The sequence below is a fragment of the Halomonas bluephagenesis genome (assembly GCF_054790765.1).
The window spans coordinates 4,028,546-4,086,216 of sequence record NZ_CP133631.1; the positions used below are offsets into that span (position 1 = coordinate 4,028,546).

54 protein-coding genes and 4 tRNA genes (2 of these 58 running past the window's edge) are annotated in these 57,671 nt (G+C 49.9%); 16 read left to right on the top strand and 42 right to left on the bottom strand.

Annotated features, from left to right (window positions below; translation table 11 throughout):
- The 5 genes from REH51_RS18385 to REH51_RS18405 all read left to right on the top strand — a co-directional run.
- Nucleotides 1-1,252, top strand: the 3' portion of a protein-coding gene (locus REH51_RS18385) for a PgaA family protein (protein ID WP_039869627.1). Its footprint begins 809 nt before the window's first position; 1,252 of the gene's 2,061 nt are visible here — the last part of the coding sequence; its start codon lies off the left edge, out of view; it ends in the stop codon at nt 1,250-1,252.
- Nucleotides 1,253-1,332: 80 nt separating this feature from the next.
- Nucleotides 1,333-3,147 (top strand): poly-beta-1,6-N-acetyl-D-glucosamine N-deacetylase PgaB, encoded by a 1,815-nt coding sequence (gene pgaB / locus REH51_RS18390; protein WP_498936526.1) that lies wholly within the window; start codon nt 1,333-1,335, stop codon nt 3,145-3,147.
- 4 nt (nt 3,148-3,151) lie between these two features.
- The gene (pgaC, locus tag REH51_RS18395; protein ID WP_009724420.1) at nt 3,152-4,405 is read left to right on the top strand and encodes a poly-beta-1,6-N-acetyl-D-glucosamine synthase; all 1,254 of its coding nucleotides are present in this window, start codon (nt 3,152-3,154) and stop codon (nt 4,403-4,405) included.
- Between the two features lie 682 nt (nt 4,406-5,087).
- The gene (locus tag REH51_RS18400; protein ID WP_143759777.1) at nt 5,088-6,062 is read left to right on the top strand and encodes an alpha/beta hydrolase; all 975 of its coding nucleotides are present in this window, start codon (nt 5,088-5,090) and stop codon (nt 6,060-6,062) included.
- Nucleotides 6,063-6,223: 161 nt separating this feature from the next.
- Entirely contained in the window at nt 6,224-6,760 is a 537-nt protein-coding gene (locus REH51_RS18405) for a DUF3833 domain-containing protein (protein WP_009724423.1), read from the top strand.
- An 89-nt stretch (nt 6,761-6,849) separates the two neighbouring features.
- On the opposite strand, the gene REH51_RS18410 is transcribed toward REH51_RS18405, so the two are convergent.
- From REH51_RS18410 to gorA, 4 genes are all read right to left on the bottom strand, one after another.
- Nucleotides 6,850-7,248: an ectoine synthase gene (locus tag REH51_RS18410; protein ID WP_498936528.1), complete on the bottom strand. Its 399-nt coding sequence runs from the start codon at nt 7,246-7,248 to the stop codon at nt 6,850-6,852.
- Between the two features lie 85 nt (nt 7,249-7,333).
- Nucleotides 7,334-8,602 carry a diaminobutyrate--2-oxoglutarate transaminase gene (gene ectB, locus REH51_RS18415; RefSeq protein ID WP_009724425.1) on the bottom strand — a complete coding sequence of 423 codons (1,269 nt, stop codon included), beginning with the start codon at nt 8,600-8,602 and terminating at the stop codon, nt 7,334-7,336.
- A 126-nt stretch (nt 8,603-8,728) separates the two neighbouring features.
- Nucleotides 8,729-9,307, bottom strand: coding sequence for a diaminobutyrate acetyltransferase (ectA, locus tag REH51_RS18420; protein WP_009724426.1), 579 nt, complete (start codon nt 9,305-9,307; stop codon nt 8,729-8,731).
- 233 nt (nt 9,308-9,540) lie between these two features.
- Nucleotides 9,541-10,923: a glutathione-disulfide reductase gene (gorA, locus tag REH51_RS18425; protein WP_498936530.1), complete on the bottom strand. Its 1,383-nt coding sequence runs from the start codon at nt 10,921-10,923 to the stop codon at nt 9,541-9,543.
- 172 nt (nt 10,924-11,095) lie between these two features.
- Between gorA and can the strand changes: the two genes are divergently transcribed.
- Nucleotides 11,096-11,743: a carbonate dehydratase gene (gene can, locus REH51_RS18430; RefSeq protein WP_498936532.1), complete on the top strand. Its 648-nt coding sequence runs from the start codon at nt 11,096-11,098 to the stop codon at nt 11,741-11,743.
- A 40-nt stretch (nt 11,744-11,783) separates the two neighbouring features.
- Here the strand turns inward: can and REH51_RS18435 are convergent, their stop codons facing one another.
- The 6 genes from REH51_RS18435 to REH51_RS18460 all read right to left on the bottom strand — a co-directional run bounded on the left by REH51_RS18435 (nt 11,784) and on the right by REH51_RS18460 (nt 21,091).
- Entirely contained in the window at nt 11,784-12,287 is a 504-nt protein-coding gene (locus REH51_RS18435) for a c-type cytochrome (protein WP_143759778.1), read from the bottom strand.
- Between the two features lie 73 nt (nt 12,288-12,360).
- Nucleotides 12,361-12,981: a peptide-methionine (S)-S-oxide reductase MsrA gene (msrA, locus tag REH51_RS18440; RefSeq protein WP_009724430.1), complete on the bottom strand. Its 621-nt coding sequence runs from the start codon at nt 12,979-12,981 to the stop codon at nt 12,361-12,363.
- Between the two features lie 9 nt (nt 12,982-12,990).
- Nucleotides 12,991-16,998, bottom strand: a complete 4,008-nt coding sequence (tamB, locus tag REH51_RS18445; RefSeq protein ID WP_143759779.1) for an autotransporter assembly complex protein TamB — start codon at nt 16,996-16,998, stop codon at nt 12,991-12,993.
- A gap of 9 nt (nt 16,999-17,007) precedes the next feature.
- The gene (tamA, locus tag REH51_RS18450) at nt 17,008-18,858 is read right to left on the bottom strand and encodes an autotransporter assembly complex protein TamA (protein WP_498937771.1); all 1,851 of its coding nucleotides are present in this window, start codon (nt 18,856-18,858) and stop codon (nt 17,008-17,010) included.
- An 82-nt stretch (nt 18,859-18,940) separates the two neighbouring features.
- Nucleotides 18,941-19,789, bottom strand: coding sequence for a hypothetical protein (locus tag REH51_RS18455; RefSeq protein WP_009724433.1), 849 nt, complete (start codon nt 19,787-19,789; stop codon nt 18,941-18,943).
- 9 nt (nt 19,790-19,798) lie between these two features.
- Nucleotides 19,799-21,091 carry a nucleotide sugar dehydrogenase gene (locus REH51_RS18460; protein WP_009724434.1) on the bottom strand — a complete coding sequence of 431 codons (1,293 nt, stop codon included), beginning with the start codon at nt 21,089-21,091 and terminating at the stop codon, nt 19,799-19,801.
- A 165-nt stretch (nt 21,092-21,256) separates the two neighbouring features.
- Here REH51_RS18460 and ubiG point away from each other — a divergent pair, with 165 nt between their 5' ends.
- Nucleotides 21,257-22,000: a bifunctional 2-polyprenyl-6-hydroxyphenol methylase/3-demethylubiquinol 3-O-methyltransferase UbiG gene (ubiG, locus tag REH51_RS18465; protein WP_009724435.1), complete on the top strand. Its 744-nt coding sequence runs from the start codon at nt 21,257-21,259 to the stop codon at nt 21,998-22,000.
- Nucleotides 22,001-22,669, top strand: coding sequence for an HAD-IA family hydrolase (locus REH51_RS18470; RefSeq protein WP_009724436.1), 669 nt, complete (start codon nt 22,001-22,003; stop codon nt 22,667-22,669).
- 147 nt (nt 22,670-22,816) lie between these two features.
- Here REH51_RS18470 and REH51_RS18475 read toward each other — a convergent pair whose 3' ends face one another.
- From REH51_RS18475 to REH51_RS18535, 13 genes are all read right to left on the bottom strand, one after another.
- The gene (locus REH51_RS18475) at nt 22,817-23,578 is read right to left on the bottom strand and encodes a YciK family oxidoreductase (protein ID WP_009724437.1); all 762 of its coding nucleotides are present in this window, start codon (nt 23,576-23,578) and stop codon (nt 22,817-22,819) included.
- Between the two features lie 33 nt (nt 23,579-23,611).
- The gene (ybgF, locus tag REH51_RS18480) at nt 23,612-24,403 is read right to left on the bottom strand and encodes a tol-pal system protein YbgF (RefSeq protein ID WP_039869629.1); all 792 of its coding nucleotides are present in this window, start codon (nt 24,401-24,403) and stop codon (nt 23,612-23,614) included.
- A gap of 103 nt (nt 24,404-24,506) precedes the next feature.
- Nucleotides 24,507-25,052, bottom strand: coding sequence for a peptidoglycan-associated lipoprotein Pal (gene pal / locus REH51_RS18485; RefSeq protein WP_009724439.1), 546 nt, complete (start codon nt 25,050-25,052; stop codon nt 24,507-24,509).
- A gap of 46 nt (nt 25,053-25,098) precedes the next feature.
- Nucleotides 25,099-26,391, bottom strand: coding sequence for a Tol-Pal system beta propeller repeat protein TolB (gene tolB, locus REH51_RS18490; RefSeq protein WP_498936534.1), 1,293 nt, complete (start codon nt 26,389-26,391; stop codon nt 25,099-25,101).
- The gene (gene tolA, locus REH51_RS18495; protein WP_234667784.1) at nt 26,391-27,647 is read right to left on the bottom strand and encodes a cell envelope integrity protein TolA; all 1,257 of its coding nucleotides are present in this window, start codon (nt 27,645-27,647) and stop codon (nt 26,391-26,393) included. Before tolA ends, tolB begins: the two co-directional genes overlap by 1 nt.
- Before the next feature lie 13 nt (nt 27,648-27,660).
- Entirely contained in the window at nt 27,661-28,098 is a 438-nt protein-coding gene (gene tolR, locus REH51_RS18500) for a protein TolR (protein ID WP_009724442.1), read from the bottom strand.
- 11 nt (nt 28,099-28,109) lie between these two features.
- Nucleotides 28,110-28,790: a protein TolQ gene (gene tolQ, locus REH51_RS18505; RefSeq protein WP_234667782.1), complete on the bottom strand. Its 681-nt coding sequence runs from the start codon at nt 28,788-28,790 to the stop codon at nt 28,110-28,112.
- A gap of 164 nt (nt 28,791-28,954) precedes the next feature.
- Nucleotides 28,955-29,347, bottom strand: a complete 393-nt coding sequence (gene ybgC, locus REH51_RS18510; RefSeq protein WP_009724444.1) for a tol-pal system-associated acyl-CoA thioesterase — start codon at nt 29,345-29,347, stop codon at nt 28,955-28,957.
- The gene (gene ruvB / locus REH51_RS18515) at nt 29,344-30,381 is read right to left on the bottom strand and encodes a Holliday junction branch migration DNA helicase RuvB (protein ID WP_009724445.1); all 1,038 of its coding nucleotides are present in this window, start codon (nt 30,379-30,381) and stop codon (nt 29,344-29,346) included. The genes ybgC and ruvB overlap by 4 nt, the downstream gene beginning before the upstream one ends.
- 42 nt (nt 30,382-30,423) lie before the next feature.
- Nucleotides 30,424-31,032 (bottom strand): Holliday junction branch migration protein RuvA, encoded by a 609-nt coding sequence (gene ruvA, locus REH51_RS18520; protein ID WP_009724446.1) that lies wholly within the window; start codon nt 31,030-31,032, stop codon nt 30,424-30,426.
- A 70-nt stretch (nt 31,033-31,102) separates the two neighbouring features.
- On the bottom strand, nt 31,103-31,654 hold the full coding sequence (gene ruvC / locus REH51_RS18525; protein ID WP_009724447.1) for a crossover junction endodeoxyribonuclease RuvC: 552 nt from the start codon (nt 31,652-31,654) through the stop codon (nt 31,103-31,105).
- A gap of 102 nt (nt 31,655-31,756) precedes the next feature.
- Nucleotides 31,757-33,538 carry an aspartate--tRNA ligase gene (gene aspS, locus REH51_RS18530; protein ID WP_009724448.1) on the bottom strand — a complete coding sequence of 594 codons (1,782 nt, stop codon included), beginning with the start codon at nt 33,536-33,538 and terminating at the stop codon, nt 31,757-31,759.
- 66 nt (nt 33,539-33,604) lie between these two features.
- The gene (locus REH51_RS18535; RefSeq protein ID WP_009724449.1) at nt 33,605-33,886 is read right to left on the bottom strand and encodes an FmdB family zinc ribbon protein; all 282 of its coding nucleotides are present in this window, start codon (nt 33,884-33,886) and stop codon (nt 33,605-33,607) included.
- Nucleotides 33,887-34,088: 202 nt separating this feature from the next.
- Between REH51_RS18535 and REH51_RS18540 the strand changes: the two genes are divergently transcribed.
- The gene (locus tag REH51_RS18540) at nt 34,089-35,039 is read left to right on the top strand and encodes a D-2-hydroxyacid dehydrogenase (protein WP_498936535.1); all 951 of its coding nucleotides are present in this window, start codon (nt 34,089-34,091) and stop codon (nt 35,037-35,039) included.
- A gap of 11 nt (nt 35,040-35,050) precedes the next feature.
- Here the strand turns inward: REH51_RS18540 and REH51_RS18545 are convergent, their stop codons facing one another.
- Together REH51_RS18545 and REH51_RS18550 are read right to left on the bottom strand one after the other, a co-directional pair.
- The gene (locus REH51_RS18545) at nt 35,051-35,326 is read right to left on the bottom strand and encodes an acylphosphatase (protein ID WP_039869634.1); all 276 of its coding nucleotides are present in this window, start codon (nt 35,324-35,326) and stop codon (nt 35,051-35,053) included.
- A gap of 115 nt (nt 35,327-35,441) precedes the next feature.
- Complete coding sequence (locus REH51_RS18550; RefSeq protein ID WP_498936536.1) at nt 35,442-36,341, bottom strand: YihY/virulence factor BrkB family protein; 900 nt, start codon at nt 36,339-36,341, stop codon at nt 35,442-35,444.
- A gap of 163 nt (nt 36,342-36,504) precedes the next feature.
- On the opposite strand from REH51_RS18550, the gene REH51_RS18555 reads away from it, so the two are divergent.
- Complete coding sequence (locus REH51_RS18555) at nt 36,505-37,599, top strand: bifunctional nicotinamide-nucleotide adenylyltransferase/Nudix hydroxylase (RefSeq protein ID WP_009724454.1); 1,095 nt, start codon at nt 36,505-36,507, stop codon at nt 37,597-37,599.
- Between the two features lie 31 nt (nt 37,600-37,630).
- Here REH51_RS18555 and REH51_RS18560 read toward each other — a convergent pair whose 3' ends face one another.
- From REH51_RS18560 to REH51_RS18590, 7 genes are all read right to left on the bottom strand, one after another.
- Nucleotides 37,631-38,548 (bottom strand): LysR substrate-binding domain-containing protein, encoded by a 918-nt coding sequence (locus REH51_RS18560; RefSeq protein ID WP_009724455.1) that lies wholly within the window; start codon nt 38,546-38,548, stop codon nt 37,631-37,633.
- Between the two features lie 53 nt (nt 38,549-38,601).
- Nucleotides 38,602-40,020 (bottom strand): cardiolipin synthase, encoded by a 1,419-nt coding sequence (cls, locus tag REH51_RS18565; protein WP_009724456.1) that lies wholly within the window; start codon nt 40,018-40,020, stop codon nt 38,602-38,604.
- Nucleotides 40,021-40,138: 118 nt separating this feature from the next.
- A complete protein-coding gene (locus REH51_RS18570; protein WP_009724457.1) occupies nt 40,139-41,644 on the bottom strand; it encodes a fumarate hydratase in 1,506 nt (501 codons plus the stop codon).
- A gap of 179 nt (nt 41,645-41,823) precedes the next feature.
- Entirely contained in the window at nt 41,824-42,648 is an 825-nt protein-coding gene (gene nei, locus REH51_RS18575; protein ID WP_009724458.1) for an endonuclease VIII, read from the bottom strand.
- Between the two features lie 3 nt (nt 42,649-42,651).
- Complete coding sequence (gene uvrB, locus REH51_RS18580; RefSeq protein ID WP_009724459.1) at nt 42,652-44,676, bottom strand: excinuclease ABC subunit UvrB; 2,025 nt, start codon at nt 44,674-44,676, stop codon at nt 42,652-42,654.
- A gap of 26 nt (nt 44,677-44,702) precedes the next feature.
- Nucleotides 44,703-45,110, bottom strand: a complete 408-nt coding sequence (locus tag REH51_RS18585) for an OsmC family protein (RefSeq protein WP_009724460.1) — start codon at nt 45,108-45,110, stop codon at nt 44,703-44,705.
- Nucleotides 45,110-45,307 carry a hypothetical protein gene (locus REH51_RS18590; protein WP_009724461.1) on the bottom strand — a complete coding sequence of 66 codons (198 nt, stop codon included), beginning with the start codon at nt 45,305-45,307 and terminating at the stop codon, nt 45,110-45,112. The genes REH51_RS18585 and REH51_RS18590 overlap by 1 nt, the downstream gene beginning before the upstream one ends.
- 177 nt (nt 45,308-45,484) lie before the next feature.
- Here REH51_RS18590 and ygfZ point away from each other — a divergent pair, with 177 nt between their 5' ends.
- Nucleotides 45,485-46,456 carry a CAF17-like 4Fe-4S cluster assembly/insertion protein YgfZ gene (gene ygfZ / locus REH51_RS18595; RefSeq protein WP_009724462.1) on the top strand — a complete coding sequence of 324 codons (972 nt, stop codon included), beginning with the start codon at nt 45,485-45,487 and terminating at the stop codon, nt 46,454-46,456.
- Here ygfZ and REH51_RS18600 read toward each other — a convergent pair.
- The 8 genes from REH51_RS18600 to REH51_RS18635 all read right to left on the bottom strand — a co-directional run bounded on the left by REH51_RS18600 (nt 46,442) and on the right by REH51_RS18635 (nt 51,680).
- Nucleotides 46,442-47,233, bottom strand: coding sequence for a TatD family hydrolase (locus REH51_RS18600; protein WP_498936538.1), 792 nt, complete (start codon nt 47,231-47,233; stop codon nt 46,442-46,444). The two genes, ygfZ and REH51_RS18600, sit on opposite strands and share 15 nt — an antisense overlap.
- Before the next feature lie 16 nt (nt 47,234-47,249).
- The gene (locus REH51_RS18605) at nt 47,250-48,839 is read right to left on the bottom strand and encodes a peptide chain release factor 3 (protein ID WP_009724464.1); all 1,590 of its coding nucleotides are present in this window, start codon (nt 48,837-48,839) and stop codon (nt 47,250-47,252) included.
- A 257-nt stretch (nt 48,840-49,096) separates the two neighbouring features.
- Nucleotides 49,097-49,306 carry a putative motility protein gene (locus tag REH51_RS18610; RefSeq protein ID WP_009724465.1) on the bottom strand — a complete coding sequence of 70 codons (210 nt, stop codon included), beginning with the start codon at nt 49,304-49,306 and terminating at the stop codon, nt 49,097-49,099.
- Nucleotides 49,307-49,412: 106 nt separating this feature from the next.
- A complete protein-coding gene (locus tag REH51_RS18615; RefSeq protein WP_009724466.1) occupies nt 49,413-50,654 on the bottom strand; it encodes an NAD(P)/FAD-dependent oxidoreductase in 1,242 nt (413 codons plus the stop codon).
- A gap of 527 nt (nt 50,655-51,181) precedes the next feature.
- A tRNA-His gene (locus REH51_RS18620) sits at nt 51,182-51,256 on the bottom strand.
- A gap of 46 nt (nt 51,257-51,302) precedes the next feature.
- Nucleotides 51,303-51,377: transfer RNA gene (locus REH51_RS18625), tRNA-His, on the bottom strand.
- A gap of 57 nt (nt 51,378-51,434) precedes the next feature.
- Nucleotides 51,435-51,511, bottom strand: a tRNA-Arg gene (locus REH51_RS18630).
- A gap of 92 nt (nt 51,512-51,603) precedes the next feature.
- Nucleotides 51,604-51,680, bottom strand: a tRNA-Pro gene (locus tag REH51_RS18635).
- Between the two features lie 245 nt (nt 51,681-51,925).
- Here REH51_RS18635 and folD point away from each other — a divergent pair.
- Together folD and mtnN are read left to right on the top strand one after the other, a co-directional pair.
- Entirely contained in the window at nt 51,926-52,792 is an 867-nt protein-coding gene (gene folD, locus REH51_RS18640; protein ID WP_009724467.1) for a bifunctional methylenetetrahydrofolate dehydrogenase/methenyltetrahydrofolate cyclohydrolase FolD, read from the top strand.
- Nucleotides 52,793-52,840: 48 nt separating this feature from the next.
- Nucleotides 52,841-53,548 carry a 5'-methylthioadenosine/S-adenosylhomocysteine nucleosidase gene (gene mtnN / locus REH51_RS18645; protein WP_009724468.1) on the top strand — a complete coding sequence of 236 codons (708 nt, stop codon included), beginning with the start codon at nt 52,841-52,843 and terminating at the stop codon, nt 53,546-53,548.
- A gap of 83 nt (nt 53,549-53,631) precedes the next feature.
- Here the strand turns inward: mtnN and pyrC are convergent, their stop codons facing one another.
- Entirely contained in the window at nt 53,632-54,669 is a 1,038-nt protein-coding gene (pyrC, locus tag REH51_RS18650) for a dihydroorotase (RefSeq protein ID WP_498936539.1), read from the bottom strand.
- 149 nt (nt 54,670-54,818) lie between these two features.
- Here pyrC and REH51_RS18655 point away from each other — a divergent pair, with 149 nt between their 5' ends.
- From REH51_RS18655 to REH51_RS18665, 3 genes are read left to right on the top strand one after another with little or no spacing between them, the layout of a single operon-like run.
- Nucleotides 54,819-55,235 (top strand): hypothetical protein, encoded by a 417-nt coding sequence (locus REH51_RS18655; RefSeq protein WP_009724470.1) that lies wholly within the window; start codon nt 54,819-54,821, stop codon nt 55,233-55,235.
- Nucleotides 55,236-55,242: 7 nt separating this feature from the next.
- Nucleotides 55,243-56,517: an ATP-binding protein gene (locus tag REH51_RS18660; RefSeq protein ID WP_498936541.1), complete on the top strand. Its 1,275-nt coding sequence runs from the start codon at nt 55,243-55,245 to the stop codon at nt 56,515-56,517.
- Between the two features lie 36 nt (nt 56,518-56,553).
- Nucleotides 56,554-57,093, top strand: coding sequence for a response regulator transcription factor (locus tag REH51_RS18665; RefSeq protein ID WP_009724472.1), 540 nt, complete (start codon nt 56,554-56,556; stop codon nt 57,091-57,093).
- Nucleotides 57,094-57,145: 52 nt separating this feature from the next.
- Here REH51_RS18665 and REH51_RS18670 read toward each other — a convergent pair whose 3' ends face one another.
- Nucleotides 57,146-57,671, bottom strand: the 3' portion of a protein-coding gene (locus tag REH51_RS18670; protein WP_009724473.1) for a 3-hydroxybutyrate dehydrogenase. Its footprint extends 248 nt past the window's final position; the window shows 526 of its 774 coding nt (coding positions 249-774); its start codon lies beyond the right edge, outside the window — the gene reads right to left on this strand; it ends in the stop codon at nt 57,146-57,148.

The following is a 57,671-nucleotide window of genomic DNA, read 5'->3' on the forward strand; positions in this document are numbered from 1 at the left end:
TGCTAACTGGAATCGTTATTTTTTGGATTCTACTTTAGCGATGATCCGAGGCTATACGGGCGATCAGCCGGGGGCACAGGAAGCCCTTGAAACAATGGAGAGTATTGCACCACGCAATGCCGGACTGCAGGCTAACTTGGGAAGCGTATATCTCCAGCGCGGCTGGGAAGAGCAAGCATTGACGCGTTTTCAGGTTGCGACCCGCTTTGATCCACGCCTCGTAGATGGTTGGATCGGCCAGGTTGACGCCTTGGCTAATCAGCAGCGCTTGGGCGATGCCCGCGTTGCGATGGAACAAGCGGTGCTCTTGGCTCCTGACTCTCCACGCGTCGAAAAGATGCAGCAAAACTGGAAGACCCGTACTGGTTGGAGTGTCAACGCCTCAACCTTTGCGGGTCGCAGTGAAGCACCGAGTGGTGTGGATTCACCAACAGGCTTTGATGAGCATCGCCATCAATTTTCCGCATGGTCGCCTGTGCTGGAAGATCGCTGGCGGTTAGGCGTTATGGGAAGCGAGCATTTTAGTGAGTTTCGAGGGGAGCGTGTGCATGACACCCGTGGAGGAGTGGGGCTTCGTTACGCTTATGATCGTTTATCGCTAGAAACTCAGCTAGAGCGTAGCGTCGATGACTTCTCGCGGAATACCTCTTTAATGACTGAGCTAGGCTGGCGTATCAACGAAACGATGGACGCTAAAGCACGCTATGCCACCTACAGCCGCGAGGGCTCTTTGCAGGCGCGTGCCTCAGGCATTACTGCTGATCAGGCCCTGGTTGGATTTGGCTGGTCACCCAACGAGCGTCGTAGTTATCAGACCACCATCACACAGATGGACTATTCGGACGGCAACCACCAAGAAAGTCTCTCGCTGAGCGGATGGCAACGCCTGATAGACAACCCCGACGAATCATTAAGCTTGAACATTGGTCTCTACACTGGGCAGGCGAGTGATTCTGATGTGCCCTATTTCAACCCAGAAGCCAGCGCATCATGGGAGCTTGGAACGCTTTGGGAAAAGCGTACTTGGCGCCACTATGAGCAGTCCTTCACTCAAGATTTTGGTGCCAGCATTGGCCAGTCATGGCAGCAGGGGTTCGGCACAAGCTGGATTCCGAATCTTTCGTATTATCACCGCTGGGCAATCGGCAATGGACGAGACCTTAGTTACGGCCTTTCCTGGTCGCGTCCAGTCTATGACGGCAACCGTGAAACCCAGCTCAGCCTCGATATCGGCATTACCTGGGGAGAGTAACGATTATGGATAAGATCATCAATTGTATGATGAAAATAATGCTTTTTGCTGGCACCGTTTTGGCTGGATTGCCTCTATCTATGGCGAACGCTGATGAGCCGCCTTTGTTAACCATTCTTGCTTATCACGATATACGCGATCAAGTCGCTGACAGCGGTGATGCAGACCCTTATGCAATTAGCACTGAGCGGTTAGTTGCTCATTTTGATTGGCTGAGCGAGAACGAATTTAACGTTATCAGTCTTGACCAGATTATCGCTGCCAGCGAAGGGAGAGAGGTGCTGCCCGAGAACCCAGTATTACTAACGTTTGATGATGGGTTGAAAAGCACTTACACAAAACTTTTTCCATTGCTTAAGGCATACGACTATCCAGCTGTCGTGGCGGTGGTTACCGACTGGATCGAAAATCCAGAAATTCAGGTGGAGTACGGTGCTGAGCAACTGACAACAGAAGCGTTTGTGACCTGGGAGCAGGTTCGTGAGATGAACGACTCTGGGTTGGTGGAAATTGCCTCACACTCCCACAATCTGCATCAAGGCGTACTAGGTAATCCTCAAGGCAATACTATGGCGTCGGCGGTCACCCGAAAATACAACGAAGAAAATGGCCAGTATGAAAGCGATGATAGCTATCAGCAACGGATACGTGATGACTTAGCTCGTAGTGTTGAATTAATCGAAGCTCACACCGGCATCGCTCCGCGCACTATGGTATGGCCTTATGGCGCTTACAATCAGGTTGGCAACGAGCAGGCCATTAGCGTCGGCATGCCGATCACCTTTGGCCTACAAAATCCTCCCCAGCAGTTGGAGGAGGGCATGCCATTATTAGGACTACAGCGTTATCTGATTTCCGATAACCCGACGTTAGCTGACCTTGTTGGCACTATCCGGCTACCGTCTACACCACCCACCCGACGCATAGTTCAGCTCGACCTTGATTATGTTTATGACGAAGATCCAGAGCAGCAGCAACGGAATCTAGATGCTCTTATAAGCCGTATGCATCATCTCAAACCTGATTACGTTTTCTTACAGGCTTTTGCTGATCCAGATGGCGATGATGCAGCCGACGCTGTGTATTTTCCCAATCGACATTTGCCTATGCGTGCTGATCTTTTTAGCCGCGTGGCATGGCAGCTCTACACACGTGCAGGGGTTCAGGTTTTTGCCTGGATGCCCGTCTTGGCTTGGCAGCTGCCGGATCTGGATCAACGCCATGCTCTTGCGTTACCCAACCCTGAGTCTGGGGAGGTATTCAGGTTGGATCCGACGAACCCTGAAGCCAGGCGCATCATCAATGAAATTTATGAGGACCTCACTGCGGCCAGTTGGTTAAGCGGCCTGCATTTTCACGATGATGCTTTGCTGCGCGAGACGGAACTTCCCGCACTTTATCCCGGCAATCCTGAAGCGCGCAGTCAATACCTGATCGATTTTACCCTGGAACTAAAACGCTCTGCAGAACGAAACCGATCCGCGTTGAAAACATCGCGCAACCTTTATCCCATGCCAGTACTAGAGCCAGAAAGTCGTGCTTGGTTTGCTCAGGATATTGATCAATTCGTGTCGGCTTATGACTATACCGCATTGATGGCGATGCCTTGGTTCGAGGGTAGTGACGCTCCGAAGCAGTGGTTGGAAGAGTTAGCTGATGCCGTGCGTCGTCATCCGGGAGCAATGGATAAGACAATCTTTCAGCTTCAGACAGTCGATTGGCGTTCGGGAAGCCGGGTTCCTGGTGATAGGTTGCCCGAGTTATTGCGCTTTCTAGAAACCAAGGGCGTGCGTCATTTTGGGTACTATCCCGATGATTTCATTCTCGATATCCCGCCACTGTCTAGCATCCAACAGGTGATATCCAGGAACAATTTCCCCTACCTAAAGGATTAGGTTCATGTTCAGCGACGCAATTAAGTCCATGCAGGCGTTTACCTTTCTCTATCCTGCGGTCATGGCGATTTTTTGGATGGGAGGGGGGCTTTACTACTATTGGCGCAACGAGAGACATTCTCCAGGCGTGGATTCGCCCCCCTTGCTTAAGAACAGTCCGTTGGTCTCGATTTTAGTGCCTTGCCACAATGAGGGTGACAATATCGAGGAAGTGGTGGAGACCCTTTTACTGCAACACTATCCGACCTTTGAAATCTTGCTAATCAACGATGGCAGTGCTGATGACACAGCTGAGTATTTAGATCGTTTATCCGAGAAACATGACCAAGTCCGAGCAGTGCATCTGGACCGTAATCTTGGCAAAGCGAATGCGCTACGGATGGGGGCCTTGGCGGCTCGTTCGGAATATCTAGTGTGCATTGATGGTGATGCTCTATTACACCCCGATGCCGTTGCCTGGATGGTAGCACCTCTACTTGAAGATCCTCGAATCGGTGCTGTAACAGGCAATCCCCGCATCCGCAACCGTTCAACTTTGCTTGGCAAGCTGCAGGTTGGGGAGTTTTCTTCAATAATCGGCATGATTAAGCGCGCTCAGCAAGCCTATGGCCGCCTTTTTACCATTTCTGGCGTCATTTGTGCTTTCCGCAAACAGGCTCTTCATGAAATCGATTATTGGGCTACCGATATGATGACGGAAGATATCGATGTCAGTTGGCGCCTGCAGATGGCCAAGTGGAGCCTTTACTATGAGCCTCATGCGCTCTGCTACATCTTGATGCCCGAGACGCTAAAAGGGCTCTGGAAGCAGCGTCTACGTTGGGCTCAAGGGGGTACTGAAGTGGTGTTGCGCTATTTTCGTCGGATTATTCGCCCCACTCAATTGCGCATGTGGCCATTGTATTTGGAGTATCTGACGAGTGTGATATGGGCCTATGTCATGGCCAGTCTTGTGCTGCTATGGGCCGTCGGCCTGCTAGGTATATTGCCCGAAGAATGGACGTTAGCAGGGCCTTTTCCTCGCTCCTACGGGTTGCTACTTGCACTGATATGTCTGGCTCAGTTCAGTGTCAGCCTACTCATTGACTCTCGTTACGAACCTAAGGTGGGTCGCCATTATTATTGGCTGATTTGGTACCCGATTGTTTACTGGCTTCTAAGCATGCTCACAACGTTAGTTGCGTTGCCGAAGACGCTCGTTCGTAAGCGTGGAAAATTCGCGACTTGGACTAGCACTGACCGAGGATTTAAAGAATGAATGCTATTATTACGCTGCCACACCGCCAAAGCACGGCTATCATGCTTGGTTATAGCTTTTTTACATTATGTGCTTGGCTGGGATATGGCTAATTATTGTTTCCTTTCACAGTTCTTATTATCAAGTGGTTTCAACTGAATAGCTTGAGTCTAGCACTATCATTATTAGTACCACCAATAGCAAAGGGGGGGCTGACCATGCTGCCACTGATGTCGGGTAGTCTTTTATTCGCTTTTATCTGTTGGGCCGAGTGCCGAAGGCTAATAGTCCGCCGCCTAAAAAAAATGGAAAGAATGGATCAAGTAGCTGAACCGCTGTCACTAGAATCTCTAGCGAAGGCCATGCAGGCTTCACCTGAACTTGCCATCTCAATGACGCGGGCTAAAAGTGGAGTATTGCAGATGAGTCCGTTGGGTATACCCCTAGGGCTTATAGAAACAGTTTATCAGCCAGGTACTCAACTTGACGGTCCAAAAGCCACTCTTGCCTCTTAATAATGATGGCGTATATATGCTTAAGCTTGAAAAGCTATATGAGAAGCGATATTCTCAAATCTTATCCTTTTAGTTTTTAACTTTTATTAACAAGTTTATTGTTGCTAGCATTTACTAGGATTCATTCAAAAAAGAACTATAACGATGAATCGAGACAGTAGCATATATTCGATCATGGAGGCATAACCTTGGGCCTAACGCTGGTTTTTCCTCAACGGAGAGGGGCTGTCGCTGTTAAGGCCGAGTCCTCATATGTAGACATATCCGATGTTTCTTTCGTTAGCGTGGGAACTGTGTGCCGAGGAAGCCTCTTCACTCCTCTTGAAGTGAAGGCGCGCGCCATATTGGTGATGGCACCTGGCTTGGGAGGCACCGTAGATGCTGACTTAGTCGATTTCGCTGAACGCTTAGCGCAATCAGGCATTAAAGTGTTGGCATTCGACTACCGTTTTTTCGGCAAATCTAACGGCAAACCACGCCAGTTCGCATCCATTCAAAATCAACTTGCTGACTGGCGATCGGCCTTAATGCATGCCAAGAGGCTTGAGCCAAATCTACCCCTGGTGTTATGGGGGACTTCTCTTTCCAGTGCCCATGTACTGACAATGGCCTCTGAACGAAACGACATCTCTGCAGTGGTCGTTTCGAACCCGATCATTGATGGATATGCCTCGGTGTGCTCTATGTGGCAGAGTGAAGGTTACTCACAAGGTTTAAAGATTGCGAAAAGTGGCTTAGAGGATTTGACACGTGGTTGGTTTGCACTCGATCCGCTACTAATCCCGATTGTTGGCGCCCCGAATAGTCTAGCGGCGATAACTATTCCTGGGGCACTGGCTAGCTTCCAGTCAGTTGTTCCAGCTCATTTCGCCAATGCCATCTCTCCAAGGATACTGCTCGCATTAGGTTGTTATCGTCCTATCCGACGAGTTTCGCGCATTCGATGCCCGGTGTTACTGCAGCTATGCCTTGATGATGAGATCACACCGCGCAAACCAGGTTATCAAGCCGCTGCAAAAATTGGACACAGCGCAACGGTTAAGACCTATGAAATCGATCATTTTGGTGTCTACCAGGGGAGAGGCTTTCAAGAATTAATAAGAGATCAAGTTCATTTTTTAGAAACGTGTCTTCCCATAAGAAATGAAAGTGGAACCAGCTGAAACCAGTACAAAAGCACAATCTTAAAATCTATCCGATTTAACATAATATATATTATGCGAACCTGTATGGTTCTGAAGATTTACTTGCTAATGGCACCGCGTTGCATTATTTTCTTCTACAATGTTTATACGAATGGCATTCTCTATGTAGGAAGTATCTAATGATCAGCATACGCAAGCTTATGTTTGTGGCCGCCCTATTTGTATTGGCAGGCTGTGCCAATGTCGACGTTGAAGATTATGTCAACACAACGCCTCGTTTAGATATCGCTGAGTACTTTACTGGCAATACTCGAGCCTGGGGCATGGTGCAAGACTACTCTGGCGAAGTACAGCGCCGTTTTACGGTCGATATTATCGGTACTTATGAAAATAATACGCTAACACTTGATGAAACCTTTTTGTTTGCAGATGGCGAGACAGACCGTCGAGTATGGACGTTCGAGCGCGTTGACGATCAGCACTGGGTTGGCACGGCGAATGATGTTGAAGGTCAAGTAGATGCTCGTCAATACGGATACGCCTTCCATATGCGCTATCCGCTTGATATCGAGGTAAGCGGCCGTACTATCCGTTTTACCATGGATGATTGGATGTATTTGCAGCCAGATGGTCGCTTGATAAATCGTACCGCGATGCGAAAATTCGGCCTTACCCTAGGTGAAATTACTTTGGTTTTCGAGCAAGTTGATTCTTAAGCGACAATGGGGGCCCTCCATCAAAAACAGCCTGCTTAATAAAGCAGGCTGTTTTGCCATTAGCCAATCAAGAAAGCTAACGTTGAATTTTACTCACCCGCGGGTGCTGCGTATGAGCCGTCTTCCTGGTGTACTTCATTGCCAGTAATAGCAGGTGTGAAGACACACGCAACGGTCATACCTTTTTCTTTGCCACGTAAAAGATGCTCGTCATGCTGATCTAACAGGTAAATATCGCCTGCTTTGATCGGCCAGATTTTGCCATCGGCCAGGGGTTCTACCTCGCCTTCACCTTCATAGCAAAACACGGCTTCATAATGATTTTTGTAGTGAATGTGCGTCTCAGTGCCTGGGAAAATGCGGGTAATATGAAATGAGAAACCTGCATTGTCGTTGGCTAGAACTAGACGCGTGCTGTCCCAGTTGCCATTTTCGGCAGTAACAAGACGATCTGTTTTACGTGCTTCTTCAAGATTACGAACGATCATAGAATTGCTCCGTTATAGGGTCCTTGGCTTTAAGCCAAGGCGGCCCAGTGCTGAATCGATGCTGCTAAATAAGCCTAACTCTAAATCACGCTTGGATAACAGCATTGACCGAGGCTTCTAGAATATCCAGCGCTTCCAGTAAGTCCTCATCACTGATGGTCAGCGGGCATAGGCACTTCACTACTTCGCCGTCTTGGCCACTGGTCTCGATAATAAGGCCGTGTTCAAACGCTTTACTAGTGATCTTGTCAGCAATATCACCAGAGACAACATCAATACCACGCATGAGGCCACGTCCACGTTCGGTGGCAGGCATGCCGTTCTCGCTGAGTAAGGCTGCTAGCTTTTGGAAACGTTCTTCAACAATACGCGCTTTACGCTGAACATCACGCTCAAAAACATCATTTGACCAATATTTTTTAAGTGCAGCTGTGGCGGTTACCATCGCCAAGCTGAAGCCACGGAACGTGCCGTTGTACTGGCCAGGTTTCCACTTATCAAGCTCTGGGCGCATCAATACGTGGGCAAATGGCATCCCAAAACCAGAGAGAGATTTTGAATTGGTCACGATGTCAGGTGTTATGCCCGCATGCTCGAAGCTAAAGAACTTACCCGTACGGCCACAGCCCGCTTGTATGTCGTCGATGATCAACAAAATATCATGGGCGTGACAGATACTTTCTAAACGTTTGAGCCACTCAATGCCCGCTACGTTAATACCGCCCTCGCCTTGCACGGTTTCAACAATAACGCCTGCTGGAATATCGAGGCCGCCAGATTTGTCGTTAAGTAATTTTTCAAAGTAATCCAGCGTATCCGCGTGTTCACCCATGTAACCATCAAAGGGTAAAAAGCTTGCCCCCTGTGTAGGGATACCGCCAGTTGCTTCGCGGAACTTACGATTACCCGTGGTGGCCAATGCTCCCATAGTGACGCCGTGGAAGCCGTTGGTGAAGGTCACAATGTTATGGCGACCTTTAGCAACACGGGCCAAACGGATGGCCGCTTCTACTGCGTTAGTACCTGTCGGGCCAGGCAGATGTACCTTGTAGTCTAAACCACGTGGTTTGAAAATAACTTCTTCTAGGGTTTCCAGGTAATCGCGCTTTGCTGCGGTCCACATATCCAGGCCATGAACAATGCCGTCTGTCGCCAGATAGTCGATCATTGCCTGCTTGAGGTGGGGATTGTTGTGACCGTAATTGAGAGTGCCAGCACCGGCTAAGAAATCAATGTACTCGCGACCATTCTCATCCGTTAAACGAGCGTTTTGAGCTTTAGTAAACACAACGGGGAATGAACGCGAATAAGTGCGTACGTTAGATTCCATGCGTTCTAGCGTCTGGGTCTGCATTAAAGACCTCCTTTTTTAATCATTGAGCCAAGCGTGGGACAAACTGGCGGAAACAGAGACAACAAAATTAAAAAACGCAAACCAGCTACTGAGAGTAATGTATAAAGCCATAGCTGGTCAGTTTCGTTACATGTTGTCCGTTTGGAATGGACCTATACGGACTAAATTTTCTGGATCATGCTCTCCACCGAGCTGTTCGGTAGAGAAATATTCACGGCTGTTTAGAGGGGCTTGCCAACGTGCTGCTAGACGGCGAAACAATCCCCAAGAAGCTTGATTGTCTGGAGTGATCGTCGTTTCCAGATGATGCACATTATCGAGTTCTGGCCGCGACATAATGGCTTCAACCAAGCGGCGCGCCAAACCGGTACCACGAGCTTTTTCGCCGACAGCAACTTGCCAGAGAAAATACGTATCCGGTGCATTATCTTTCACATAGCCAGATACAAAACCGACAATTTCGCCCTCTTCATTGGTAGCAACTGCACACGTGTCACGAAACTGTGTTGCTAGCAACAGGTAGGCATAAGCAGAATTAACATCAAGCGGCGGACAAGCTTTGATTAACTCATAAACGCCCCAACCATCATCTGCATTCGGCTTTCGAATAAACAACGGTGTAGACGTATGCCCAACGACAGCATCAGCAACTGTCGGGCGAGCAAGGTCTGCAGAAGGGGTAAAAGGTGTTATTGGCGTACTCATGGTTATGCTTCGCTGTAGCGAATTTGAGCATCATTATAACAGCTGATTATGAGCAATTCAAAAATCATATTATTCATCCTAACGTTTTCCATAAATTTTGGTTATCAAATGCTGCGTTGCCTGGTGAAATCAGGTTCAAAACAGCGGTATTGGAAGAGTTTAGAACAACCTCACTTAGGCGCGAGATAAAAAAAGCGAGCTAATGCTCGCCTTAAAATGTGAATTTTATGAAATCAATTGCGCGCAGGAGTTCTCATCGTTACAAATTCTTCCGCCCCTGTTGGATGAATACCTATTGTGCGATCAAAGTCTTCTTTTGTAAGCCCCGCTCTGACCGCAATGGCGATCCCCTGGATGAGTTCACCTGCCTCATCACCTACCATATGGGCTCCAACGACAACGTCCGTTGCATCATCAACGATTAGCTTCATTAAGGTGCGTTCTTGACTACCTGACAATGTGTGTTTCATTGCTTTAAAGTCCGCACGATAAACACGAATTTTGCCAATGTTTTCTCTGGCAGCCTCCTCAGATAGCCCTACCGTTCCGATATTCGGATGGCAAAAACCAGCCGTAGGAATCGTGGCGTAGTCCAGCGGTTTAGGCAGTATATCTTTGAAGTGAATATCGACTAGCTGCATCGCCTCAGCTAGCGCTACAGGCGTCAGCTCAGGCCCCTGGGTTAAATCGCCAAGCGCCAAAATAGAAGGGACCGACGTCTCATAGCGGTCATTCACCGGTATTTTGCCATGGCTATCTAGATGAATACCCAACGCTTCAAGCCCTAGCCCCTGCGTATTGGCATTACGCCCTGTCGCGGCCAAAACGGCATCTACCTCTTGGACATCACCGTTAGTTAAGTACACGTTAAACGCAGCGCCGTTGGGTTCAATCCGTTCAATATTGGTATTGAAATGAAGATTGACGCCTTTTTTGCTCATTTCATCCCGGGTAAAAGCACGGACTTCTTCATCAAACCCTTTTAGAAAAAGGTCTCCACGATAAATCAAATGCGTTTCGCTTCCGAGGCCGTTAAAAATACTCGCGAACTCAACCGCAATATAGCCACCACCCAAAACGAGAAAACGATCTGGAAAAGTATCAAGATCAAATATTTGATTTGAAGTGACTGTATATTCACTGCCAGGAAAATCAGGCACCCATGGCCAGCCACCTGTAGCCAGCAGTATCTTTTGCGCGGTTACTTGGGTAACACCCTCCTCTGAGGTCAATGAAACTGTGTGTTCATCTTTCACGGTTGCTCTAGCATGAAGCAACACGACACCAGCGCCCTCTAACATTCGCTGATAAATGCCATTTAACCGTTTTATCTCACTGGTTTTATTATCGCGTAGCACTGACCAGTCAAAGGTGGCCGGTCCTGGCAACTGCCATCCAAAGCCCGCTGCATCATCAAAGCTATCGTGAAAGTGAGCCGCATAGGAGTATAGCTTTTTAGGAACGCAGCCGACATTGACACAGGTACCGCCCAAGTAGCGATCTTCTACTATGGCAACTCTGGCACCGGTTGCTGCTGCCATTCGTGCCGCACGCACACCACCTGAGCCTGCCCCTACCACTAGTAAATCGTATTCATATTCCGCATTTGCTGCCATGTGCTGCTCCTATCCTGAACCACTACTTGTACTTGTCGATCATGTACTTGCCAATAACGACCATAAAGCACAAAGATTGACCTTAGATTCTGAGAAGGTTAAAAACGCTCTCTCTGTATCCTAGTTTGCTCTATCTTGAATCTAACAGCTCCTAACCTGTGACGGAGATTTAATGTCTAACTCTATTGAGACACTGCTTGATAATAATCGCGCCTGGGCAGAGCGTATGTGTGAGGAAGACCCCGACTACTTTAAACGGTTGTCCAATCAGCAAAATCCCGATTACCTCTGGATTGGTTGTTCTGACAGCCGTGTACCTGCTAACCAGATCATTGCCCTTCCGCCAGGCGAAGTTTTTGTCCATCGTAATGTCGCCAACCTTCTCCACCATACCGACATGAACGCACTATCTGTTGTGCAGTTTGCGGTGGATGTACTTAAGGTCAGCCACATTATGATTGTGGGGCATTATGGTTGTGGTGGCATTAAAGCGGCGGTGACAGGTGGCGAATGCGGTGTCGTCGATTACTGGCTGCATTCAGTGCGCGAACAGTATAACCGCCACCGTGATTCGCTTGAACACTTACCAATGGAAGAGCAGATTGATCGCATGTGCGAATTGAACGTTAAGGCTCAAGTTAACAGATTATGCCGAACCAAAATTCTGCAACGCGCCTGGCAGAGAGGCCAGAATATTTCAGTGCATGGCTGGGTCTATGGTTTGAGCGACGGCCGCGTAAAAGATCTGAAGTGCACCATAACAGGCCTGGAGCAGGTTGAACCCCTTTATCGTATCGACCGCCTTCAACAAAGCGACTGACAATATCTGCGCCTATCGCTATTAGTTATATCCATCTTGGTTAATTATAGCGGTAGGCGCGATGGCAGCTCTTACAGCTTAAACCAACATCAGAAAATGCTCGCGTGGCCGCGCGATAATCCTCTTGCTCGGCCGCATCAACCAACACCGCTACTTTTTGTTCAAGATCCGTGAAGCCTGCTGCAAAATCTTCCCACTCTTCCCAGATTTCTGGACGGGCGTCGGACCCACGCCCATGTGTACCGACAATAAACGCGGGCAAAAAATGAGCTTGGGTAGCTTGTTCCTGAAGCGTTGCTAAACGCGGCGCGGCCCCGCGAGCATCTTGATTATTCACCAAGTCAAAACGCAGCTGACGAAGCAGCCTCTCAAGCTCTTTTAATTCATCTTGACGCCATATGACCGCTTCACGCTCACTTGTAAACGGACTCTCTTCAACCGTTTGTGGCATAGGTGGCGCTGCGTCTTCAGCTACTGATATTTCTTCTGCCATGGCATGCGCAGCAATTGAACCAGAGACAGTCAGGGCCCAAAGCGAAGGCATGAGCCATGAGCGTTTTAAGGTATGTGGCATTTTGCTGACCTTGTGATGGATTATTTGGCCCTTCTCACCACGACTAACCGATGGGACACGTAACGCCAGTACCTTTGAGTCCACAGTAACCAGTCGGGTTTTTGTCCAAGTACTGCTGATGATAAGCCTCCGCATAGTAAAAAACATTCAGTGGCTTGATCTCGGTAGTAATAGCACCGCGGCCAGCTTTGTCGAGTGCCTTTTGATAGGCATCGACACTCTTTTCAGCAGCGATCAACTGGGCATCCGTCGTAGTGAAAATAGCAGAACGGTACTGGCTACCCACATCGTTGCCTTGGCGATTTCCTTGAGTAGGGTCGTGCTGTTCCCAAAAAATTTGCAACAGCGTATCCAGTGATGTGGTGCTCGGATCGTATACCACCCTAACTACCTCGGTATGGCCTGTTTGTCCCGTGCAGGTTTCTTGGTAAGTTGGGTTTTGTGTTTCGCCCCCGGCATAGCCTGCGGCAGTTACGTAAACCCCCGGCACTTGCCAGAACAGGCGCTCAACGCCCCAAAAGCACCCCATTCCTAAGACGATTTCCTCATGCCCTTCTGGAAAAGGAGGATGGAGCGAGTGACCAGTAACGGTATGCACACGACTCGTTTCAAGCGGCGTTTCGCGGCCAAGTGGTGCTGAGCTTGCTTTAGAAAATAGCGTCATAACGCCCTCTTATTGCCGTGGATAAATAGCAGGGTCACCTGATCGAGTGAAGGTGTAAATTAAGTCGACGGCTTGGTTAGCACCCGATACTGCCTGCACGTACAGATTACGCCAAAGTGTGTAGCGTAGCGTCAGTTCTGCAATGGGCGAGAAAATACCAACACCGTAGCTAATTCGGATGTCGTCGGTTAACTGCCCAGTAAGTGCTACTTGGCTGTTGTCACCTGCCCCAGTGGTATCCAAGGTTAAGTCGCTAATGCCAAACGCTTCCCCGATAGAACCAACCGCTCCGCCTGTTCGGCCAAGAGACATTCCAATTAAGGCGGTGGTAAGGGCGCTATCAATTCCTCCACCAGAAGCATCGGGTGCACGCCCTCTTAATAGATACGACAACGCACGGGTTTCATCCATTCCTGGCTCAGAAAAAATTAATATGTTGGGCTCTTCTGCATTGCCACTGACCCTAAGGCCAGCAATAACCTCATCTTCTGTGATTTCTGGGTTACGAATCGCCTCGAAATCTAGAATTGGAAGCCCAGGAGGCCCGCTAAATATCAGCTGTCCACGGCGTATCAACAGGTCTTGGCTAAAGGCTTGAAAGCGGCCATCCACTAGATTGACATCACCGAACAGCTGAAGTCCGCCGCTATCCTGACGAATCTCTAGTGTGCCACCTAACCTAGAATTAAGCCCATATGCTGAGATTTGCATATCACGCCCCAGCGTTAGTGTGATGAGCACGTCAAGGGCCATTCCTGATTGTGATAACTCGTCAGCTGCGCTTGGCTCGCCACTGGCTGCCCGTTGCTGGGCCACCCGCTCAGCTTCTCGGTCATCACGCTCGGTGATAATGATTTCATCACTGCTTGGGCTAACGGCTGAGGCAGGAAGATCGCCAACCTCCAAGCGCGCCCATGGCAAATCGACATTACCCCGCACTTGTAGGCGATCTGGTGTCACTCGAATGCGAATATCAGGTGCTGCTTCTAAGCGTCCAAATTGTGGCAAAACGATTAATAGTGGTTCTTGGATGGCGTTAACATCGACACCAATACGCCAGTCGTCATCAGCAGGCCAATAAGCATCACCGGTGATATTTAAGCGGCCACGTTCAGCAGCAACAAAACCATTTATGTCCCCTCGCTCGCCGTCAAAAGCAACGATTAGCTCGCCATCTTTGATATCGATAGGAATATCCGGGCCATGAACACTTAAATTGCGAAGAGCAAGCTGCCCCTGTAAATCTGGCTGACTGGTTGTTCCAGCAATCTGTATACGGCCATTTAGGTTACCTTCTAAACGATCCATACCCACCACCAATGGGCGATAGGGCGTTAAAGAAATCTCTTGAGCTCGTAGCTCGCCATTTAGACCACCACGACCAAGTGGGTCGCTGATGGCAAGATCAAGGGCAAGCTCGCCAGCATCCTCAAATGACAACACAATATCGGCATCCGCCTGAGCTTGGTTGGCTTCCAGCTGCGTGTTTAAACGAATCACAGGAAGTTGTACAGGCTGACCATAATCGTTAACCGCAGTAATCGCCAACTCGCTTAATACTTGAACATCCGCTTGCCACTGCGCTCCCCCTTGGCGCCAAGCTGCAACGACATCTGCCGTTGTGTCACCTTCAAAGCTCCACTCTTCCGGCAGTAAAGGCTCAAGTGTTTCCATCGGCACTTCCCTGACACTTAGCACCATACGCCCTTGGTCAGCCGATGCGGTAACCGGCTCTTCCGAACAAACAATTCCGCCTTCTTCACGACGCACACAGAAAGGTGAAAGTTGTGCTTGGCCGTTAGTAAGGTTGTAACGAATATCAAGAGGGTCTTCTAGACGCAGGTTGCCATACTCAGAGTCGATTTCCAGTGGTGTTAGTTGGCCTTGGTACTGCTGTGCTTGTTGATCAAAACGACCATCTATAGATACAAGCGCACGGCTTAGCATGTTATTGGCTTGACCGTCGACACTGACAGTGAGTGTATGCTGTGATAGACGACCGCTAAGCTCGAGGGCAATATTTGAAAATGCCTGCCCCCCTGCATTGACTTGCTGCAAGCCAAGGTCAATGTCTAGCGTCGGGTCATCGATACCTTCAATGTTACTGGTCAGTGATAAGGCTTCAATACGGTTTTCGGCAAACCGTAGGTCGCGGCCGGTTAATTCGGCAGCCACACTGGGTTGGCTAATGCTACCTCTGGCAAGAATATTCCCTGTCAAGGTCCCCGCCAAGTCTGGATGCAGCGTTTGTAATTGCCGCAATGCAATCTCTGCATCTAGCGACATTGCTTGCTCACTAACCTGACCAGAGGCCGTTAATCGATTATCACCCTGAGTGAAAAGGAGTTCTTGAATATCAACTTCAAGCGCACTATTAGCCTCTAAGGAGGCCTGTAATGTCAGAGGATACTCTTGGAGCTCCCCTTCAATGTCGAGTACCGGAAGACTGACTTCCCACAGGTCGCCCGTTTGGCGCACGCTAGCGACAATATCGCCACTTAGATTGCCATTGAGCTGTTCGACAAAGTGTGACGGATCAAATTGATCCAGGCGGATGGTGGTGTCGACTTGAAGTGACGATGCCCAGTTGACTTCACCTTCGCTGCTAAGTGAACTGTCATCAATCGAGAGGGTTAGCGGCGTCCAGCGGAACGATGAAAGATCTCCGTCGCCACTGAGTCGAATATTGGTAAGCGGAACTTGAGGACCTTGGGCGCTTAAAGCGAGTGTAGTCTGGTACGCTTCCAAGTTGCCACTGGCGACGATGTCTATATCTTCCGCTATGTAGGGCGCTTCTGCTGGTTCATCGCTGCTTGGCTGTGCGAGTGGCCACTGCAAGCGGTCACTTTGCAGGCGTATCTCAAAGGGCAGCGTCGGTGCCAGCGCATCGACTTGAGCATTTAGTGTTGCATTAACGATACCAGACGCTTCTAAACTGGCTGTTAGCTCATCTAGTGATCCCGATAGCTCCAAAACAAGCTCTTCGCCACTTAGCTCAGGAAATATCTCGGGTAGAAACAAGGTTGACGTTAATCGTGCATCTAACGGATAGCTGCCTGACAATGTGGCGTTAGCCGTTAAGTTTGCCTCAGCATCAGGAGTGAGCAGCTCTAATGAGCTGAGGGCTATTTGATTACCTTGGGCACTGACAACGATTGCTAAGCGTTCAACCTGATAATCGACCGCCCCATTGACAGAAAAGTCAGTCACGGTGAGTGATGCTAAGTTGATATCAATAGGGAGCATTATCTCGGGTAGCTCAATTCGCTCCCGCGCTGCTAACGCCTCTGCCGCTTGATCAGGTTCTACTATAACGGGCTGAGTAACCAGGACAGCACCATCAATGCCCTCTGGCTCTAACGGCGTCTGGATGCCTTGTGTTAGTTGAGTGCCCGCGGAGGGTGGTAAATACAGCGTTGGTCGCAAAAGCTTGGTAGGTGCGATATTGACCAGGTTTTGCTGTGCTGTAATCGCGGTTGAAAACGAATCCCAGCTGACTCGTGTTCCATCAGCCAGCTGTAGCTGAACGTTATTTAACTCAACCGAGCGTAGCTCAATAGGGAACGGAAGTTGGATGCTAGGCGGCCCATCTGACTCTGGTGATTCAGGTTCCGTTTCAGTGCTCTCGCCCAAACGTATATCCGCTCCCTCTAGATGAAATCTGTCCAGGCAAAGCTTACCTGACAGCACGCAATCTTCAGCCCAGGCTAGCTCTAGGCTGTCGACGTTGACATGTGTCTCGCCAAGCGATAATTGGAAGCCACGCAATGCAAAATGGTCAAGCAGTGCGCCTTCTTGATGTTCATATGTGAAGAACCCACGCTGCTCACCTTGAGAAAACAATTGGCCAGTTCCCCAAGGAGAGAGCGCAACGCCGAGTAGCAAAGCGACCAAACCAAATAGCCATAACGGCAGCACAATAACTAACCGCACTAGACTCCACAGAAACAGTCCAACGCGATGTTTAACTGAGAGCGGTTGACGCTTAGTGGATGCCGCTGTTTCAACCCTAGTCAAAATGCTCTCCTAAAATTCCGGTCCGATGGAAAAATGCAGGCGCCAATCGTCTTCATCGTCAAATGGGTGTGCTACGTCAAGTCGAATAGGCCCCACAGGCGAGATCCAGCGTACGCCGACCCCTGCGCCCGTTTTTAACTCCTCTGGCCCCCAGTTATCGAAGGCATCTCCGCTATCGACAAAAGTTGCTCCCCACCAGTCTCCTGAGACTCGACGCTGGTACTCGAGTGTCGAGGTCAACATTTGCTGGCCGCCACGTAAGCGCCCTTCTTCATTTCGGGGGGATAGGCTTTCGTAGGAATAACCACGAACACTTCGGTCACCGCCTGCAAAAAAGCGCAGCGATGGAGGCAGCTTATCGAAATTGTCTGTTTCGATAGCGCCGATACTTAGCCTTGCTGAGAAACGGTTGTCATCGCCGATTGTTCGGATCCATTCGGTGTCGCCTGTTACACGCGTAAATTGGGCATCGGATCCCCATAAGGTGTCTGAATACTCGATCGATAGCTGTTGTCGATCTCCCCACAGGGGGAACCGCTGAGGGCGTGTTCTTGCACGAGACCATTGAATGCCTGGATAGAACAGTAACACCTCATCTGACACCCCCCCTTGGGTAAAGTCTTCGTAGGTGGTACGGAAGTAAAGTGTTTGCACCCAGCGGTTTTCGAACTCCCATCGACGAGCTATTTCCACCGTGCCTTCTAACGACTGAGTATCCCCGTCATCTAAGTTACGCACGCCATACTGCAGGCGATAGCTATCGCGTAACGGATTATCTAACGGGATATTATAGGTGCCTGTAAAACGCTGGTCGGGTGCTGAAATATACAAATCATGATTCAGACTATGACCAAAGCGGTTAATCCATGGCTGTTTCCAGCCAAAACGCATGCGTGGCCCCACATCGGTTGCAAAGCCAACCCCCACTTCGAATTGATGCCGGTCAGCAGGTTCTACATTGACGTCAATAGGTAAGTTTGTATTGTCGCGTTGGCTAAGGCTAAGTGCACTGGCAAATGCTGCGCTGGAAAGTCGGGGGCGCTGGGGTTGCGACGCCGTTGCCTCATCCCACCATGGAGAGCCAGTTGGTGGCGCTAGCGTTAGCTCTTGTGCAGTCTCAAGTCTTGGCCGAACCGATACCGAGCTAAACCAGCCTGTTTCTGCTAGACGCTGGTTATAAAGAGCCACGGATTCGGCGAGATAAGGCTCGCCCGCTTCAAATGTCCGCATTTTCCGCAAACGGTCTGGCTCAATATGGCTGCCTGAAATAGACGTGTTACCAAATTGGTAGCGCGGACCACTGTCGAAATCCATGTAGAGGCGAGCGCTTTCTAGATATGGCCTTATTTCCATTCGGCGATCAGTGAACCCCCAGTCAAAATAACCACGTTCAAGTGCTAAGCCTGAAAACTGGTTGCCCAGCCGATCCCACGGGGCATGGCGTAATGTATCGCCTTCCTTTAAGGGAAATGCATCAAGGGCTTCTTGAAACGGAGGGTCATCACTTGCTTCACCGACGATATTGACAGAAAGAACGTCGATTTTGACCTGCGAGCCGGGCTCGATACGAAGCGTGATGGGAGAGCTATCAACCTCAACGGTAATGTCTGGTTCATAATAGCCGAAGACGCGCATCGCTTCTCGCGCACGTTTACGTATTTCACCTTCTAATCTGACATCGGTGTACTGGTCTTCGTCAATATTTTGTAAATAGGCATCAATATTGGCTTCCACTTCACTGCTGACACCATTGATGGAAGCGTTGAGTGCCCATAAGGGAGCTGACCACGTTACAAGAAGTGGTAAAACCACCCCTCGAGTCGCTTCTTTAACGGTAGGCCATCGCCGTTTTCTTTCCATGCTGTTCATCCCTAACCAAATCAGCGACTCGGTGGCTTTATTACCAATTGCCATGCTACCGACAATTTCTAACAGTGCATTTCTAGCGGAGCATTTCCATCTGAGCACTAAATGCCAGTTGGGCTTGCCGCACTTGACGGATATCACTCTCTAAAGTGTTTAACCGTTGTGCCCATTGCTGCTCGAGTGCTTGTAAGGCTTCTTGAGTAGCGGCAGTATCAGTGCTGCTTAGAGTTTCGAGGGTTGAGTTTACATCAACAAAGCGCTGATCAATCTCTTCTTGCCATGCTGTAACTTTTGTTGCCAATTCGGTGCTTTCGTTTTCCAACTGAGCAACATCATCTAGTCGGCTTGCAGTCGCAGATAAGCGTTGTGACAGCATTTCTTCGAGGTAAGTTACTTCTTCTGCTAAGTTTTGGCGTCCAGACATGCCCGCTTGCTCAAGCGCATCCAGTGATGTCCTTATGGCTGTGAGCTGTTGGTCACGCAGCGCTGCCTGCTCTTCCAACTGACTAATGCGCTCGGCAATGCCGCTGAGAGCATCGCCATTCACGAGCTCTTCATTAGACGTTAAAAGCCCATACAGCTCTTCGCGGGTGTTTGTCACCGCGACGGCTAATTGCTCCTGTTCTTGGAACAGCGTTGACATCTGTGCTTGTACAAAGGCTATCGCATCTTGTGTATCCGTGTCACCCGAGTCGAGTCTTGCATGGAGATTTGATACTTCTCCACTTACTCGATGAACCTCTTCCAATAAGCGTTCTCTTTCATACCAAAGGCCTGCTGCGGCGGCGCCCAGAGAAATAATAATAAGCACCATCAATAGCCACAATGGCCACAACTTAGGCCCCTTGCGATGACGCAAGTGTTGTGCGGTCAAGCTTTGATCCACATCGGGAACAATGCGAGAAGACGCAGTGCTGTTGGGCATGTTTTTTCCTCAATACGTTGTGGGATCGGCTCGACGCCCGATTCCTCTATATCGTAAGCCACAGCTAGCCACGAAGGCTGGGTCATAAATATTTCGACCATCCAACACCAATTTAGCACTTAACAACGAGGCTAAACGATGCCAGTCAGGGTTCCAATAAGATTTCCACTCAGTCACCAACATCAGTGCGTCGGCTCCTTCACATGCCAGGTAAGGGTCACTGGTAAACGTGGTTAGATCGTTTCGGTCACCGACTGCGGCGTGCAGTGCTGGAGTTGCCGCTGGATCATGAAGATTCACCTTTACGCCTTGTGCCCATAAAGCTGCAAGAAGCGTGAGCACTGGCGCATGATCGATTCGGGTGGTGCCTGGTTTAAAGGCAGCCCCCCATATAGCAATCGTTTTACCTGCTAAATCGCCCTCGAAGAACGTCCATAGCTTCCTAAATAAAGTCTCTTTTTTCTGCTCATTAATGTCCATTACCTGCTCTAGCAGCGCCGAATTACGACCGCTGGCTGACTGGACGTCAGCTAAGCGCATTAAGTCGCGAGAGAAATTGGGGCCGCCAAAACCACAGCCAGGGTATAAATATTCATAGCCAATTCGTGTATCTGCGCCCATGCCCTGACGCACATGTTCAACGTCAACTCCAAGCGTGTCTGCAAGTCCTGCAATCTCGTTCATATAGCTGATACGTGTTGCCAACATGCCATTGATAGCGAGTTTAGTCAGCTCAGCGGCTCTACATGGCATACGCTGGAACACATCATTGCGGCGATTAAAGGCACGCAAAAGCTCACGAGCCACCTGTTCGCCTGTTGCATCATCGCAGCCCAGTAGCCAGCGTGTAGGACGCGTAAAAGAAACCCAGGCCCGCCCTTCTTCAAGGGTATCGGGTAAGGCAACACTACTGTGCTGAGGCCCCATAAGTGCGTGTAGCTGTTCTGTTTCTCCTACTGGGAATGTTGAATTGTTAATTAATACAGCACCGCTGTGGTGCTCAAATATAGGCGCTTCAAGTAGCGCTCTGGCCGCTTGACGCTGGTCAGGTGACAACGCCAGCCAAACCACATCAGGAGAATGAGCCTGCGCTGACGCTTCAATAACCCTCAGTGTTCCATTGGCTAACGCTTGCTCAATATGCGTCATTAACTCAGGTTCGCCGCGCAGCCAATCAGCTTTTAAAAGCTGTGGCCATGGTGCGCTTTCATGCAGCAGCCACTCAACTTGATGGCCTACCCAGGCTAACGCAGCGGCAGCAGTAGCGGCACTGAGTTCACTTCCGTGAAGTAACACTCGCATTCAAAACGCTCCCTGAGAAAATAAAAGTCGCGAAAATAGGGGGTTAAGAGTCATGTCGAGTTCCTTTTCATGCGTTCCTTTCCAGGAGTGGTTAGAATGACATAATACTGAACGACTGGTTGGATGCCACCATCATGCCAACTTACCGACAATGGGAGTTAAAATATGCAAGCGATACCTCAGGATAGCACTACTAATCGCAACCACGACAATGTCGACGCCGCGGAAGTTGCGAAATTTGAAGCACTTGCTAGTCGTTGGTGGGACTCGAAGGGAGAGTTCAAGCCGTTGCACGACATTAACCCATTGCGCCTTGACTTTATTGACGCTCGTGCAGGTTTAGCTGGTAAAAAAGTGCTGGATGTCGGTTGTGGTGGCGGTATTTTAAGCGAATCGATGGCCAATCGAGGGGCTGATGTTACCGGCATTGACCTTGGAGACGCCCCTCTTAACGTTGCTCGACTGCATGCGACAGAAAGCGGTGTATCCGTGGACTATCGGCTGATCAGTGTTGAGGCCCTAGCGGCCGAGCAGCCCGGGCATTATGACGTCGTAACCTGTATGGAAATGCTTGAGCATGTGCCCGACCCCGCATCGGTCATTCGCGCTTGTAGCGAGCTGGTTCGCCCTGGAGGCTACGTGTTTTTCTCGACGCTAAATCGCACCCCTAAATCGTATGCTTTTGCGATTTTAGGTGCTGAGTACGTACTTAAGCTATTGCCGCGTGGCACGCATGATTATGCGAAATTTATACGCCCTTCTGAAATGGCAGCCTGGGCAAGAGTCTCTGATCTCGAGGTTAACGAACAAACTGGACTTACCTATAATCCATTGACTCGTCACTACCGTTTAGTAGCAAACGATGTATCGGTCAATTACATGATGTATTGCCGAAAAGCGAGTCAATAAATGTCAACGTCAATGCCCGAAGCCATACTGTTTGATCTAGACGGAACACTCGTTGACACTGCCCCTGACCTTGCTGAAGCAACGAATGCATTGAGACGGCATCATGGGCTGGCACCGCTCCCCTACGGGCAAATACGCGGCCAGGTTTCTAACGGAGGCAGTGCCTTAGTTACCCTGGCTATTGGCCTTGAAAGTGGTTCCACAGAGCATGATACGGCGCGACAGTATTTGTTAGATAACTATGAACAAGCAGTCGCTGTTCACAGCCGACTATTTGAACCACTTGATCAATGGTTAACCCGCTGGCATTCAGAATCACGTCTATGGGGGATTGTAACGAACAAGCCAAGGCGCTATACCCTTCCGCTACTCGAGGCCCTGGCGCTCACGCCAGGAGCTCTTTTATGTGCGGATGATCTGGCGGTCAAAAAACCAGCCCCAGAACCTCTTTGGGAAGCCGCACGCAGGCTAAACGTGGCACCACAAACATGTTGGTACGTTGGTGACCATATCCGTGATATTGAGGCAGCAAAAGCGGCAGGAATGACGGCAGTCGCGGTTGGTTACGGATATATCAGTGAGGAAGACGATTACCAGCAGTGGCCTGCTGATTTATGGTTTGAAACGTGTCAAGACCTAGTCGATGCACTAACCGCTTTTCATCGATAGTGTTATAAGAAAACGACTATTTAATGAAAGCAGTTAGAACACCGACAAGTGACTCATCAGCAAGCTATGGACAAGGCACGTTACACAAGGCCGTGAAAATATTTAGCGGTGCTAATTTACTTTATTTACTTATCTGCTCATTTGCGCTTATACCCGTGGTGGTTGAGCGTCAAATTTTTGGCCACTGACGCCGGTACTGTCTGGCCCCATAAGCCACAAATAGGTGGGCATTATTTCTTCAGGGGTACGTAGCGTCAATGGATCTTCCCCTGGATAGGCAGCGCGGCGCATTTGGGTGCGCGTTGCACCAGGGTTTAGTGTATTAACTCGCACAGTAGACTGGTTTTCAAGTTCGTCAGCAAGAACTTCTACAAAGCCTTCAGTGGCGAACTTTGAAACCGAGTACGCTCCCCAATAGGCTCGGCCTTTTCGTCCGACACTTGATGAAGTGAAAATCACAGAGGCGTCAGCTGATTGCTGAAGCAGAGGCAGCAACGCTTGGGTCATCCAAATAGGTCCATTGATATTGACCTGCATGACTTGTTCCCACAGCTCTGGGTTGTACTGCTCAAATGGGGTAATTCTTCCTAGTAGGCTAGCGTTATGAAGCAATCCATCTAAGCGGCCAAATTCCTTGTCCAACGTTTCAGCCATATCGTGAAAGTCTTTGAGCGTTGCGCCCTCAAAGTTGAGCGGAAAAATGGCAGGTTGCGGCCCGCCTGCAGCTTCAATTTCATCGTAGACACGCTCGAGCTTAGCAATTGTGCGGCCAAGCAGTATCACGGTTGCCCCATGGCGGGCGTAGGTAAGTGCAGCAGCACGTCCAATTCCATCACCCGCACCGGTTACCAACACGACGCGGTTTTCCAATAGATTGGACGCTGGTTGATAGTCGATTTTGCAGCTCATGAGGTTTCCTTGATGCAAAAGTGTAAACAGTCGTTATCCTGCAGACTGACGTAAAAAGTCGTTTGCAAGTCCTGCAGCGCTACTCTGCGGATAATCATCACGTACTTGTTCCAGTAGTTCACGACTTCGCTCAGCCTCGCCCTGTCGTGCTTTTACTAACCCTAGCTTATAAAGCGCATCGGGTACTTTGCTGCTGCCGCTGTACTGCTCGATCACGCGGCTGAATGACGCATCAGCATCGCTTAGTTCGCCTTCAGCGGCATAGAGTTCACCTAGCCAGTAATGTCCGTTCGCAGTCAGACTGGTGTCGGGATGATCAGTGACAAATGCTTTAAACGCATTGATCGCATCTTTAAATTGACGTGCTTGAACGTGGGCAAACGCTGCTTGATAGTCTGCTTGAGCATCTTCGCTGACGTTTCGACCAGAAGGTGCATTGGCGACTTGCTCTGCCGCCTCAGGCTCTACTGCAGGAGTAGATTGTTCAATTTGACTAGGACCGCTATTCATCAAACGGTCTTCAATATCCAGGTATTGCTGCTGTGACTGTCGGCGAAGCTGCTCTAACTGGTGTCGAAGCTCTTCAATTTGGCCACGTAGCTGCTGGATTTCTTTCTGGTGTTCTTGCACTTGGTTAAAGAGTACCAAGTTGCCACCAGATGATTCTTGGCGTTGAGTTTGCTGATAAAAACCACTCGATCCGCTTGATAAGTCTTGAACGAGGGGCTGTTGACCAAAGGCCGTCAAGGGCAATACGGACAGCGGGAGCACTATGGCTCCCGCACCGCACAGCCTCTCAAGATAACGTTTGAGACTGTGATTCATGATGACTCCAATCATTACTTAGTTAGCGTACCTAGCACCTAGCCTCAATACTTACTTAATGCTTATAGTACTTAATATTCAGCAACTAGGTACGCTAATGCCATCAGTAGTTAAAGACGACGCGACGGTTTTGAGAGTAGGCACTTTCGCCTTGACCGCTAGCTGCCGGACGCTCTTCACCGTAGCTCACAACGCTCATTTGCGAAGGAGACACGCCTTGAATATTTAAGAACCGCTGAACAGCACCGGCACGACGCTCACCAAGAGCCATGTTGTATTCGCGGGTGCCACGTTCGTCGGTGTGACCATGCAGTACAACTTGAGCGCCTGGGTTAGCACGCAGATAGCGAGCGTGAGCCATGACTACTGATTCGTACTCACCTTTGATAGTGTCACGGTCGAAATCAAAATAGATGGTACGGACTTCTGGAATGCGAGAATCAGCTTGTTGACCAGCGCCTGCGCCGGAACCAGACGTAGAACCGTACTGGCCACCAGTGCCAACACCTGAGGTGCTAGATCCCATGCTGCTGCCATCCTGGCTTCCATAAGAGTCACCGTCCTGGGTTCCGCCGGTGCTGGAACAGCCCGCGATAACTACGATAGATAGCGCTACTGCCAATGAGCGAGCCAACGGTTTAAGTTGCATAATCAGACTCCTTGCCTGAAAACAAAAAATTAATACTTTTCGTCAATCAATTTAAAAAAGGTGACCACGCGGGATCGCGGACATCACCTTGCGCTGCGGGTAATCTAAATGACGAGCGGCCATCCGCTGAAACGGCACTTAACACCCCATTACTACCCTGTTGGGTAGCGAAGATTACCATGGTCCCGTTCGGCGCAACACTAGGAGATTCATCTCTTGTTGTTTCACTTATCACAACAAGGCGTCCTCCATCACGATCTTGCCGCGCAACTTGGTATCCACGGCTGGAACGGTGGATCAAAAAGATGTGCTCACCGTCAGGTGAATAACGCGCCCGAGCATTGTAGTTGCCGGTAAATGTAATGCGCTTTGCTTCACCACTACCTAACGAGTACTCATAAATTTGCGGCCCGCCGCTCCGGTCAGAAGTAAATATTAGACTACGTCCATCGGGCGCCCAAGCTGGTTCAGTATCAATGCTACTGTTTTGAGTAATACGTTCTACTGAGCGATTATTGATATCTAGGATATAAATTTCTGGCTGCCCATCCTTAGATAGTGACATAGCGATGCGTCGGCCATCAGGCGACCATGTGGGAGCACCATTGATACCTTCGAAAGAGTTTGCTTGTATCCGCTGTCCAGTCGAAACATCTTGAATATAAATAGCAGGGCGTTCTGTTTCGAAGGATACGTAAGCCAGTTTCCGGCCATCGGGAGACCACGCCGGCGACATGATCGGTTGGTCAGAAGTAAGTATTTGTTTGCTATTACGCCCATCCGCATCGGCCACATACAAGCCGAATTGCATATTATCGCCCAATCCTTGAGCGGTTACGTAAGCAATTCGCGTTGAGAAAGCACCCCGGATATCAGTAATTTCTTCAAAAATTTGATCGCTAATATAGTGAGCAGCGCCACGTAAATCATTCGCACTCGCAGTGACCGCTTCGCCTATCATGCGACGCTGCCCACTGATATCCATTAGCTCAAATTGAATCTGATAACCGCTGTCTGTCTGTTGCGCACGACCTACCACTAAATATCGCACATCTAGCGAACGCCAAGTGCCAAATTCCACATCACCCGCTTGGCTTGGCCTATCAAACATAGCATTACGTTCTAAGGGCGCAAAAAAACCGCTGCGTTCGAGATTGTCCTGGATGATTTGAGCCACGTCTTCAGGCATGTTGTCGCCGCCTGCAAAGGGAACAATACCAATCGGTAAGGCCTGGTCGCTCCCTCGTGTTATTTCAATAGTTAGGTTTGCGTTTGCAGTTGCGTAACTACTAACGAATAGCAGTACGCAAACCAGCCACACTTTGCTCATGGTTTGCATCAGCGAACATCCCCCGGGGTAAATCGCAGATTAAATTGACGTAAGTTACGCTGCTGCTCTGCGGGCAAATCCCTCAGCTCGCTGAACGGTGCAGCGTGTTCAACAGCCTGCATAGCAGACCGGTCAAAGGCACTATCACCGCTGGATGAAGCGATAGTGGTTAAAAGTACTTCTCCTGACGGGCCAAGTCTTACTTGAATCGTAGCACTCATCGTGTCACTGGCGCCTGCTGGAATTAACCATGCCTGCTCTACCGCGCGACGCACAATATTAATAAAACTATTCGCTGCTTGCTGAGCCTGCTGTGCATTAGCAGCAGCCTGAGCCTCTCCCTCTAGCTGACGCTGCCTAGCCGCCTCGGCTTCACGCTGGCGTTGGGCTTCTGCCTCCGCTTCGCGCTGGCGTTGGGCTTCTGCCTCAGCTTCGCGCTGGCGTTGGGCTTCTGCCTCAGCTTCGCGCTGGCGTTGGGCTTCTGCCTCAGCTTCGCGCTGGCGTTGGGCTTCTGCCTCAGCTTCGCGCTGGCGTTGGGCTTCTGCCTCAGCTTCGCGCTGGCGTTGGGCTTCTGCCTCAGCTTCGCGCTGGCGCTGGGCTTCTGCCTCAGCTTCACGCTGGCGCTGGGCTTCTGCCTCGGCTTCACGCTGGCGTTGGGCTTCTGCCTCGGCTTCGCGCTGGCGTTGGGCTTCTGCCTCAGCTTCACGCTGGCGCTGGGCTTCTGCCTCGGCTTCACGCTGGCGCTGGGCTTCTGCCTCGGCTTCACGCTGGCGCTGGGCTTCTGCCTCGGCTTCACGTTGGGCATCTTCTCGGGCCTGAGCTTCTACTTCCTGCTGTTCTGCTAGACGCTGAGCTTCTTCTTCTCTGCGCTGCGCTTCAGCTTCGGCTTGAGCTTGAGCCTCTTGTAGCTCGCGTGCCTGCTCCTCTGCGCGCGCTTCAGCTTCTTCTCTAGCAGCGGCTTCAGCGGCTTGCTGTTGTAGTGCTTCCTGCTCGCTTGTGTCAGGTTCAGGCGCTGGTTCAGCTTCGTCGGGTTCGGTTGAACTATTGAGTGCGGCTTGCTGCTCTGTCGCCTGCTGAGCCTGATCGGTAAATGTCTCAGTGCTGACGAGTGTCGCTTGCACAATTGAAGAAGAGTCTGGTTCTGCCGTTGAACTTGGCAGACTAACCAGACTAAAAAACACAACCAATAAATGCACCGCAACCGCTAGGACTGTAGGCCAAGTATAGCCAACATCCTGTGGGTCACGTGGTGGTTTAACTGCCATTTGCGCGCTACCTTTAACCATCTTGTGGTGGCTCAGATAACAGCCCCACATTAGCGACACCTGAACGCTGCAGTGTGCTCATCAATAAAACTATTTGCCCGTATGGCACATTGCGATCGCCACGCACCATGACAGGCGTGCCAGGACGACGCTGTAGTATCGCCATTACCCGTTCTGACATTTGTTCAAGAGAAACAGACGTTGAATCTTCACCAAGCGTAATGAAGTAGCCGCCCTCTCGGTCGACAGAGATAATGATAGGGTCACTTTCGTCCTGGCTTTCGATAGGCTCTGATGTGACTTGAGGCAGATCTACTTGTACCCCTTGAGTCAGCATCGGTGCGGTGATCATAAAGATCACCAGTAAGACCAGCATGACATCAATAAAAGGCACTACGTTGATTTCAGCCATCGGCTTTTTATTGCCGCTACGGTTAAACGGGCCTTGCATAGCGTACTCCCTTAGCTAGCGCTGGACTTGCTTTCACGGCCTTGCAAATTACGGTGCAAGATAGCGTGAAACTCCTCGGCAAAGTCTTCGTACTTGCCCAGTAAGCGAGCAGCATCATTCGATAGTCGGTTATAGAAAATTACCGCAGGGATGGCCGCAAACAGGCCCATTGCTGTTGCAATTAGTGCTTCAGCAATCCAAGGGGCAACAGTTGCCAATGTAGCTTGCTGTGTCATAGAAAGGGATTGGAAGGAACCCATAATCCCCCAAACCGTGCCGAACAAGCCAATGTAGGGGCTCGCTGATGCCACTGTGGCGAGAAATACCAAGTGCTGGGTTAGGCGATCCTCTTCCCGTGACCAGGCAACGCGCATACTCCGCTGCACACCTTCTAAAATGGTGTCGGGATTCCGCGTTTTTGGCATTAAACGATTAAATTCGCGAAAACCAGCCTGGAAAATATGCTCTGCTCCATAGCGTGGGTCGTCAGCGGGGATTTCTCGATATAACTCGTTTAAATCGACACCTGACCAAAAGGATTCTTCAAATTGGCTGTATTCCTGTTTTGCCCTGCGCAGGGCAATACTCCGTTGGAAAATAACCACCCATGAGAGGATTGAACCCACCACCAGCAGCAACATCACCAGCTGAACAACCGTGCTGGCACTCATTATCAAGTGGGGAATGGACATGGTGTTATCGTTCACAGTTACCCTCATCAAGCTATTAACGTCGGAAGTTCCGAACAGTGGTGGTGTCTAACGTCAATGAAGTACGCGCTACATCGCGCTATCTACTCCATAGGTTTACGCATGTCACAGGTTTACGCATGTTTTCAGCGTTCGCCTTAAATTAATCAACCGAGCGCTTTCAACGTTTTAGGCCATGCTTTTGGTCGCATCTTGTGAGCACACAAGCAGGCTATCTCGACTGTAGCAGCGCATAAGAGTTCCTCATCTCGCTGCACTTGCTGCAAAAAAGTCATGCGGCATCGACCAACGCTCTCAACATTTGTACTGACAATAAGCGAGTCATCCAAGCGTGCAGGCTTGCTGTAGTGGCAGGCCAAGCGATATACCACTAGCTGGGTACCATCGTCTAGCAAAGATTGCTGATTAAGGCCTAATGTACGCAACCACTCACTGCGGGCGCGCTCCATAAACTTCAAGTAGTTAACGTAGTAGACAATCCCGCCGGCGTCAGTATCTTCCATATATACGCGCACCGGCATAGTGGCCCCATTTTTCATGGGCGACGCTCTCCCTCTGGATCAATAGCATGCTCGTGTGGCGTTTTGTTGAAATGTAGCCACGCTTGCCGCGTCACTACGCGGCCTCTGGGTGTGCGCATCATTAACCCTTGTTGAATCAAGTAAGGTTCAATGACGTCTTCGATGGTACCGCGTTCTTCACTGATAGCGGCTGAAATCGAGTCAACACCGACAGGGCCGCCATCAAATTTATCGATCATTGCCAGCAAAAGGCGCCGATCCATATGATCCAGCCCATGATGATCGACATTTAGCATGTTGAGTGCCGCATCGGCGAGAGTAACATCAACGATGCCATTACCTTTTATTTCTGCATAATCACGCACCCGACGAAGCAGTCTATTGGCAATACGCGGGGTACCTCTGGAACGCTTAGCAACCTCGACAGCACCTTCATGGCTCGTTTCAACACCTAGCAAACGTGCTGAGCGAGTAACAATCTCGGTAAGCTCTTCAAGGTTGTAAAACTCCAGTCGCTGCACAATGCCAAAACGGTCACGTAAGGGAGAGGTGAGCAAGCCTGCGCGCGTCGTCGCTCCTACTAATGTAAAGCGAGGTAAATCTAGTTTGATTGAGCGTGCTGCAGGCCCTTCACCGATCATTATATCTAGCTGAAAATCTTCCATCGCCGGATAGAGCACCTCTTCTACCACGGGAGACAGCCGGTGAATTTCGTCAATAAACAGCACATCACCAGGCTCTAGGTTCGTCAGCATCGCGGCTAAGTCACCTGCACGCTCAAGCACTGGGCCAGAGGTCGATTTCAGCCCTACACCCATTTCGGTAGCAATAATATTAGCAAGCGTTGTTTTACCAAGCCCCGGGGGGCCAAATACCAAGGTATGATCCAGGCTTTCCTGACGTAGCTTTGCAGCCCCCATGAAAATTTCGAGCTGCTCGCGTACACGCGGCTGCCCAATATAATCCTTTAAATGTTTAGGACGAATAGCATGATCAATACGCCCTTCCCCTTGCTCGGGATCAGCTGCGATTAGTCGGTCATGTTCTAACATAAGGTGCGCACTATCAGTCGTTCCATGAAATAACCTACGTTGTTACCCAGTCATGCGTTTTGTCAGCGCGGCTTTAATAATCGCCTCTGTTGACTGCTTGGGATTGATGTCAGCCAACATTTTAGAGGCCTCAGTGAGCTTATAGCCCAAGCTCACCAGGGCAGCTTCTGCATCTGCCAACGTGTCACGGGGGGCTGGTTCACCATTAGCCGCTTCTAACGCGAGGGGCGCGTCGGCGGCGTTCTCCCATTCTGGGAAGCGGTCACGCATTTCAATAATTAACCGCTCTGCGGTTTTTTTGCCAACGCCAGGAAGCTTAGTCAGTGCTTTGCTATCATCGTCACGTACGCAGCGCATAAAGGCTGCTTCGTCCATTCCGGACAAGATGGCCAACGCTAGTTTTGGCCCTACGCCGTTGACTTTAATCAAGGCACGAAACAGTGCGCGCTCTTGCTCACGCCCGAAACCATAAAGCAAATGAGCATCATCACGAATCGTAAGGTGTGTATACATGGATACGTTTTCGCCTACAGCAGGAAGTGCCACTAGGGTATTCATAGAGGCTTCTAGCTCGTAACCGACACCATGCACATCAACCACAATCCAAGGGGGATGCTTTTCTAACAAAAAACCATTAATACGACCGATCATGTGTATGCTCGCAATAATAAAAAGCTGCCATTTACTATAAAGACACTCTGTACAGATGACCAGTAAGCATCTAAAGCCGCCACCGCCCCGTACTGCGCCGGCGGCTTCCCTTAGAGGGTGCAGTAAGCAGACCATGCCCTGCATACGCATGGGTAAGCGCGATAGCTAACGCATCTGCGGCGTCAGCCTGAGGCGTCGAAGAGAGCTGTAGAATAGCAGTGACCATATGCTGTACTTGACTTTTATCTGCGCCCCCCTGGCCAGTAACGGCTTGTTTGATTTGCCTTGCTGCGTATTCTGCAATGTTCAGCCCATGATTCGCGATGCAGACGAGAGCCGTGCCCCGTGCTTGACCAAGCTTCAGCGCTGAATCGGGATTTTTAGCCATAAAGACTCGCTCAATGGCGACCGCATTAGGCCGATGCAGCCCAACTACTTCACTTAAGCCTGCATAAATTTGTGCCAAGCGCTGCTCTAACGGGCCATCGGTCGTTCTAATACAGCCACTGGCAACATAATGAGGCTTAACACCCACTAAATCGATGACGCCATAGCCCGTGATACGCGAACCTGGGTCGATACCCAAAATCCGAATAGTGGGAGCGGGCTGCTTTTCATCCATGTCACCTTTCCTATTGATAGCGAACTGTTACGTGCGCATTTTATGCAAACAAAAACACCGACGCCTAAACGTCGGTGCTGAGCTAAAAAGCAGCGTTAGCAATTATTCGCTGGCGGTCTCTGCTTTGGCTTTTTGGCGCAGACGGATGTTTAAGTCTTTCAACTGATCTGCACTGACTTCACCTGGTGCGTCAGTCATTAAACAGCCGGCACTTTGGGTTTTCGGGAAGGCAATAACTTCACGAATTGTCTTAGCTCCAGCCATCAGCATGACTAGGCGATCCAAGCCGAACGCTAGGCCACCATGGGGAGGCGCGCCGTATTGAAGAGCATCCAGCAGGAAGCCAAACTTTTCTTGTGCTTCCTGTTGACCAATGCCCAAAATTTCAAAGACAGTGCTCTGCATGGTTTGATCGTGAATACGAATGGAGCCACCACCCAGCTCGGTTCCGTTAAGCACCATATCGTAAGCACGCGACAAGGCATTCGCTGGGTCAGCTTTAAGCGCTTCTGGCGAGCAAGAAGGTGCGGTAAACGGGTGATGTAACGGGCTCAGGCGACCGTTGTCGTCCGCTTCAAACATCGGGAAATCGACAACCCATAACGGAGCCCAGGCTTGGGTGTAAAGCTCAAGGTCAGCACCTAACTTGACGCGTAATGCTCCAATTGCCTCATTGACGATGCGAGCTTTATCCGCACCAAAGAAAATGATGTCGCCATCCTCAGCGCCTACACGATCAAGCAGCTCTTCGACAACATTTTCCATGAACTTAACAATGGGTGATTGAAGACCTTCAAGCCCTTTCGCACGCTCGTTGACTTTAATCCACGCCAGCCCTTTCGCACCGTAAATACCAACGAATTTAGTATATTCGTCGATTTCTTTACGAGACAATTTGGCGCCACCCGGGACTTTTAGTGCCGCAACACGACCATCTTCCGCACTTGCTGGGCCAGAGAAGACTTTGAAATCAACCTGTTGCATCAGATCATCAACATCAGCCAACTCTAACGGGATGCGTAGATCCGGCTTATCAGAGCCAAAGCGATCCATTGCTTCTTGCCAGGTCATCCTCGGGAAGTCAGGGAGCTCAACGCTTAGCACTTCCTGGAAGAGTTGACGAATCATGGCTTCGGTAATGCCCATGATGTCGTCTTCTTCAACAAAAGACGCCTCGATATCGATTTGCGTAAACTCAGGCTGGCGATCAGCTCGCAGGTCTTCATCACGAAAACATTTAGCGATCTGGTAGTAGCGATCAAACCCGGCCACCATTAACAGCTGCTTAAATAGCTGAGGCGACTGAGGTAGTGCAAAGAAGCTACCTGCATGTGTTCGGCTAGGAACGAGGTAGTCGCGGGCACCTTCCGGCGTTGCGCGAGTCAATACCGGCGTTTCAATATCCAGGAAACCTTGATTTTCCAAATAGGCGCGAACGTTATGAGAAATACGCGAACGCAAGCGTAGCTTCTCAATCATATCCGGGCGACGAAGATCAATATAGCGGTGCTTTAAGCGAACTTCTTCACCTACTTTATTATGCTCATCTAGCTGAAAAGGCGGTGTGGCAGCCGTATTGAGTACTTCCACCTCTTTCGCTAATACCTCAATCATGCCGGTCGGCATGTTGGGGTTTTGCGTTCCTTCAGGGCGCAGCCGGACACGGCCAGTAATACGAAGCACGTACTCACTGCGAGCACGGTCAGCATTAGCAAATGCCTCGGCGGTATCAGGGTCGACAACGAATTGAGCGATGCCATCGCGATCGCGCATATCCAAAAAGATGACCCCACCGTGGTCACGGCGGCGATGAACCCAACCGCAGACAGTGACCGTTTGTTCCACCAAAGTTTCGTTAAGCTGGCCGCAATAATGGCTGCGCATGTCTAATCCTGTTCTGTTTCGTGGCAATGAGATTGTCGTGGGTCGTTCTGACCCTGACAACCGCGGCTAAGCCGCGGCGCCCTTTTTCGTTGGTGTGCTACTGGTATCGCTTGTGGCACCAGTGCTGGAAGTAGATTGGCCTTCTGCAGCCAAGTTTTTCTTACTTCCTGTTTTAAAATCGGTTTCATACCAACCGCCGCCAGCAAGACGGAAACCAGCCGCTGAGACCAAGCGTTCAAGGCTTGCTCGCTGGCACGCTGGGCAATCCTTAAGCGGATCCGCGCTGATTTTCTGCAATTTTTCCATGCGATGACCGCAGGCCTTGCACTCGTACTCATAGATGGGCATGTTGATAACTCCTGAAAAGCTCAACTCCGACAGGCTAAATTTATATAGACTAGCGGCAAATCTAATGGTTGCCAGGCAGAAAATATGTGGGCTGCCGGGATAAATTCCAAGACTGCGGTTGATAGAGCGACACATTATACCCTTTTGTGCCCCCTGCTGAGCAAGGCCAAGCGCTTTTCAGCAGATAATGGAGAAAAGAAACATGCCCAATGCGGTAATGCTGGATGCCGAGAGCTTAGGCGCGGATATTGATCTAACAGCAATTCGACACATTGTTAGTCATCTAGATGTGTATCAGCAAAGCACTTCGGAGCAGGCAGGTGAGCGCTTGGCAGATGCGGACATCGCGATCGTCAACAAGGTCATGCTAAATGCTGAAACACTGGCAAGCCTGCCTAAACTCAAGCTTATATGTGTGCTGGCTACAGGGCTTAACAACATTGATATCACTACTGCTAAAGCCCAAAATATTATTGTAAAAAACGTCACCGCCTACGGCACGGCTAGCGTTTCTCAGCACTCACTGATGCTTATGCTGGCATTAGCAAATCGATTGCCACGTTATCAAGCCGACATTGCTCGTGGAGAGTGGCAGGGCAGCGATTTCTTTTGCTTACAAAGCCACTCGACGCTGCAGCTTTCGGGTAAGCATCTGGTAATGGTAGGTCAAGGTGAGCTTGGCTCAGAAGTGGCGCGTTTAGCCGAAGCGTTTGGGATGAAGGTTACATTTGCCGCTCGGCCTGGAAATGAATTAGACGATAAACGGCCCTCTCTTGATGACTTATTACCAACGGCAGATATTATCAGCTTGCACTGCCCGCTTAACGAGACAACTAAGCACCTTATTAATCGCACACGATTGATAAACGCAAAACCATCATTGCTACTAATCAACTGTGCCCGAGGCGGTATCATCGATGAAGAAGCCGCGCTTGAGGCGCTTCGCGATGGCAAGATTGGTGGATTAGCGGTTGATGTGCTTCCCACAGAGCCGCCGAAAGAAGGACACCCTCTATTAGCAGCATTAGCCGAAGGCGAAGCACTCAATTTGATCGTGACCCCTCACAATGCCTGGATCACTCCTGAGGCTCGCCAGAACATTGTAGCGCTAACTGCTGATAATATTAAGCAATGGCAAAACGAGGCGAGCTGATTAAGCACTGATTAATAGGTGGCGAAATGATCAGGGGCGCGGTGGTTATCCAGCACTTCAATGGTGACATGGGTTACCTGCGCTCCTTTTGGCCCTTCCCATAACCATTCAGTTAGCACAGATACGGCATCAGAATTGCCGCATAGCAATACCTCGACACGCCCATCGGCTAGATTTTTGGCATACCCCGTCAGCCCCCGCTGCAGCGCTTGTTCCTGTGTTGAACGCCGAAACCACACTCCCTGCACCTTCCCTGTCACATAGGCACGTACACAACAAGTAGACATAGATTGCCCTCTTAGTGCTTGTAGAATTCAGTCTGATAAATGCCCAGACTGAATTCTGTTAATCCCCATTCTTCTCAAACGGGTTTTCTTCGGGTTTGGCTCCCCCCCAGCCTGTTTAAACCAGCTCTCGCTTCACTAGCACTGCACTATTACGTGGCACTAATGGGCGTCCACGACGGAGTAGCAAAGAGCGAGTAAAAGCAGCGCCAAATAGTAAAATTAATGAGCTGTAATATACCCATAGCAAAATCATGACGACAGAGCCCGCTGCGCCATAGGTAGACGCTGTGGCGGGATATGCCAAATATATAGCGATAACGCTGCGCCCAATTGTGAACAGCACAGAGGTTACTACCGCGCCAATCAGCACATCTTGCCAATGGAGAACAACATCTGGCAATACCTTGAAAATAGTAGCGAACAACAATGTCACCATCGCTAGTGAGATTAGCGACTCAAGCGATGTGGTTAATAAACTGGCATAGGGTAATAAATTACCTGCTCCATGGAGCATACCCCGTAAGATGACTCCCAGCACTAACGATACCAGTAGGATGAAGCCAATAGACAAAACGACCGTTAAGGAAAGTAAACGATTTTTTATGAAGATAAACGCGCTATTTGAGGTGGGCTTTGCAGTAACGCCCCAAATGGTATTGAGCGAAAATTGCATCTGTGCAAATACGGTCGTGGCACCCACCAACAAGGCCACAAAGCCAAGTATTGTCGGTAAGATACCTGACTCCTCGATGCGTGACTGGGCGACAGCCTGCTCAATCGCGAACGCTGCTTCAGCTCCTAAAGTATCCTGGAGTTGTGCAACAATTTGGCCTTGAGCAGCATCTTCACCTAGCACCACGCCAATGACCGTTACCGCTATAATAACGGTAGGCGCCAAAGAGAACAGTGTGTAAAACGCTAATGAACCTGCATAGCTGAAAGCATTTCGTTCAAGCCATAACGCCGTTGCATCTTGAACCACGTTCCACCAAAAAATGATCGTTTTTTTCAGCATATTCATTCCCTTAACAAAAAAGTTTCCCTATCAAGCACCAACGCAAGATACTTCCGACAATCATACCGAACTAAAGCGTTGAGCGCAGGTGAAGACACATTGCGCGCCTTAACAGCCCACTTCATAATGGCCCTCCTTTCTCTCCTACGACCAAGGAAGCGTTATGAATTCGGATGCTGTTGAATCTGCTACGGCTTACGACTTTGATTGCTTGGTGTTTATTGGTCGTTTTCAGCCTCCCCATCTTGGCCACCTGGCCATTATCCGTGAGGCGTTAAAACAGGCACGCCAAGTCATCGTATTAGTGGGCTCGGCTTGGCAGGCGCGCTCGTTGCGCAACCCTTGGAATTTCGATGAGCGTCAAGTAATGATTCGCTCTGGGTTTGATGATCAAGACAATCAACGCCTGGAAATCACGCCTCTACTTGACGCGCTTTACAACGACGATGTGTGGGTACGTGATGTGCAGCGCAAAGTGCGTGACTTGGCTTCGCCTGCAAACGCTCGCTTACCTCGTATTGGCTTGATTGGTGCAAGCAGGGGGCAATCCAGCTACTATTTGTCGCTTTTTCCTCAATGGGAGTCCGTTAGTGTTCCACTCGTTGAGGGTATTTCAGCGAGTCAAATACGCGAGCGGCTGTTTCGCTCACCCGGTTCTACCGATGACTATTTGAGCACAGGCGCTTACCACGATTTACCGCCCGAAGTCGTCAAAAGCGTTGATAGGTTTTGCAAAGGTATTGCCTACCACCGCTTGCTGGAAGAGCAACAGCTACTGGATCAATATAAGCAAGCTTGGGCACAAGCCCCTTATCCGCCCATTTTCGTGACCGTTAATGCGGTTGTCGTCCAATCGGGACATATTCTGCTAGTAAAGCGAACAGCTGCGCCGGGCAAAGGACTTTTTGCATTACCCGGAGGCTTCATAAACCCCCATGAGCGCTTATTAGACGCTTGCTTAAGGGAGCTCCGTGAACGCTTAAGGCTAAAAGTGCCCGAGCCCGTTTTAAAAGGCTCGCTACGCGGACAACGCCTGTTTGATGAACCTCATCGCAGTTGGCGAGGACGAACGTTAGCGGAAGCCTTTTATTTTGCTCTCAGGCCGGATCAACAGCTACCTCGTTTAAAGCCAGTCAAAGGCGGCGATCATGCCCGCTGGGTCGCTCTTGCTGATTTAGAACCTGAAAGCTTGTTTGAAGATCACTTTTTTATCATTCAAAACTTTCTCGGTTTACCGGCAGATTTAGGTACATTTTAAGATATAAGGGTTTTCCTAGACTTTCTGCAGGCTATGCCTGCAGAAAATCGCGTGGCAGCTTCATCATTTGACGCCAAAGACGCTCGACACCGGGTTTATGGACTAACGAACAACGGTAAAGTCTAATTTCTAAAGGAATATCCCAGTTTTCATCCCCAGCTCTTACTAATTTTCCAGTTTTGAGCTCTTCACGAATACAAAAATCAGGAATCCAAGCGATGCCCACTCCTTGAAGAACCATGCCTTTTAATCCTTCCGCCATAGCTGTTTCATAAACCGTGCGAAGCTTCAATCGTAGTGGGTCGTTTTTAAGCAACATTCGTACGCTTCGCCCTAGGAATGCGCCCTGCGTATAAGCTAAATAAGGAATTGAGCTGTCATTTTGAATTGAGAAAAGCGGTTGGCCGTGTTCATCCGGCAGCGAGACCGGCAACATTTTCACTTGGCCAATAGAAAAAGAGGGAAAGACTTCTGCGTCTAGCTGCATGGTGGCAAATGGGTCGTAGTATGCCAACATCAAATCACAGTTACCTTCGCGCAAAATATGGATAGCCTCGCCAACGTTCATGGCTACCAACCGAGTTGGCAGTTCACCTAAGCCTTTTTGTAGCCGAGAAATCCAAGGAGGGAAAAAACTCAGTGCCAACGAATGAGCCGCTACGATATCGAGAGCTTCATTCGCAATAGAAACCCCTCGAAGGTGGCTTAATGATTCGTTTAATTGTTCCACTAAATTTCGTGCGGTGATCAAAAACAGTTGACCCTCTGACGTCAGGCCAATCGGCGTCGTGGAACGATCGACTAAGATGACCCCTACCGCTTGTTCTAGCGCACGAATACGACGGCTGAACGCAGGCTGAGTGACGTGACGCTGCCTGGCAGATGCCGAAAAGCTTCGTGTATTGGCTAAAGCAACGAAATCCTCGAGCCATTTTGTTTCTAAATTCACCCAAAACTCCTTGTGCCTAAATCGTTGTTAGCGGCGTGTAGGGTTATTATTGATTACTGAATAGGTGCGGTTAAATATGCCGCACGAGAAACCACTTTTTTCCACATTGGGCGTTGACTAATTTCGTCAATAGTAATGCGACGACACTGTGCAAAGTCTTGCTCTAGCATGGTATGTACCTTACTGGCAAAAGCTTGGCTGGGAATGAAAGCTGTTATCTCGAAATTAAGCCTAAATGACCGATTATCCAGGTTTATTGTGCCGACTGTTGCCGCACTGCTGTCAATAAGGATGACCTTTTGATGTAAAAACCCAGGGAGATAACGGTATATTTTAACGCCAGCTCTTAACATATCGGGTAGGAATGAAAATGCGGATAGAAACACAAGCAGATGATCAGGGCGCTCAGGAATCATAACGCGAACATCTACACCTCGCATTGCTGCCAGCCTAAGCGCATCCTGCACTCCTTGGTCTGGTACAAAATACGGGCTGGTTACCCAGAGTCTTTCATTAGCGCTATGAATTAGCTGTTGAATTAAAAGGCTAGCCGTATCCTGTTTATCAGCAGGGCCAGATGGCACTATAACCACGTGATGATCATCTTGTGGGTGACTTTCCGCATGCCAATTTAGGGTAATGACCTCCCCTGTTGCCCAGTGCCAATCTTCCCAAAAAGCTTCCTGTAGACCCAAAACACACGGCCCACTAAGCGCTAAATGCGTATCGCGCCAGGGACCATGACGTGGATTTTGCCCAAGGTATTCAACACCAACGTTAAAGCCACCAACCCAGCCCTGCTTACCATCCACTACTGCAATTTTGCGATGGTTGCGGAAATTAAGCTGAAAGCGATGTTTGAAGCCACGAGAAGAACGAAACGCTTTTACTTCTATGCCTTCTTTTATCATCTCATTTAAAAAACCGTCATTTAGTTTCCGGCTACCCACTTCATCGTACAGAAAATAAACACGCACGCCTCGTTGAGCAGCTTTAATTAAATGATGCTGGAATCGTTTACCTAAGGCATCGCTGCGTACAATAAAAAACTGTATCAGCAAATAATCTTTGGCTTGATCGATACCTTCAAAGAGGCTTGTGAAGGTAGCTTCACCATCAATTAATAAATCAGCACTATTGCCTTTAGTCAATGGCATCATGGCCAACTGCTCAACTGCCTGAATATCGGTACTCGCAGGTAATGAAAGGTGTGGCTTAATGTTATGTCGATAACGAATCAGTACTCTACGTAACACGTTATCTCGCGCCCCCCTTGCCGTTACATAACCATAGAAACGTGGGCGGCCAAAAAACCAATAAGCAGGTAGCGCTACATAAGGAAACGTTAACAGTGAAATAATCCAAGCCACAGCCCCTTGGGACGTTCTGCTAGACATGAGCGCCATGACCGCTGACACGATACCCAGTAGATGTATCAGCATAATGCTGGTCCCTAGCAACCATGAGGTCATTGCCTTTTCCTCGTTATGAAGTGAGCTGTTTATCGTATTATTTCACTGCTAATGCACAAAAGCCCCGCGAAAGACGGGGCTTATTTGTCACTGATTGCGGTTTTACGCCATCAGTATGCTACGCCTTTTGAGCGATGATCTCCTTCCATTTAGCAGGGCCTGTCTGATGGACGGAAGTTCCTTGGCTATCGACAGCAACCGTAACCGGCATATCTTCAACTTCAAATTCGTAGATTGCTTCCATACCCAGGTCTTCAAAACCAACGACACGGGACTTCTTAATTGCCTGGGCAACAAGGTAGGCAGAACCGCCGACAGCCATCAAATATACCGCTTCGTTATCTCGAATGGCATCAATAGCGGTCTGGCCACGTTCGGCTTTGCCAACCATACCTAGCAAGCCTGTCTCTTCAAGCATGGTGCGAGTGAATTTATCCATTCGGGTAGCGGTGGTCGGCCCTGCTGGGCCAACAACTTCATCACCTACTGGATCAACAGGACCCACGTAGTAAATAAAGCGACCTTTCATATCAACCGGCAACGGCTCGCCTTTGGCAATCATGTCCACCATACGTTTATGTGCTGCGTCACGGCCAGTTAAAAGCTTGCCGTTCAGCAGTAACGTATCACCCGGCTGCCAGGTTTTGACCTCGTCAGGCGTCACCGTATCAAGGTTAACGCGTTTGACGTTCTCGCCTGCTTCACGAGTAATTTCAGGCCAGTCTTCTAGCTTCGGCGCTTCAAGCGCGGCGGGACCACTGCCATCAAGCGTGAAATGTGCATGACGCGTGGCTGCACAGTTGGGGATGATTGCCACAGGTTTATTAGCCGCATGGGTTGGATAGTCTTTAACCTTGATATCCAGCACCGTGGTTAAACCACCTAAGCCTTGAGCACCGATACCGCTTTTATTCACTTTATCGAACAGTTCCAAACGTAGCTCTTCAGCACGGTTACTAGGACCACGCGCTTGCAGATCTTGGATATCGATAGGATCGAGTAGCGCTTCTTTGGCAATCATCATCGCCTTTTCGGCGGTGCCACCGATACCAATGCCCAGCATGCCGGGCGGACACCAGCCTGCGCCCATCTTAGGCAACTGTTCCATCACCCAGTCCACGACACTATCGGACGGATTTAACATCGCAAACTTCGATTTTGCTTCACTGCCACCGCCCTTCGCGGCCACATGAATATCAACCTTATCGCCAGGCACAATTGAGTGGTGAATAATCGCCGGCGTGTTGTCTTTGGTATTTGCCCGCTTGCCGTCTGGATCAGCGAGAACGGAAGCACGCAGCACGTTATCAGGCAACTGATAGGCACGGCGCACGCCTTCATTAATCATGTCATCAAGACTCAGCTCGGCGTCCCATGTGACGTTCATACCGACATGGACAAATACCGTCACGATGCCCGTATCTTGGCAAATTGGACGATGACCAGTAGCGCACATTCTTGAATTAATTAAAATCTGTGCAATCGCATCCTTTGCAGCAGGATTTTCTTCCCGCTCGTAGGCACCCGCCATTGCATCAATGAAATCTTTCGGATGGTAGTAAGAGATGTACTGCAGAGCATCGGCAACGCTCTGAATGACGTCGTCCTGGCGAATCACGGTCATGGACTAACAGCTCCTCGGTTATCGTCTTGGCTGCGACCTTGGTAATGGCCGTCTAGATGTACGGTAAGTATACCGTATTGGCCTTTATGCGGCAGCCACAACCACCACTAACCTGTCCCTGATCACTACGGCATTAGTCTGAGGCAAGAAAACGCTACATGAGATAACGGTATAAAATATTAATCTAAGTGCTGGCACGTCGGACACAAATATAGACGGCGCGAGCCAACCATCATCCGCTCTATAACCGAACCACAGCGATGACAAGAAAGTCCTGCACGTTCAAACACACTAAATCGCCATTGCCGGCGTGGCTCACCGGAAGCAATCGCTTGCTTAATCCATACGTCTCGATTTGTGACGCCCGCGTCTAAATACGCTTGACGCGTCGTTTTCACAATCATAGTGGCAAGCACGTCTAGCTGATTTTCCGTTAAGTCAAAAGGACGCTGTTTAGGGTGCAATTGAGATAAGAAAAGAATTTCAGAGCGCAAGTAGTTTCCCAGGCCAGCGACTAGCCCCTGATCAAGTAGCAACGCACCAAGGCTTCTGCGCCTAAACGCTGGATCCGTCAGGCGTTGTTTCACATCATCAGGAGAGACATTTTGGCTTAACAAATCAGGCCCAAGACGAGACAAGAAAGGATGATGGCTCAGCTCACTCTCATGCCACAACGAAACATCTGACGCGCTGTAAAGACTGGCCACCCTTCCCTCAGCAGTCAGCCGAACACGTAATGACCTTTTTGTGTTTGGCGGCTTATTTTCGCCATGTAGCTTCCAAACGCCGTAAAGCTGATTATGGGAATACAACACACGTAAGTCTGCAAAACGGATAAGCATGGCTTTGCCCCATGTATCCACTGCCTGGACCTGCTGACCAATCAGTGAGTCCGCCTGCCCGGCGAGTTCAGGAAATGCAAACCAGACGTCATCAAGATGTTTGCCACCTATCTGCTTCTCTATTCTATCCGCTGCACGGCGGATCTCGGGGCCTTCAGGCATCGTTTATCCCAGCGCCAGCTGTTTTTCTTGCATTTGATGAAGCTGGTCACGAAGTCTCGCCGCTTCTTCAAACTCCAGGTTTTGTGCGGCTTCAAACATGGCGTCTTCCAACTTACTGATGGCCCCCAGCAAATCATGTTTGCTCATCGTGGCCACATCATACTCAGCAGCACTTTCTGCCACTTTCCGCTCATTACCACGTCGGCGACTGCTCTTTTTGCCCGGTGCTTGGGCGGCTTCAAGAATATCTGCCACCGAGCGCGTCACCGTGGTTGGCGTAATACCATGTTCTTCGTTGTGAGCGGTCTGTTTTGCCCGGCGACGCTCGGTTTCATCAATTGCTTTTCGCATTGAATCAGTGATTCTGTCGCCGTATAAGATGGCTTTACCATGGGCATTACGGGCTGCACGACCAATGGTTTGAATCAGTGAGCGTTCAGCACGTAAGAAGCCCTCTTTATCCGCATCCAAGATGGCAACCAACGACACTTCGGGAATGTCTAAGCCTTCGCGAAGTAGATTGATCCCCACTAAAACATCGAATTTACCAAGGCGCAGGTCGCGAATGATTTCCACGCGCTCCACGGTGTCAATATCGGAGTGTAAATAACGCACGCGGATACCATGCTCATCAAAGTATTCGGTCAGGTCTTCTGCCATGCGTTTAGTCAGCGTAGTCACAAGAACACGCTCACCTACGGCGGTGCGCAAGCCAATTTCTGAGAGCAGGTCATCTACCTGGGTGCTGGCAGGACGAACTTCAATTTCTGGGTCTAACAATCCTGTTGGGCGCACCACCTGTTCAACAATTTGACTGGCATGCTCTGCTTCATACTTGCCTGGCGTTGCCGAAACGAAGATGGTTTGTGGGGAAATAGATTCCCACTCTTCAAATTTCATTGGGCGGTTGTCTAGCGCTGAAGGTAGCCGAAAGCCATATTCAACAAGGGTCTCTTTTCTAGAACGATCCCCCTTATACATGCCTCCCACCTGGGGCACGCTCACATGCGACTCATCAATAAACAGCAACGCGTCATCCGGCAGATAGTCGAAAAACGTTGGGGGTGGCTCGCCAGGCGCGCGTCCTGAAAGATAGCGTGAGTAGTTCTCAATGCCATTGCAGTAGCCAAGCTCTAGCATCATTTCAATATCGTAAAGGGTGCGCTGCTCTAATCGCTGGGCTTCAACCAAGCGCTCATGTTTGCGCATCCACTCAAGACGCTCTTTAAGCTCTGCTTTAATCGCGTCAATCGCACCTAAAATGGTTTCTCGCGGAGTGACATAGTGGGATTTCGGATAGATGGTCATACGTGGTACGTGGGTACGCACCTCGCCCGTTAATGGGTCAAACAGGCGAATAGAATCAACTTCGTTGTCAAACAACTCTACCCGCACTGCTTCTTCGTCAGAGTCCGCAGGAAAAATATCAATCACATCGCCACGCACCCGATAGGTGCCTCGGCGGAAATCCATATCGTTGCGAGTATATTGCAGCTCGGCTAAACGGCGTAAAAAGGCACGTTGGTCAATCAGCTCACCACGGGTAAAGTGCAGCCTCATTTTGAGGTACTGATCCGGATCCCCGAGACCATAGATCGCCGATACCGAGACAACGATAAGCGCATCACGACGCTCTAGCAGCGCTTTCGTGGCGGATAAGCGCATTTGCTCGATATGGTCATTTATTGAGGCATCTTTCTCAATAAAGGTGTCTGAAGAAGGCACATAGGCTTCCGGCTGATAATAATCGTAGTAAGAGACAAAATACTCTACCGCGTTATCCGGAAAAAACGATTTGAATTCACCATATAGCTGGGCAGCCAGCGTTTTATTGGGTGCCATTACGATCGTTGGTCGCTGCTGCTGCTGCACAACGTTTGCCATCGTGAACGTTTTACCCGAGCCAGTCACCCCTAATAAGGTCTGATGGGCAAGCCCCGACTCAAGCCCACCAATCAGGCTGCGTATCGCGGCGGGCTGATCACCAGCAGGCTTAAATTTGGACTGCAGCCGGAATTCCTTGCTCATCATTACTCCTTTAGAAGGAAGGTGAACTACTCGGTAAACGTGGAAATATCTACCGTCGCTTGGGTCATCAACCGCTGTATCGGGCAGCGGTGGCTAATATCTTCTAGCTTTGCCCGCTGCTCAGGATCATCAATACCGTGAAAAGTCATCGTCACGGCTAACTTATAGACACCTTTTCTTTCCTCACTATCATCGCGCTGCACTTTAACGGTGATGCCTTCCAGCGGCCACTCTTTGCGCTTGGCATACATTTGCACAGTAATCGCTTTGCAAGTGCCTAATGCGATATCAAAGTAATCATGTGGGTCAGGTGCACTGCCGTCACCTCCTACTACAGGCGGGACGTCGCCATACAAATCTTCCAAACCGTTCACTTCAATTCGTTGGCGAAATGTATGGTTACGTTCACTGATAATCGTGATTGGCTTATGCATCAGGATACCTTTATACCGAGGTTTAACTTCTCGACAGCTTTTATGAGCGTGTCACGCTTTGCTCGCCCCTCTACCTCGGCACCGTAGCGCCCTACCTCAGCACTATCGACACCATCGAGCATCATCAGCGCCGTGGTTATCTTATTCACCTGATCTGCCGTTGTAACACCTTGAAACGTTAATGATTGATATGCCATTCCTTGCCCTTTCCTACGCTGGAGTGAAGTAGGTACGCCGTTGAAAGCTATGCAAAACTGATACAGACGAAGAAGTCTAGCACGCGCTAGCGCCCTTGCAATCTGCAAGCAGTGCCCGCACCTTTGATACAAATACGATTACGTTACGTTTACTTTATCTTCCCTTATGGAGTCTATATGGCGACTGCTTCTTCGCTACTCAAGATGAACGGCTGCGTCCGTTTGCCTCACCTTGCCGCCTTGGATATCAAAGGAGCCGATGCTGAGAAATTCCTACAAGGGCAAACAAGCGCGCAGGTTAGTTTAGCCAATGGCTTTTTTGCGCCTCTAACTTGCTTTTGTACACCAAAGGGAAGAATGCTGGCTAATGCTCAACTGCTGAAAATCAGCAACGAACATTATAGGCTACTGCTAAGTACGTCACTGATTGATATGCTCGCCAGTCATTTAGCTAAATTTGCTGCTTTTTATCGCGTCGAATTACAGGCTCAGTCATCAATGATCATCGTAGGCGCCAGTGAAAGCGCCAACGAGGCTGCTCAAGCGTTTGGTTTGTCTCTCCCTGAGCGACCTTACACCCATCACAGCAATGCCCAAGTGACAGCCCTATGCCTGCCAGGCCTCGGGCGTTGGTTAATCAGCATAGAAAATTCTGCTGAGCAGAACGCCATTGAAATAAATGATAATGAAGATGCGTTTAACACGTGGCAATTAGAAGATATTCGCAGTGGTTTGGCATGGTTAACGGCCCCACAACAAGATCACTTTCTCCCACAGATGTTGAACTGGGAAGCACTGGGGGGGATTAGCTTTAAGAAAGGCTGCTATACAGGACAAGAAGTCGTCGCACGGGCGCATTTCCGTGGCCAAGTAAAGAAACGCTTAGTGCGTGTTACTGCCACTGCCAACAGCTTACCCCAGGTCGGTGACACATTAGTGGATGAACAGGATAAAGCAGTTGGTGAAGTCGTTAGCAGCGCGTTTAGCGATAAACAGCAAATTGAGCTGCTCGCCGTCGCGAGTACTAAAGCCATTGAAGCGCTAACCCCACTCTATTGGCAGGGGCACCCGCTAACACTCTGCGATCTTCCCTATGCCATTGAGCGTCTAGACCCCGAACAGCTGGCCAGCAGCCTAGTGGGAGTTTAAATGTGGCAGGTGAAATAACCGAATAGCGTTTGCGCTGCTCTGTGCCGCTATTTTCTCAAATGGCTGACGACGTAACTCTGCTACCACGCGAGCCACCTTCTCCAACCGGCTTGGCTCATTACGCTGGCCCTGATAGCCGCTAAGCGGCATATCGGGGCTGTCAGTTTCTAGCACAAAGCCATCATCGGGTAAGCGTGACACCACTTCACGAAGACGTAGTGCGCGCTCGTAAGTAATCGCCCCACCCAGGCCAAGGGTATAGCCTAAATCGAGAAACCTAGCGGCCTGCTCATAAGAACCTGAGAACCCGTGGATAAGCCCACCACTAGGAAGCGCCAACTGACGTAGCCGTTTGCTTACCAGATCATTAGCTTTTACGCAGTGCACCACAACAGGTAAACCGAACTGTTTAGCCAAGCGGAGCTGCGCATCGAAGTAGGCCCACTGTTTATCTAACGTTTCAGTAAAACGGCCATCGATACCACACTCACCTACTGCCACAAAACGTTTCCCCGCCTGGGCTTCCTGCTCTGCTAACAGCTGCTCCAGGGCGACTAAATCTTGATCAGAATGCTCATCGATAAAGTAAGGATGTAACCCTACGCATAGACTTATCTCTGACCGCACCCCCAGCGCCAAAACATTAGGCCATCGGTAACGGGTCGTTGATGGCACAACAAAGTGCTCGACACCCACCGCCTTGGCATTTTCGATGACTGCATCGCGATCATCGTCAAACGCCGCAAAATCCAGGTGGCAGTGGGCATCAATCAACATAGCAAGAGAAGCTAAATCAGTGCTCGCGGGTAGGCTGGAAGCGAATATCCGGCCAGCGCTCTTGGGTCATCTGCAGGTTGACCCGCGTTGGTGCAATATAGGTCAGGTAGCCGCCGCCATCGATAGCAAGGTTGGAACTCGCTTTGCGCTTAAACTCTTCTAACATCTTAGCGTCTTCGCAATAGACCCAGCGTGCGGTTTGTACATTGACCCCTTCATACAGACAGTCAACTTTGTACTCTTCCTTCAAACGGTGGGCCACCACATCAAACTGCAGCGTACCCACAGCGCCAAGAATCAGATCGTTGTTATCCATCGGCATAAAGACCTGAGTAGCGCCCTCTTCAGAGAGCTGCTGGAGACCCTTTTGCAGCGCTTTCATTTTTAGCGGATCTTTTAAACGAACACGCTTGAACAGCTCTGGTGCAAAGTGAGGAATACCGGTAAAGCGCATATCCTCGCCGACCGTGAAGGTATCGCCGATCTGAATCGTGCCGTGGTTGTGCAAGCCGATAATATCGCCTGGCCACGCTTCTTCCACCTGAGAACGGTCTGACGCCATAAACGTAAGGGCATCGGCAATTTTCACATCTTTGCCTATCCGCACGTGACGCATCTTCATATTCTTTTCGTACTTACCGGAACACACACGCAAAAAGGCAATGCGGTCACGGTGGTTGGGATCCATATTCGCTTGGATTTTAAATACGAAGCCGGTAAAACGGTCATCGTGAGCCGTTACTTCACGGGTATCTGTCTCACGTGGCTGAGGCGGCGGCGCATACTCAACAAACCCGTCCATCATTTCCCGCACGCCGAAATTACCCATTGCGGTACCAAAGTACACAGGCGACAGCTCACCACGGCGATAGGCATCAAGATCAAACTCATGGGAAGCACCACGTACCAACTCGACTTCCATGCGTAGCTCTTCAGCCTGCTCTTCGCCAAGCACAGCATCGACCTCCGGGCTATCCAGCCCTTCAATCCGCTTGTCATCTGGAATGCGGCTGCCTTGCCCCTGAGTATAAAGGTGAATGACATCGTTATAGAGGTGATAAACGCCTCTAAAGTGCCGCCCCATGCCAATCGGCCATGTCATTGGCGCGCACTGGATGTTTAGCACGGTTTCCACCTCGTCCATAACTTCGATCGGATCGCGAATATCGCGATCCATCTTGTTAATGAACGTAAGAATAGGCGTCGTGCGCAAACGGCACACTTCCATCAGCTTAATGGTGCGATCCTCAACACCTTTCGCCCCATCAATCACCATTAACGCGGAATCAACCGCGGTTAACGTACGGTAAGTATCTTCGGAAAAGTCCTCGTGCCCCGGAGTATCAAGCAAGTTCACGATACGCCCACCATAGGGGAACTGCATCACCGACGTTGTGACCGAGATGCCACGCTCTTGCTCCATCTTCATCCAGTCTGATGTCGCATGACGATCATTACGCTTGCTCTTAACAGAGCCAGCTAACTGGATTGCATTTCCGAACAACAGCATTTTTTCGGTGATGGTGGTTTTACCAGCGTCGGGGTGCGAAATAATCGCAAACGTACGGCGTAGTTCTGCTTCGCGCGCTAATTTGGCGTCAGACATGGAGTTCTCTAAAATGGTAAAACGTTATGACTGCGGTGGCGCCTTACTTATCGGCGTTTATATGGGTATATGGTAACGCAACTAGGCCGCTGCGGCATACCATGGATACCAAAGGGGTGATCAAGAAGATAACCACTCGCATAATCAAAAAGAAGGGCCTGCCAAGTAGCTAGGAAAATCGCGAAGGGAGCTTGACGGAATATATGAAGAAGCGCCGAGCTGGTCGGCGCTTCTGTGTAGCGTTGATTTCTGCTTGGCTAAGCGTAAGTGTTAACTTGCGTACCCACGCTGCCCTCTTGGGCAAGGTCTGGCTGAGACCCCATGTTAGCAGAGGCAAGTACTTCCGACACTTGCTGTGCTTGCATATCAAGAGACTGCTTAAAAAGCTGCATCTGTGCTTGTTCAGCAGATTGTGCTTGATTCATATAGAGTGCGGTGCTCACTGCGTTGCTTACGGCAACATCCATCTTTCACCTCACAGTTTTGCGGTATGTTGCTCCAAAATAGCAAACATCATGCTTTACTACCAAACATCTCTCCTATTAAACACTTAGGAAACGGCTACATGCTATTTTAGAAACGGTCAGCCCTAAAAGGAGCCATGTCAATCTCAGTCGGCTTACCTTCCATCATATCCGCCAGTAATTGCCCAGTGGCAGGGCCTAGGGTGAATCCCTGATGTCCATGCCCAAAAGCTAACCATAAGCCACGATGTTTAGGAGCTGGCCCAATAACAGGCTTCATATCAGGCAAACAGGGCCGCGCACCCTTCCAGGCAGCCGCATCTCGGCGCTCCCCAATCGGGAAAACTGAACGGGCAACTTTTTCTGCATCAGCTAACTGTTGCTCATCTGCTGGCGACTCAAGGCGATCAAGTTCGGCCCCTGTAGTCAAACGAACACCTGCGTTCATTGGAGCAAGTAGATATCCCACTTCGGCATCCATCAACCAGTAGTGTAGCTTCGCAGAAGGCTGCGTAGCGTAATGCATATGGTAGCCACGCTTAACAAAGGTGGGGAAATGATAGCCTAAACCTTTCAGCCAATTACCCGCCCAAGGCCCCAGAGCAACAACCACCTCATCTACCTCTAAACTTTCTGAAGCAGTATCAATGTGCCAGCGCTCGCCCTGCTGCTGAACCCCCTGAATATCGGTTTGCAGGATACGCCCACCTTGTTGGACAAAAGCTTCTGCATAAGCGGCAACTAAACCACCTGGATCGGCAACTGTCCAAGGGTCAAGCCAGTGAATAGCGCCTGTAATGTCACTGCTTATATCAGGCTCTTTCTCAACCAGTGCCTCACGGTCTAAAACAGCAAATTGAACGCCGTAATGATCGCGCGCCTCCTCCGCCTCTTTCACCCGCTGAGCAAGTTTACTGGGAGTGCGATAGATCTCCAGCCAGCCTTCCCGGCGAACTAAATGATCAGCATTGGCCGCTTCGATCATGGGGCCATGAGTCTTTAAGCAGAGCTGTATCAATGACGCATACTCAGGCACGATTTTTTTATATAACCGGTTAGAGGAGTTATGCCAATAGCTTAACAACGGCGAAGCAGCATTAATCATGCCGGCAGGCCGATAGCGAATATCAACACGTTTGTTTGGCAGCACGCTCAGTATGGTTTTCATATCCCGTGGGAAAGGATAGGGACGCACGGCTTCCCGCTGAATAATGCCGGCATTGCCGAAAGAGGTTTCACGGCCCGGCTGGCGACGATCAACCAGTGTTACTTGATGACCTCGCTGTTGCAGTTGCCAGGCAATGCTGACACCGACCATACCTGCCCCTAAAACCACCGTTTGACGCGCCATTGTGTTGCACTCCCTAGAAAAAATACCGACCACAGTTCAGATGATTGTTTTCAACGAATAACTTACTGAAAAATATCACCAAACAAACAGCTTTAACATAGCTCAAAAAACTGTTTTAAGGCCAAATATCAGCAATAAATTTTGCAACCACAAATAATACGGATGACTTCACTATTCGCGCCTTCAAGAGTATCAAAACGTGCTAGTGCTTCTTACTAAAAACCTTTTTAAACGGTTCATCAAGCACAAACTTGCACTGCATAGAGGTAGCATCGCGATATAAAGCCTAGGAAAAATCCGCAACAATATCAGATAGGGTAATTCATTTGGCGGGCAATAAATCAAAAGCAAAACCTAGGAAAGGTTTGCATAGAGAAAGAATAAGCTGAGAGGACGATTAAAATACGAGCGGCCAAAAACGCAAAAAAGCCGAACACGAGTCAGCTTAGTTTAAAACTTAATAAAGGGGATTGATAAAACGATGGAAAATAATGAGGTGATTAAATATTTAAGTTTAAAAAGGTTAATGGGGTGGATGATGGGGATCGAACCCACGACCACCGGAGCCACAATCCGGGGCTCTACCACTGAGCTACATCCACCACAACCTAAAACTGGTAATACGTATAATTAATACGCGTCATCAAATGGGGTGGATGATGGGGATCGAACCCACGACCACCGGAGCCACAATCCGGGGCTCTACCACTGAGCTACATCCACCATTGATGAAGTACTGACTTACATGCCTTACCGAATGCGTCCACTAAAAGCTTTTAATGGCACGCCCAGCAGGACTCGAACCCGCAACCTACGGCTTAGAAGGCCGTTGCTCTATCCGGTTGAGCTATGGGCGCACATAAAGCATTCTAAGAGACTGAATACTGATGAGCACTTGACCACAACCAATGTTTGGAAAAGCAAGTTACTACCTTCCGCGCTAGGTATGTGGTCGGGATGGAGGGATTCGAACCCCCGACATCCTGCTCCCAAAGCAGGCGCGCTACCAGACTGCGCTACATCCCGATTTCTTACCTTAGACGCTGCTGCATGTCCCGTCTCAAGCGAGGCATATATTACTATTTCTGAGTTTAAAGTCAACACCTAAAGTGATTGATTCGTTAGAAGCTTTGCCTTGTCGCCCTAGCGTGCGAAAATCAGCCCTTCTCGAAAGCCCGTGACCTCCTGCGCTCAGACACGCTTCCAGTAAACACCACGGCCTAAACTTAGTCACTTAGCTTCGCTTCTAACCTTCACAGGGATTCTATTACATGACCGCCCAACTTATCGATGGCAAAGCCATCGCCGCTAATGTCCGCCAGCAAGTTGCCGAGAAAATCAGCGCACGTCAGAAAGCTGGCGCGCGGGCACCTGGACTAGCTGTTGTTGTGGTCGGAGAAGACCCAGCCTCCCATGTCTATGTCAGTAACAAACACCGCGCCTGTGAGCAGGCTGGCATACTCTCCTTCCAGCATGCACTACCTGTTGATACACAGCAGCATGAATTAGAAGCGCTTGTCGATCAGTTAAACGACGATGCAACGGTTGACGGCATTCTTGTTCAACTGCCATTGCCAGAGCATTTAGATTCCCGCCCTATTCTTGAGCGAATTCGTCCAGACAAAGATGTCGACGGCTTTCACCCTTACAACATTGGTCGGCTGGCGCAACGCATGCCCTCGCTTAGGCCCTGCACACCTAAAGGCATCATGACCATGCTGATCCATAGTGGCATTGCCGTAAGGGGCTTAGATGCCACTGTAGTCGGCGCGTCTAACATTGTCGGCCGGCCAATGGCTTTGGAGCTGATGCTAGCAGGCTGCACTACAACGGTATGCCACCGTTTCACTCTACAGCTTGAGTCACACGTGCGCCGCGCTGACTTGGTTGTTGTGGCTGTCGGCAAACCCGGCATTGTCAAAGGGGAGTGGATCAAGCCGGGCGCCATCGTGATTGACGTTGGCATTAATCGCCAAGAAGACGGCACGCTCACCGGTGACGTTGATTTTAAAGCCGCAGCAGAACGCGCCAGCTTCATTACACCCGTGCCTGGCGGCGTTGGGCCGATGACCGTTGCCACACTGCTTGAAAACACGCTAGAAGCCGCTGAACGCCACGATAAAGGCTTAGGTCAGTAGTGTTACAAACGCCACTGCAGATAACGATTTCTTAAGGAGTAAACGCAAGTGCGACGTATTGGAATTATCGGCGCTATGGCGCAAGAAGTGAACATACTGGCGGGCCAGTTAGAAGACGCTGAACGCTACGAGCATGCTGGCTTCGTTTTTTATACGGGCACACGTCACGGCCTAGAAATTATTGTGTTGCAGTCTGGGATTGGTAAGGTCAACGCGGCGGTGGGTGCCGCGATTCTACTTGAGCGCCACCAGCCTGATGCAATTATTAATACCGGCTCCGCAGGCGGCTTTGCGTCTGATCTTAATATTGGTGATGTGATTATTTCGGATGAAGTTCGCCACCATGATGTGGATGCAGTGGTCTTTGGCTATGAGCTTGGTCAAGTACCTGGAATGCCCGCGGCCTACCAAGCAGACAAGCATCTTCGTGGTATTGCCCGCAACGCCATTGCAGCATTAGGCGAAGTTAATGTACGTGAAGGTCTCATCGCCACGGGTGATGCCTTTATGTCCGACCCCGAACGCGTCGCGACTACCCGTGAACAGTTCCCAACCATGTTAGCCGTAGAGATGGAAGGCGCTGCTATTGCGCAAACATGTCACCTCTACAACTGCCCGTTTGTGGTCATTCGCGCGCTTTCTGATATACCCGGAAGTGGTGACAACCACCTGTCATTCGAGCAGTTTTTAGACGTAGCAGCTGACCACTCATCACGGATGGTGGACCAGATGCTGATCGAGCTGGCAAAAAAATAGACGTAAGCAATAGCGCTTAAAGCTTGATAAAAAAACGGAGCCGTTCGGCTCCGTTTTTTGGGTCTGCTATCTAACAATACTGACTACGCTTTCAGCTTCCATGCAAGGCTCTCACCCGCCATTAACGGAATAATATGCTGGCCTGCTGTGTAAGGATAATACGCAGGCAGGCTCCATGAACGACGCTCCAAGGTAACCTTGTCAGCATTAGCTGGCAGCCCATAAAAACGTGGCCCATTGAGACTGGAAAACGCTTCTAGTTTGTCCAAGGCCTGCATTTCTTCGAATGCTGCTGCATAAAGCTCAATGGCAGCAGGCGCTGTATATGCCCCTGCACAACCGCAGCTAGATTCTTTGTCACCTTGGGCATGAGGTGCGCTGTCGGTGCCCAAAAAGAATTTAGGCCTGCCACTGGTCGCCGCTTTTAATAACGCCTGACGATGCTGCTCGCGTTTTAGAATAGGCAAGCAGTAATAGTGCGGGCGAATGCCGCCTGCCAGCATTTTGTTGCGGTTAAACAGCAGGTGAGGAGCCGTAATCGTGGCAGCAACGTTATCAGGCGCAGCAGCGACAAACTCGGCAGCCTGTTGGGTCGTAATATGCTCAAACACTACCTTGAGATTAGGGTGTCTAGCCAAAAGCGGTTTCATAACCTGCTCAATAAACACCGCCTCTCGATCAAAAATATCAATCTCATGATTGGTCACCTCACCATGCACCAATAGAGGCATACCGACTTTCGCTAGCATCGCAATAGTGTCATCGCAGTGTGCAATGTCGGTAACGCCAGACGCAGAGTTGGTGGTAGCTCCCGCAGGGTAAAGCTTCACGGCCTTTACAACACCACTTTCAGCAGCACGCTCAATTTCTTCGGGGGGGGTCGTATCCGTTAAATAGAGCGTCATCAGAGGTTCAAAGGCACTCCCTTCTGGCAATGCTGCTAAGATTCGCTGCCGATACGCTAGCGCTTGAGCAGTCGTGGTTACCGGCGGTTTTAGATTAGGCATAATAATCGCGCGCCCCATTTGGGCGGCGGTATGACCTACCACAGCGCTTAGCGCCTCATCATCACGTAAATGAAGATGCCAATCATCGGGGCGAGTCAACGTAATAGCGTCCACGGCAAGTCCTGTGCAGAAATGAATCGAGTAAAAGAGTCACAACAGTATACCTAATACGGGTAACGGATAAATCTCCCCTATCCATCCCACAGCCCTTCTCAAGTGTCGTATCATGGCGGCACTTTGTAAGATCAAGGACTCAGTTTTTTATGCAGAATGTGCGTCGCTATGCGGACATTATCGCCAGTATTGAAGGATTACTATGGCTTGGTCTTGCCTGGTCGATATCCTTTTCAATGTATTATGGAAGTACCGAACCGACACTGGCTGTCCTATTTGTTGTTGGTGCATTGGTGCTACTCGGCTGGGCACACCGCCCGATGCGTTATTTGTTGAAACGCTACCACGTACGTAAGCGCCGCACTGACATGTGGATTCATACGCTAGCGTTACCACTCCTGCTCGCTATGTTTTTCCATATCCTGTTAGAGGCCGTGCTGGGCAGCACCTGGCTACCGCCTAAAATGCTGCTATTCAACTTGCTTGCCTCTGCGGGATGGCTGACGTTCGTAATGACGTTATTTATAAAATTTGTTATTCACAACGTGAAAGCATCGAGCAAATAACCACGCTATGCCTCCCGCCCTGCCTCTCCCGCTTTCAACGCCAAACCGTAACCTCGTTAGACTAACGATCGTACGAGGTATCACCTGGACCGGCTTTTTACTGGCCATTATCGTTGGCATTGAACTGCTCGCTTTCGATTTACCGGTGACTGCAGTCGTCAGTGTTGTGATTGCCATGGGGATACTCAATATCGCCACATGGTGGCGATTAGGCAGACCAAAAGCGGTTAACCATTTTGAGTACCTTGCCCACTTACTGGCAGATATTGCAGGCTTAACGCTGCTATTTTATTTTTCAGGCGGCTCAACAAATCCCTTTATTACTTACTATTTAGTGCCTGTCACTATTGCCGCCGCCACCCTTCCTTGGCGGCACGCCTGGATCATTGCCGCCTGTGCAATGGCAGGTTACACCTACCTGATGTTCTTTTATCACCCAATACCACAGTTGGGACACATTAACAGCGACGGTCCGCTAAGCCTTCATGTGTTGGGTATGTGGCTTAATTTCGGTTTATCAGCCGGCTTGGTCACGTTCTTTATCTACAAGATGGCTCACGCCCTGCGCAATCGAGACAAAGCACTATCACGTACCCGAGAAGCGGCGCTGCGCAATGAACAAGTGCTGGCAGTCGCCACCCAGGCCGCTGGCACGGCCCATGAGCTCGGCACGCCGCTATCAACCATGGCCGTGCTGCTAAATGAAATGCACCAGGACGCCCCCCATGACTCCACCTTGCAACAAGATATATCTATCCTTCGTCAACAAGTAGATGTGTGCAAATCGCGCCTACAACACCTAGTTACGACGGCTGACCGTCGACGCATGGCAGAACCTGAAGTACTAGACGCTGAGCTATGGTTAGCAGCAGTTGTGCAACGCTGGCTCGTTATTAGGCCTGATGTTAGCCACCTCTTTGAAGTTGCCGAAAAACGCGGCCGCCCCTGGTTAGCCGTTGATGCCACATTAGACCAAGCGTTAACCAATTTACTCAATAACGCCGCCGACGCTAATCCAGAGCAAATTGCTATCCGCTTGGATTGGCAAGATGAAAGCGTTGTCATTGATATACGCGACCATGGCCCTGGCATCGCCATGTCGATTGCTGATCAGCTAGGTGACACGTTTATTTCCACCAAAAGCAAAGGCATGGGGATTGGGCTGTTTTTAACCCACGCCACCATTAATCGTTTCGGTGGTGGAGTAAGCCTGTACAATCATCCTGAAGGCGGTACGTTAACGGAAGTGACGTTGCCTCTTTGTTCCGCCCCTGATAAGTAACAGCGACGCAGCATTCGCCAGAAAATCGAGGACATCATGCAGACGCAAGACCAACGCCTTTTAATCGTCGACGATGATGAAATGTTTTGTCACGTGTTGAGCAGAGCACTTACACGCCGTGGTTTTGAGGTAAAAGTTGCTCACGATGCTGATCAAGCAATGACGCTGATCACGCAGTTCATGCCAACGATGGCAACACTCGATCTGAAACTTGAGCACAGCTCTGGCCTCAAGCTGCTTCCCGACATGCTGGCAAGCGCACCGAATTGCCGCATTGTCGTGTTAACGGGATATTCAAGTATCGCCACAGCGGTAGAAGCCATCAAACTTGGTGCTATTAACTACCTGTGCAAACCTGCCGATGCTGACGATGTTATTGCGGCCTTTGACCACCAAGATGGTGATCCAAATATTGAGCTAGCCGACAACCCCCCCTCTATCAACCGTATAACCTGGGAGCACATTCAGAAGGTGCTGCAGGAGCATGATGGCAACATTTCAGCAACGGCTAGGGCTCTCGGCATGCACCGGCGGACGTTACAACGTAAATTACAGAAGCGCCCTGTACGTCGGTAGCTTTCCGCTCTTTGCGCTAAAGCAGCCCAAAGAGCGGAGTTTCAGCTTGATATTATTGGGCGGTCCACCCCAAATCTATGTTCCAACTTGAACCCGTCACAGCGCCTGCCGCATCGGATGCCAAGTAAGCAACTAAATGAGCAACCTCGGAAGGGTCGATCAAGCGTTTAATAGCTGCGTTTTTTAGCATGATTTTTTCAATCACCTCTTGCTCATCCATGCCATGAAGCTTGGCTTGGTCGGCGATCTGGTTATCTACCAGCGGTGTTTTCACATAGGCGGGGCAAATAGTATTGGCGGTAATACCCTGCTCACCACCTTCTAAAGCAGCCGTTTTCGTCAGTCCGATCATGCCATGCTTGGCGCTGATATAAGCTGATTTGCCTGGTGAAGCCACTTGCGCATGAACAGACGCAATATTAATTACACGTCCCCAGCCTTTTTGACGCATATGAGGCCATGCTGCCTGAGTAAGTAGAAAAGGTGCTGTTAGCATTAAATCTATAATTTGACGCCACTTCTCTTCAGGAAAAGTCTCAATAGAAGCAACGTGTTGAATACCCGCATTATTAACCAAA

Excerpts from the sequence above, each read along its gene's own strand:
- pal (WP_009724439.1), bottom strand. The coding sequence starts at position 25,052 with ATGCAACTTAAACCGTTGGCTCGCTCATTGGCAGTAGCGCTATCTATC.
- REH51_RS18550 (WP_498936536.1), bottom strand. The coding sequence starts at position 36,341 with ATGCTGAAAAAAACGATCATTTTTTGGTGGAACGTGGTTCAAGATGCA.
- tolQ (WP_234667782.1), bottom strand. The coding sequence starts at position 28,790 with ATGTCCATTCCCCACTTGATAATGAGTGCCAGCACGGTTGTTCAGCTG.
- ruvA (WP_009724446.1), bottom strand. The coding sequence starts at position 31,032 with ATGATCGGTCGTATTAATGGTTTTTTGTTAGAAAAGCATCCCCCTTGG.
- tolR (WP_009724442.1), bottom strand. The coding sequence starts at position 28,098 with ATGCAAGGCCCGTTTAACCGTAGCGGCAATAAAAAGCCGATGGCTGAA.
- tolA (WP_234667784.1), bottom strand. The coding sequence starts at position 27,647 with ATGGCAGTTAAACCACCACGTGACCCACAGGATGTTGGCTATACTTGG.
- REH51_RS18405 (WP_009724423.1), top strand. The coding sequence starts at position 6,224 with ATGATCAGCATACGCAAGCTTATGTTTGTGGCCGCCCTATTTGTATTG.
- REH51_RS18555 (WP_009724454.1), top strand. The coding sequence starts at position 36,505 with ATGAATTCGGATGCTGTTGAATCTGCTACGGCTTACGACTTTGATTGC.
- folD (WP_009724467.1), top strand. The coding sequence starts at position 51,926 with ATGACCGCCCAACTTATCGATGGCAAAGCCATCGCCGCTAATGTCCGC.
- REH51_RS18470 (WP_009724436.1), top strand. The coding sequence starts at position 22,001 with ATGTCAACGTCAATGCCCGAAGCCATACTGTTTGATCTAGACGGAACA.
- REH51_RS18410 (WP_498936528.1), bottom strand. The coding sequence starts at position 7,248 with ATGATCGTTCGTAATCTTGAAGAAGCACGTAAAACAGATCGTCTTGTT.
- aspS (WP_009724448.1), bottom strand. The coding sequence starts at position 33,538 with ATGCGCAGCCATTATTGCGGCCAGCTTAACGAAACTTTGGTGGAACAA.
- REH51_RS18475 (WP_009724437.1), bottom strand. The coding sequence starts at position 23,578 with ATGAGCTGCAAAATCGACTATCAACCAGCGTCCAATCTATTGGAAAAC.
- can (WP_498936532.1), top strand. The coding sequence starts at position 11,096 with ATGTCTAACTCTATTGAGACACTGCTTGATAATAATCGCGCCTGGGCA.
- nei (WP_009724458.1), bottom strand. The coding sequence starts at position 42,648 with ATGCCTGAAGGCCCCGAGATCCGCCGTGCAGCGGATAGAATAGAGAAG.
- REH51_RS18535 (WP_009724449.1), bottom strand. The coding sequence starts at position 33,886 with ATGCCCATCTATGAGTACGAGTGCAAGGCCTGCGGTCATCGCATGGAA.
- REH51_RS18455 (WP_009724433.1), bottom strand. The coding sequence starts at position 19,789 with ATGCCCAACAGCACTGCGTCTTCTCGCATTGTTCCCGATGTGGATCAA.
- pgaB (WP_498936526.1), top strand. The coding sequence starts at position 1,333 with ATGGCGAACGCTGATGAGCCGCCTTTGTTAACCATTCTTGCTTATCAC.
- REH51_RS18570 (WP_009724457.1), bottom strand. The coding sequence starts at position 41,644 with ATGACCGTGATTCGCCAGGACGACGTCATTCAGAGCGTTGCCGATGCT.
- pgaC (WP_009724420.1), top strand. The coding sequence starts at position 3,152 with ATGTTCAGCGACGCAATTAAGTCCATGCAGGCGTTTACCTTTCTCTAT.
- REH51_RS18600 (WP_498936538.1), bottom strand. The coding sequence starts at position 47,233 with ATGTTGATTGATGCCCACTGCCACCTGGATTTTGCGGCGTTTGACGAT.
- tamA (WP_498937771.1), bottom strand. The coding sequence starts at position 18,858 with ATGGAAAGAAAACGGCGATGGCCTACCGTTAAAGAAGCGACTCGAGGG.
- REH51_RS18665 (WP_009724472.1), top strand. The coding sequence starts at position 56,554 with ATGCAGACGCAAGACCAACGCCTTTTAATCGTCGACGATGATGAAATG.
- gorA (WP_498936530.1), bottom strand. The coding sequence starts at position 10,923 with ATGGCAGCAAATGCGGAATATGAATACGATTTACTAGTGGTAGGGGCA.
- ruvB (WP_009724445.1), bottom strand. The coding sequence starts at position 30,381 with ATGTTAGAACATGACCGACTAATCGCAGCTGATCCCGAGCAAGGGGAA.
- ectB (WP_009724425.1), bottom strand. The coding sequence starts at position 8,602 with ATGCAGACCCAGACGCTAGAACGCATGGAATCTAACGTACGCACTTAT.
- ubiG (WP_009724435.1), top strand. The coding sequence starts at position 21,257 with ATGCAAGCGATACCTCAGGATAGCACTACTAATCGCAACCACGACAAT.
- REH51_RS18590 (WP_009724461.1), bottom strand. The coding sequence starts at position 45,307 with ATGGCATATCAATCATTAACGTTTCAAGGTGTTACAACGGCAGATCAG.
- REH51_RS18615 (WP_009724466.1), bottom strand. The coding sequence starts at position 50,654 with ATGGCGCGTCAAACGGTGGTTTTAGGGGCAGGTATGGTCGGTGTCAGC.
- tolB (WP_498936534.1), bottom strand. The coding sequence starts at position 26,391 with ATGCAAACCATGAGCAAAGTGTGGCTGGTTTGCGTACTGCTATTCGTT.
- cls (WP_009724456.1), bottom strand. The coding sequence starts at position 40,020 with ATGACCTCATGGTTGCTAGGGACCAGCATTATGCTGATACATCTACTG.
- uvrB (WP_009724459.1), bottom strand. The coding sequence starts at position 44,676 with ATGAGCAAGGAATTCCGGCTGCAGTCCAAATTTAAGCCTGCTGGTGAT.
- REH51_RS18460 (WP_009724434.1), bottom strand. The coding sequence starts at position 21,091 with ATGCGAGTGTTACTTCACGGAAGTGAACTCAGTGCCGCTACTGCTGCC.
- ybgC (WP_009724444.1), bottom strand. The coding sequence starts at position 29,347 with ATGAAAAATGGGGCCACTATGCCGGTGCGCGTATATATGGAAGATACT.
- REH51_RS18655 (WP_009724470.1), top strand. The coding sequence starts at position 54,819 with ATGCAGAATGTGCGTCGCTATGCGGACATTATCGCCAGTATTGAAGGA.
- ygfZ (WP_009724462.1), top strand. The coding sequence starts at position 45,485 with ATGGCGACTGCTTCTTCGCTACTCAAGATGAACGGCTGCGTCCGTTTG.
- REH51_RS18435 (WP_143759778.1), bottom strand. The coding sequence starts at position 12,287 with ATGCCTTCGCTTTGGGCCCTGACTGTCTCTGGTTCAATTGCTGCGCAT.
- ruvC (WP_009724447.1), bottom strand. The coding sequence starts at position 31,654 with ATGGATGAAAAGCAGCCCGCTCCCACTATTCGGATTTTGGGTATCGAC.
- ybgF (WP_039869629.1), bottom strand. The coding sequence starts at position 24,403 with ATGAATCACAGTCTCAAACGTTATCTTGAGAGGCTGTGCGGTGCGGGA.
- REH51_RS18610 (WP_009724465.1), bottom strand. The coding sequence starts at position 49,306 with ATGGATGTTGCCGTAAGCAACGCAGTGAGCACCGCACTCTATATGAAT.
- REH51_RS18545 (WP_039869634.1), bottom strand. The coding sequence starts at position 35,326 with ATGTCTACTTGTTGTGTACGTGCCTATGTGACAGGGAAGGTGCAGGGA.
- REH51_RS18605 (WP_009724464.1), bottom strand. The coding sequence starts at position 48,839 with ATGTCTGACGCCAAATTAGCGCGCGAAGCAGAACTACGCCGTACGTTT.
- REH51_RS18660 (WP_498936541.1), top strand. The coding sequence starts at position 55,243 with ATGCCTCCCGCCCTGCCTCTCCCGCTTTCAACGCCAAACCGTAACCTC.
- ectA (WP_009724426.1), bottom strand. The coding sequence starts at position 9,307 with ATGAGTACGCCAATAACACCTTTTACCCCTTCTGCAGACCTTGCTCGC.
- REH51_RS18540 (WP_498936535.1), top strand. The coding sequence starts at position 34,089 with ATGCCCAATGCGGTAATGCTGGATGCCGAGAGCTTAGGCGCGGATATT.
- msrA (WP_009724430.1), bottom strand. The coding sequence starts at position 12,981 with ATGACGCTATTTTCTAAAGCAAGCTCAGCACCACTTGGCCGCGAAACG.
- REH51_RS18585 (WP_009724460.1), bottom strand. The coding sequence starts at position 45,110 with ATGCATAAGCCAATCACGATTATCAGTGAACGTAACCATACATTTCGC.